The 48,011-nt window shown below is 68.5% G+C and carries 41 protein-coding genes and 1 tRNA gene (1 of these 42 only partly in view); 19 read left to right on the top strand and 23 right to left on the bottom strand.

The annotated features are described in order from the left end of the window. Positions 1-1,017 carry the beginning of an NACHT domain-containing protein gene (locus VGB75_08740; protein HEY0167115.1) on the bottom strand. The gene continues 1,650 nt to the left of window position 1, outside the view, so the window shows 1,017 of its 2,667 coding nt (coding positions 1-1,017); it begins with the start codon at positions 1,015-1,017; its stop codon lies beyond the left edge, outside the window. Positions 1,018-1,730: 713 nt separating this feature from the next. On the opposite strand from VGB75_08740, the gene VGB75_08745 reads away from it, so the two are divergent. Then, positions 1,731-2,720, top strand: a complete 990-nt coding sequence (locus VGB75_08745) for an MsnO8 family LLM class oxidoreductase (protein HEY0167116.1) — start codon at positions 1,731-1,733, stop codon at positions 2,718-2,720. Positions 2,721-2,800: 80 nt separating this feature from the next. On the opposite strand, the gene VGB75_08750 is transcribed toward VGB75_08745, so the two are convergent. Then, a tRNA-Leu gene (locus tag VGB75_08750) sits at positions 2,801-2,876 on the bottom strand. Positions 2,877-2,962: 86 nt separating this feature from the next. Next, positions 2,963-4,273: an NAD(P)/FAD-dependent oxidoreductase gene (locus VGB75_08755; GenBank protein HEY0167117.1), complete on the bottom strand. Its 1,311-nt coding sequence runs from the start codon at positions 4,271-4,273 to the stop codon at positions 2,963-2,965. A gap of 140 nt (positions 4,274-4,413) precedes the next feature. On the opposite strand from VGB75_08755, the gene VGB75_08760 reads away from it, so the two are divergent. Next, the gene (locus tag VGB75_08760) at positions 4,414-4,752 is read left to right on the top strand and encodes a DUF4235 domain-containing protein (GenBank protein HEY0167118.1); all 339 of its coding nucleotides are present in this window, start codon (positions 4,414-4,416) and stop codon (positions 4,750-4,752) included. A gap of 57 nt (positions 4,753-4,809) precedes the next feature. Here VGB75_08760 and VGB75_08765 read toward each other — a convergent pair whose 3' ends face one another. The 6 genes from VGB75_08765 to VGB75_08790 all read right to left on the bottom strand — a co-directional run bounded on the left by VGB75_08765 (position 4,810) and on the right by VGB75_08790 (position 9,587). Beyond that, positions 4,810-5,784, bottom strand: a complete 975-nt coding sequence (locus VGB75_08765; protein ID HEY0167119.1) for a Ppx/GppA phosphatase family protein — start codon at positions 5,782-5,784, stop codon at positions 4,810-4,812. 5 nt (positions 5,785-5,789) lie between these two features. Then, entirely contained in the window at positions 5,790-6,317 is a 528-nt protein-coding gene (locus tag VGB75_08770; protein HEY0167120.1) for a DUF501 domain-containing protein, read from the bottom strand. Further along, the gene (locus VGB75_08775) at positions 6,314-6,781 is read right to left on the bottom strand and encodes a septum formation initiator family protein (protein ID HEY0167121.1); all 468 of its coding nucleotides are present in this window, start codon (positions 6,779-6,781) and stop codon (positions 6,314-6,316) included. Before VGB75_08775 ends, VGB75_08770 begins: the two co-directional genes overlap by 4 nt. Positions 6,782-6,784: 3 nt before the next feature. Further along, positions 6,785-8,071 carry a phosphopyruvate hydratase gene (gene eno, locus VGB75_08780; GenBank protein HEY0167122.1) on the bottom strand — a complete coding sequence of 429 codons (1,287 nt, stop codon included), beginning with the start codon at positions 8,069-8,071 and terminating at the stop codon, positions 6,785-6,787. A gap of 125 nt (positions 8,072-8,196) precedes the next feature. Further along, the gene (locus VGB75_08785) at positions 8,197-8,970 is read right to left on the bottom strand and encodes a MazG family protein (GenBank protein HEY0167123.1); all 774 of its coding nucleotides are present in this window, start codon (positions 8,968-8,970) and stop codon (positions 8,197-8,199) included. Further along, complete coding sequence (locus VGB75_08790; GenBank protein ID HEY0167124.1) at positions 8,967-9,587, bottom strand: hypothetical protein; 621 nt, start codon at positions 9,585-9,587, stop codon at positions 8,967-8,969. Before VGB75_08790 ends, VGB75_08785 begins: the two co-directional genes overlap by 4 nt. Positions 9,588-9,761: 174 nt before the next feature. Between VGB75_08790 and VGB75_08795 the strand changes: the two genes are divergently transcribed. The 4 genes from VGB75_08795 (at position 9,762) to VGB75_08810 (ending at position 13,485) form a co-directional block, all read left to right on the top strand. Then, a complete protein-coding gene (locus VGB75_08795; GenBank protein ID HEY0167125.1) occupies positions 9,762-10,106 on the top strand; it encodes an MmcQ/YjbR family DNA-binding protein in 345 nt (114 codons plus the stop codon). Between the two features lie 100 nt (positions 10,107-10,206). Continuing rightward, positions 10,207-11,415, top strand: a complete 1,209-nt coding sequence (locus VGB75_08800; GenBank protein HEY0167126.1) for a DUF480 domain-containing protein — start codon at positions 10,207-10,209, stop codon at positions 11,413-11,415. Between the two features lie 28 nt (positions 11,416-11,443). Continuing rightward, a complete protein-coding gene (locus VGB75_08805; GenBank protein ID HEY0167127.1) occupies positions 11,444-12,166 on the top strand; it encodes a VOC family protein in 723 nt (240 codons plus the stop codon). Between the two features lie 632 nt (positions 12,167-12,798). Then, the gene (locus VGB75_08810; GenBank protein ID HEY0167128.1) at positions 12,799-13,485 is read left to right on the top strand and encodes an SUMF1/EgtB/PvdO family nonheme iron enzyme; all 687 of its coding nucleotides are present in this window, start codon (positions 12,799-12,801) and stop codon (positions 13,483-13,485) included. 209 nt (positions 13,486-13,694) lie between these two features. Here VGB75_08810 and VGB75_08815 read toward each other — a convergent pair whose 3' ends face one another. Together VGB75_08815 and VGB75_08820 are read right to left on the bottom strand one after the other, a co-directional pair. Further along, the gene (locus tag VGB75_08815; GenBank protein ID HEY0167129.1) at positions 13,695-14,948 is read right to left on the bottom strand and encodes a DUF6596 domain-containing protein; all 1,254 of its coding nucleotides are present in this window, start codon (positions 14,946-14,948) and stop codon (positions 13,695-13,697) included. Beyond that, the gene (locus tag VGB75_08820) at positions 14,945-15,268 is read right to left on the bottom strand and encodes a YciI family protein (protein HEY0167130.1); all 324 of its coding nucleotides are present in this window, start codon (positions 15,266-15,268) and stop codon (positions 14,945-14,947) included. The genes VGB75_08815 and VGB75_08820 overlap by 4 nt, the downstream gene beginning before the upstream one ends. Positions 15,269-15,421: 153 nt before the next feature. Here VGB75_08820 and VGB75_08825 point away from each other — a divergent pair, with 153 nt between their 5' ends. Next, positions 15,422-15,988: a DapH/DapD/GlmU-related protein gene (locus VGB75_08825; protein ID HEY0167131.1), complete on the top strand. Its 567-nt coding sequence runs from the start codon at positions 15,422-15,424 to the stop codon at positions 15,986-15,988. A gap of 980 nt (positions 15,989-16,968) precedes the next feature. Here VGB75_08825 and hrpB read toward each other — a convergent pair. Continuing rightward, entirely contained in the window at positions 16,969-19,464 is a 2,496-nt protein-coding gene (gene hrpB / locus VGB75_08830; protein ID HEY0167132.1) for an ATP-dependent helicase HrpB, read from the bottom strand. 410 nt (positions 19,465-19,874) lie between these two features. On the opposite strand from hrpB, the gene VGB75_08835 reads away from it, so the two are divergent. Next, positions 19,875-20,411 carry a hypothetical protein gene (locus tag VGB75_08835; GenBank protein ID HEY0167133.1) on the top strand — a complete coding sequence of 179 codons (537 nt, stop codon included), beginning with the start codon at positions 19,875-19,877 and terminating at the stop codon, positions 20,409-20,411. Between the two features lie 317 nt (positions 20,412-20,728). On the opposite strand, the gene VGB75_08840 is transcribed toward VGB75_08835, so the two are convergent. From VGB75_08840 to VGB75_08855, 4 genes are all read right to left on the bottom strand, one after another. Then, on the bottom strand, positions 20,729-20,950 hold the full coding sequence (locus VGB75_08840; protein ID HEY0167134.1) for a hypothetical protein: 222 nt from the start codon (positions 20,948-20,950) through the stop codon (positions 20,729-20,731). Between the two features lie 292 nt (positions 20,951-21,242). Then, on the bottom strand, positions 21,243-22,724 hold the full coding sequence (locus tag VGB75_08845) for a ThiF family adenylyltransferase (protein ID HEY0167135.1): 1,482 nt from the start codon (positions 22,722-22,724) through the stop codon (positions 21,243-21,245). Continuing rightward, complete coding sequence (locus VGB75_08850) at positions 22,721-23,224, bottom strand: hypothetical protein (GenBank protein ID HEY0167136.1); 504 nt, start codon at positions 23,222-23,224, stop codon at positions 22,721-22,723. The genes VGB75_08845 and VGB75_08850 overlap by 4 nt, the downstream gene beginning before the upstream one ends. A gap of 5 nt (positions 23,225-23,229) precedes the next feature. Further along, a complete protein-coding gene (locus tag VGB75_08855; protein HEY0167137.1) occupies positions 23,230-23,649 on the bottom strand; it encodes a hypothetical protein in 420 nt (139 codons plus the stop codon). 140 nt (positions 23,650-23,789) lie between these two features. On the opposite strand from VGB75_08855, the gene VGB75_08860 reads away from it, so the two are divergent. Beyond that, a complete protein-coding gene (locus tag VGB75_08860) occupies positions 23,790-24,674 on the top strand; it encodes a hypothetical protein (protein ID HEY0167138.1) in 885 nt (294 codons plus the stop codon). Between the two features lie 13 nt (positions 24,675-24,687). Beyond that, positions 24,688-25,266, top strand: coding sequence for a DUF4325 domain-containing protein (locus tag VGB75_08865; protein ID HEY0167139.1), 579 nt, complete (start codon positions 24,688-24,690; stop codon positions 25,264-25,266). 310 nt (positions 25,267-25,576) lie between these two features. Here VGB75_08865 and mfd read toward each other — a convergent pair whose 3' ends face one another. Further along, positions 25,577-29,173 (bottom strand): transcription-repair coupling factor, encoded by a 3,597-nt coding sequence (gene mfd / locus VGB75_08870; protein HEY0167140.1) that lies wholly within the window; start codon positions 29,171-29,173, stop codon positions 25,577-25,579. 242 nt (positions 29,174-29,415) lie between these two features. On the opposite strand from mfd, the gene VGB75_08875 reads away from it, so the two are divergent. Together VGB75_08875 and VGB75_08880 are read left to right on the top strand one after the other, a co-directional pair. Next, entirely contained in the window at positions 29,416-29,985 is a 570-nt protein-coding gene (locus tag VGB75_08875) for a hypothetical protein (GenBank protein HEY0167141.1), read from the top strand. An 8-nt stretch (positions 29,986-29,993) separates the two neighbouring features. Beyond that, entirely contained in the window at positions 29,994-31,781 is a 1,788-nt protein-coding gene (locus VGB75_08880) for a DUF4012 domain-containing protein (GenBank protein HEY0167142.1), read from the top strand. 26 nt (positions 31,782-31,807) lie between these two features. Here VGB75_08880 and VGB75_08885 read toward each other — a convergent pair whose 3' ends face one another. Then, positions 31,808-32,260 carry an adenylyltransferase/cytidyltransferase family protein gene (locus tag VGB75_08885; protein HEY0167143.1) on the bottom strand — a complete coding sequence of 151 codons (453 nt, stop codon included), beginning with the start codon at positions 32,258-32,260 and terminating at the stop codon, positions 31,808-31,810. Between the two features lie 138 nt (positions 32,261-32,398). On the opposite strand from VGB75_08885, the gene galE reads away from it, so the two are divergent. From galE to VGB75_08915, 6 genes are read left to right on the top strand one after another with little or no spacing between them, the layout of a single operon-like run. Next, a complete protein-coding gene (gene galE / locus VGB75_08890) occupies positions 32,399-33,373 on the top strand; it encodes a UDP-glucose 4-epimerase GalE (GenBank protein HEY0167144.1) in 975 nt (324 codons plus the stop codon). Positions 33,374-33,412: 39 nt separating this feature from the next. Continuing rightward, complete coding sequence (locus tag VGB75_08895; protein HEY0167145.1) at positions 33,413-34,267, top strand: CDP-alcohol phosphatidyltransferase family protein; 855 nt, start codon at positions 33,413-33,415, stop codon at positions 34,265-34,267. Then, positions 34,264-35,847 (top strand): oligosaccharide flippase family protein, encoded by a 1,584-nt coding sequence (locus VGB75_08900; GenBank protein HEY0167146.1) that lies wholly within the window; start codon positions 34,264-34,266, stop codon positions 35,845-35,847. The genes VGB75_08895 and VGB75_08900 overlap by 4 nt, the downstream gene beginning before the upstream one ends. A 50-nt stretch (positions 35,848-35,897) precedes the next feature. Continuing rightward, positions 35,898-37,649 (top strand): hypothetical protein, encoded by a 1,752-nt coding sequence (locus VGB75_08905; GenBank protein HEY0167147.1) that lies wholly within the window; start codon positions 35,898-35,900, stop codon positions 37,647-37,649. 5 nt (positions 37,650-37,654) lie between these two features. After that, complete coding sequence (gene pssD, locus VGB75_08910; GenBank protein HEY0167148.1) at positions 37,655-38,104, top strand: PssD/Cps14F family polysaccharide biosynthesis glycosyltransferase; 450 nt, start codon at positions 37,655-37,657, stop codon at positions 38,102-38,104. Then, on the top strand, positions 38,101-38,652 hold the full coding sequence (locus tag VGB75_08915; protein HEY0167149.1) for a glycosyltransferase: 552 nt from the start codon (positions 38,101-38,103) through the stop codon (positions 38,650-38,652). The genes pssD and VGB75_08915 overlap by 4 nt, the downstream gene beginning before the upstream one ends. Before the next feature lie 78 nt (positions 38,653-38,730). On the opposite strand, the gene VGB75_08920 is transcribed toward VGB75_08915, so the two are convergent. The 5 genes from VGB75_08920 to VGB75_08940 form a co-directional block, all read right to left on the bottom strand. Next, entirely contained in the window at positions 38,731-40,032 is a 1,302-nt protein-coding gene (locus tag VGB75_08920) for a hypothetical protein (GenBank protein ID HEY0167150.1), read from the bottom strand. A gap of 2 nt (positions 40,033-40,034) precedes the next feature. Further along, positions 40,035-40,988 carry a glycosyltransferase family 2 protein gene (locus VGB75_08925; GenBank protein ID HEY0167151.1) on the bottom strand — a complete coding sequence of 318 codons (954 nt, stop codon included), beginning with the start codon at positions 40,986-40,988 and terminating at the stop codon, positions 40,035-40,037. Next, positions 40,979-41,902, bottom strand: coding sequence for a glycoside hydrolase family 16 protein (locus VGB75_08930; protein HEY0167152.1), 924 nt, complete (start codon positions 41,900-41,902; stop codon positions 40,979-40,981). The genes VGB75_08925 and VGB75_08930 overlap by 10 nt, the downstream gene beginning before the upstream one ends. Before the next feature lie 96 nt (positions 41,903-41,998). Beyond that, the gene (locus VGB75_08935) at positions 41,999-43,486 is read right to left on the bottom strand and encodes a family 16 glycosylhydrolase (GenBank protein ID HEY0167153.1); all 1,488 of its coding nucleotides are present in this window, start codon (positions 43,484-43,486) and stop codon (positions 41,999-42,001) included. A 356-nt stretch (positions 43,487-43,842) separates the two neighbouring features. After that, positions 43,843-47,412, bottom strand: coding sequence for a fibrinogen-like YCDxxxxGGGW domain-containing protein (locus tag VGB75_08940; protein ID HEY0167154.1), 3,570 nt, complete (start codon positions 47,410-47,412; stop codon positions 43,843-43,845). A gap of 392 nt (positions 47,413-47,804) precedes the next feature. On the opposite strand from VGB75_08940, the gene VGB75_08945 reads away from it, so the two are divergent. Beyond that, positions 47,805-48,011: hypothetical protein (locus VGB75_08945; protein HEY0167155.1), on the top strand; the 207-nt coding region annotated here is incomplete at its 3' end.

Raw genomic sequence — 48,011 nt, forward strand, 5'->3', positions numbered from 1 at the left:
TTCCGCCCCAGTTAGTTCGCCATGACTGACATACATAGCCAATATCAACGGATTGCTACACATCTCACGAAGCGTCGGTCGGTCGGTTAATTCACGATGTATGCGTCCCGCATTCTTATAAACTTCGCGAGAGTCGCCGAACGGCCACTTCAATAAGAATTCAAAAATATCCCCCGAAGTGAGCGGTCTGACGTATAATACTTCGGGAAAAGTCTCGGTCAGGTCTAACGCAACTTGGTGGTAATATGATGAACGCATTGTTATGACAATACGGTTGTTCTCCCCCGCGGCATCCAACATTTCGGAAAGTAATCCTATAGCTTCGAGGCATTGTCGATACGACTCTGAGGATACTTCATCAAGTCCATCGAGGAGAACAACAACTCCAGTTACCTGCAAACAAGTTTTCAATAACTCTATAGGTTCATAGCTGGGGGACTTTCGCAGTTCCTCCTCTAGGCGTTTCCCGGCCCACGACGGCGTACCGTCGAATGGTGTCTTCGAGTCGAGTAGCCGCGGAAGGGGTATAAGTATGGGAAGTAGACTCCGAGTAGGTCGCCGGAGGGCCTGAGTGGCACAGTCGCGATATAGCCGCTTAACTAGCGAAGACTTGCCCGACCCTGGATCGCCAACTACAAGTATACGGTTGCCCGCTTCTAGGATGTTTTCGCTACTATAGGACTTTTGGGATCGGAGCGTTCCCGTTAAGAGCAGCGGAACAAACACTTCATCGGTCTTGAGTTTCACGTCTCGCAAACCTGGGACGGTCAACCACTGACTGGGCCCACGAATGGCGTACTTGCAGTAGTCCCGCATACTTATCCGCCCAGCCAATGAATGCATGACAGTTCGGCCAACCAAGCGCAGAGTCCAGTCAATTAGATATTTAACTAACCGAAGAGTAAATTTACCTACACGCCTCAGCGCGAAATATACAATGGGTGCCAGAAAGATTGACACGACGGCGGTTTTAAAATCCAAACCAGTATCCAACATTCCGGTCGCCCGAACTCTCATTCAGCACCCCAATCATCAATATGAATTGAGCCCGGGAATGAGTCGCGAGTCCAGGCCATCTCAGGTCTAGGAATATACCGGGTGGACCCGGACATTTTTTCGGTGCCCCCAGTCGACCTCGAACCGCCACTGTGGGGATTTTTAAGTCCGCTGCCTCTGCCATTGGGCTATGGGACGTGCCAGCGGAGTTTAGACCCGCCTTATCGGCTGCGCCTCACGCCAGGGGCCTGCCAGCCGAGCAACCGTTTACGTCACAGCCGGCTAAGTCACGGCAGGGTGAGTCAGGACGCGCTGGCCCGCTCGAGTCATAGGGGGCGATTGCAGCTGGCCGAGCGACACCACCTCGCGGGGGAGAACAGCGCGGCGGTCCAGTCGGTGAGCACCCCCGCCTTGCGGTTGCACCGAGACCCGCGTCACCGCCGCCCAGGATCGTTTCCGAGCCGAAATATGGTGCTCGCCGCCTGGCGCTTTCCCCGGGGTGCGGAGCCGATCAGGTTCCGGCAGCCCGCTTGTGACCCGTGGAGGTCGCTGATCTCAATGGGCCGCCGCCTGCAGTATCCAGCTTTGAGGGATGATTGCAAGATCCGTACCGCCCACTCCTTGGGCACAGCACGTGACGATCAATCAGAGGACAGACAGATGACCCCCCATGACCTGGCGTCGCGAGCCGACCACCGCGCTCTGCCCGCCGTGCGCACCGGACTGCGCAGCTGATGAGCAACCTGCGGTTGTCCGTGCTGGACCAGTCACCGGTGCCGGCCGGCGGCTCACCGGCCGAAGCGCTCCGCAGCTCGCTGCGGTTGGCGACCATCCTCGACAACCGGGGGTTCGTCCGGTACTGGTTCGCCGAGCACCACCACAGCGCGAGCTTCGCCGGCACCACTCCCGAGGTGCTGATCGCCGCGGCGCTGGAGCGGACCACGCAGTTGCGCATCGGCAGCGGCGGCGTGCTGCTGCCCCGCTATAACCCCGTCAAGGTCGCAGAGGTCTTCGGGGTGCTGTCGGCGCTGCACGGTCACCGGCTCGATCTCGGGCTGGGACGATCCGGCGACAACGGCGACTTCCCCCGGCAACTGATCGAGCTGCATCACCACATCGACGCCCAGGTCGAGCAAGGCGGCCTTCGGCCGATGATCTGGCTGCTCGGCACGGGCACGGGCTCCTCGACCTTGGCCTCGCGGTTCGGCACCGGCTTCGCCTACGGGCACTTTCTGAATCCGTCGAATCCGGCCAACGCCAGGCAGGCGCTGCTTCACTACCAGAGTCAGTTCCAGCCCTCACCGCAACAGCCCCGGCCCACCACCATCATCACGGTGCGTGCCGTCGTGGCCGAGTCCGAGTCCAGGGCGGCCGAGCTCGCCAACAGCTTCGTGCTGTGGCGCACCCGCAGGGACCTCGGCATGGACGTGCCCTTCCCCACCCCCGAGCAGGCCCGCCAGCACAGCTGGACCCTCGCCGAGAACCGCACCCGCGAAGGCCACGCCCAAGCGTTGATCTCCGGGTCGGCCGAGCAGGTGCGCGCGGAGCTGCTGGCGCTGATCGACGGCCTGGGCGTCGAGGAGATCATGGTGAACACGCCGCTGGCCGACGTAGAGGACCGGGTGGAGTCCCACCTCGCCCTGGCCGATGCCTTCGGGCTGGGTCAGTCCGCCGGCTCGACGCCGGACCTTCGTGCCAGCGCGGTCGAGCCTCAGCTCAGCTGAGGCGCCTCCCCGGCCAGCCCCCCGCCGCCCCATAGGGCGTCAGAACTCGCGCCGTGTCGAGCGCCTACTGCCGATGTCTCTGGTGCCCCCGGTCGGACTCGAACCGACACTTGGCGGATTTTAAGTCCGCTGCCTCTGCCATTGGGCTACGGGGGCCGCGCCAGCAGAGTATCGGCCCGGCTCCTCGGGCTGGGGCCGGCGGCTTGCCGGCCGGGCGAGCGTCGCCGTCCCGACCACCCAGGTCAGGACGCGCTGGCCCGCTCGAAGTCATGACGGGGCGATTGCAGCTGGCCCAGCGACACCACCTCGCGGCGGAAGAACAGCGCTGCGGTCCAGTCGGCGAGCACCCGCACCTTGCGGTTGAAGGTCGGCACCCGGGACAGGTGATAGGTGCGGTGGATGAACCAGGCCAGCGGGCCCCGCACCTTGACGCCGTAGAGCTCAGCCACCCCCCGGTACAGCCCCAGCGAGGCGACTGAGCCGGCGTAGGCGTGCTTGTAGTCCTCCAGCGCCTGGCCGTTGACCGCCCGCGCCAGGTTGTCGGCGAGAACCTTGGCCTGCCGGACGGCGTGTTGGGCCGACGGGCCGCACAGGGCGTTCGGGTCGTCCTTGGACAGGTCCGGCACGGCCGCGGTGTCGCCGGCGGAGAACACTCCCTCGACCCCCTTGACCGTCAGGTTGGCCCGGCAGGTCAGCCGGCCCTTGTCATCCACCGGCAATCCCGACCGGGCGGCCAGCGGGTGCGCCTTCACCCCGGCCGTCCAGACCAGGGTGTCGGCCTCGAAGGACTCGCCGTCGGACAGCTCGATGCGGCCGTCCACCGCCGAGACGAGCCGGGTGGCGAGCCGGACGTCGATCGAGCGTTGCTTCAACCGCTTGGCGGTGTAGGCCGACAGCCCCACCGACACCTCGGGCATGATCCGGTTCGATGCCTCGACCAGCACCCAGCGCAGGTCCGCCGAGGTGAGGTTGGGGTAGTAGCGGCAGGCGTAGCGGGCCATGTCCTCAAGCTCGGCCAGCGCTTCGACCCCGGCGTAGCCGCCGCCGACGAAGACGAAACTCAGCGCCCGGCGCTTGAGCGCCGGATCCTCGGTGGATGAGGCGAAATCCAGCCGGGACAGCACGTGGTTGCGGATGTAGATCGCCTCGCCGATGGTCTTGAATCCGATGCCCTGTTCGGCCAGGCCCGGGATCGGCAGCGTCCGGGCAATGGAGCCCGGCGCCACCACCAACAGGTCGTAGCTCAGCTGGTAGACATCCCCGGTCTCCTGCTCCACCGTGACCGAGCGCCGGCCGTGGTCGATGGCGCTCACCCGTCCGGTGATCACCCGGCACTTCTTCAACACCCGCCGCAACGGCACCACCACATGCCGCGGCTCGACGCTGCCGGCCGCGGCCTCGGGCAGGAACGGCTGGTAGGTCATGTTGGGCTGCGGGTCGATCACCACGATCTCGGCCCGGCCGCGAGACAGCTTTTTCTGCGCCCGCAAGGCGGTGTACATGCCGACGTAACCACCGCCGACGATCAGGATTCGCGTAGGTCCACCACTCATCAGCTCAGCCCTCTCCCTTGGCGATTTCCACGCTACCGACCAGGCGCCACTGACCCGGCCGCCCCGGTGACCGCCCCGGACGCGACCTAGACTCATCCTTGAGGCCCGGCGAGCAGGGCTCACGACGATGGGGGTGGCACATGGCTGGCGCAGCGAGCAGGTTCGCGTTCAAATTGGTGGCGGTCGCGGTGGCGGTGCCGGTCGGCAAGGTGGTCAGCTCGGCCTCCTCGAAGGCCTGGACGGCGGCCCGACCCGGCCGGGCGCCGGTGAACCCGCGCGATGCCGACACCAACTGGAAGGACGCCCTGATCTGGGCGTCCTTGACCGGTGTGGGGGCGGCGGTGGCCCAGCTGGCCACCACCAAGGGCGCCGACACGGTCTGGCGGGCGATGACCGGCCATCCGTCGCCGCGTCCGAAGCAGATCAGCGACGACAAGGGCCCCAAGGCGCCGAGCGCGCTGACCGCCATCAACACCTGATCACCGGCCGGACCGGTCAGCGCCGGGTTAGCGAGCTCAGCGAGGCCCGTTTGCGGGTCAGCCGTCCAGCAGGCTCAGCGCGATGCCGTCGAGGATGTCGTGCTCGCTGGCGATCACCTCGCGGGCGCCGACTGCCTCCATCACGGTGCGCAGCACCAGCGCCCCGCCGCCGATCACGTCCACCCGGCCGGGATGCATCACCGGCAGGGCGGCTCGCTCGGCCCGGCTCATCTTGAGCAGCCTGTCGGTGACCTCGCTGACCTGCAGGTAGTCGATCACCGAACCGTGGATCGCCTCAGGGTCATAGCCGGGCAGCTCCAGCGCCAGCGCGGCGATGGTGGTCACGGTGCCCGCCACTCCGACGAACGCGGCGGCCTGACCGATCGGCACGTCGGCCGTGGCGGCCTGCAGCGCCAGCCGCAGGTCGGCCAGTGCCGCCTGGATCTGGTCCTCGGTCGGCGGGTCGTCGTGCAGGCGCCGCTCGGTCATCCGGACGCAGCCGACGTCCATGCTGTGCGCGGCGATGACCTGCGGCTTGACCGGCTGGGTCAGCGACGTGGCAGGAACGAGCGAGGAGCCGGCCGGCGACGTGGCTGACACAGTGCCCAGCACCAGCTCGGTGGAGCCGCCGCCGATGTCGGCCACCAGCAGCGGGTCCGCCACCCCGGGCAGCCCGGCCACCGCCCCCAGGAAGGACAGCTGCGCCTCGGCCAGTCCGGTGATCACCTCAGGCTCGACTCCCAGGACCTGGCTGACCACCTTCCGGAACTCGTCGGCGTTGTCGGCGTCGCGCGAGGCGGAGGTGGCGACCATCCGCACCTGCGTCGCCCCTGAGGACCGGATGATCCCGGCGTAGTCCACCAGCGCCAGCCGGGTGCGCTCGATCGCCGCCGGCGCCAGCCGGCCGGTCTGATCGACGCCTTCACCGAGCCGGACCACCCGCATCTGGCGGTGCACGTCGCGCAGTCCGGCCGGGCTGCCGTCGGCGATCAGCAGCCGGATGGAGTTCGTGCCGCAGTCGATGGCCGCCACCCGTCTCACGAGGACTGCGCTTCCGGCGGGGCCACGCACCGGCCCTGTTGCCACCAGTCCCCCAGCGCGGCCAGCGCCTCGTCGCCGAGCGGGTTCACTCCGGGCCCCGCGGCCAGCGAGTGGGCCACCAGGACGTGCAGGCACTTGACCCGGGTGGGCATCCCCCCGGCTGAGACGTCACTGATCTCAGGCGCCGGCCCGTGCCGCTCGCGCTCAGCCAGATAGGCCTCATGCGCGGCCCGGTAGTCGGCTGCCAGCGTGGCGTCACAGCCCAGCCGCTCCGTCATCTGGCGCATCAACCCGGACGCCTCCAGCGTCGACACCAGGGAGGTCGCCTTCGGGCAGGTCAGGTAGTACAGCGTCGGGAACGGGGTGCCGTCGGGCAGCCGGGACGCGGTCTCGACGACGTCGGGGTTGCCGCACGGGCACCGGTGGGCGATGGCGCGGATGGCGCGCGGCGGCCGGCCCAGCTGCGCGTGGACGATCTCGGCGTCCTCGGCGCTCACCGCCTCGCCGGAGGGAACAGCGGTCACTGCGAGGCGTCGGTGTTCTGCACGCTGGTCCACAGCACGGTGTTCCAGCTGGGCCGGTGATCGACCCGGGTGGCCTTCTCGGCGGCGGCAGCCGCCGGTGGCGGTCCGAGCGGGTTTCCGTGGGCGTCCAGCACGGTGTACAGGGTGTCACCCGGGCGGATGTACTGCAGCCTGATCCGTGCCTGGCGGGCCACGAAGGCGGGGTCCTGCCACTGCTCGCTCTGGCGCCTGAGCTCGGCCAGCTGGGCGGTGAGCTGCCGTTGCTGGCGCTCGGAGTCGGCGACCGAGGCCCGCCGGCTCAGATAGGTCTGAAACGGCGAGGCCAGCACGACCACCAGGAACAGCGCCATCGCCGCCACCATCATCCGGCGGCCGGTCAACTTCGGCGCGTGCGCCCAAGCCGGCCGCCGGCCGGTGCGGCCGGCGGGCCGGCCTTCGCCGGCCACCCGGGCTCGATCTGCCATCGCCTAGCTACCTGCCCGGTTGTAGCGCGGGAAGGCAGCCGCCCCGGCGTAGCGGGCGGCGTCGTCGAGCTCCTCCTCGATCCGCAGCAGCTGGTTGTACTTGGCCACCCGCTCCGAGCGGGCCGGCGCGCCGGTCTGGATCTGGCCGCAGTTGGTGGCCACCGCGAGGTCTGCGATCGTGGTGTCCTCGGTCTCACCGGAGCGGTGGCTCATCATGCAGCGGTAACCCGAGCGGTGCGCCAGGTCGACCGCGTCCAGGGTCTCGGTGAGCGAGCCGATCTGGTTGACCTTGACCAGCAGGGCGTTGGCGGCGCCGCTGGCGATGCCGCGGGCCAGCCGCTCGGGGTTGGTCACGAACAGGTCGTCGCCCACGATCTGGATGACCTCGTCCAGCTCCGTCGTCAGCGAGATCCAGCCGTCCCAGTCCTCTTCCGACATCGGGTCCTCGATCGAGACGATCGGGTAGTTGGCGATCAGCTCGGTGTAGTAGGCCACCATCTGCTCCGAGGACTTCGAGCCGCCCTCGAACTGGTAAGCCCCGTCGGAGTAGAACTCGGTGGCCGCGACGTCCATGGCGAAGACGATGTCGGAGCCCAGCCGCAGGCCGGCCTTGTCCACCGCCTCGGAGATCACGTCCAGGGCGGTCCGGTTGGACTGCAGGCTCGGCGCGAAGCCGCCCTCGTCGCCCAGGCCGGTCGCCAGGCCCTTGGACTTCAGCACCGACTTCAGCGCGTGGTACACCTCCGCGCCCTGGCGTAGCGCCTCGGCGTAGGTCGGCGCCCCGATCGGGGCGATCATGAACTCCTGGACGTCGACGTTGGAGTCGGCGTGCGCGCCGCCGTTGAGGATGTTGAGCATCGGCACCGGCAGCAGGTGGGCGTTCGGGCCGCCGAGGTAGCGGAACAGCGGCAGGCCGGCTGACGCGGCGGCTGCCTTGGCGACCGCCAGCGAGACGCCGAGGATGGCGTTGGCGCCGAACTTGGACTTGTCCGGGGTGCCGTCCAGGTCGATCAGGGCGGCGTCGACGAGTCGCTGCTCGCTGGCCTCGAAGCCGAGCAGCTCAGGTCCGATGTCGTCCAGCACCGCCGCGACCGCCTTGAGCACGCCCTTGCCGCCGTAGCGGGCATCGCCGTCGCGCAGCTCGACTGCCTCGAACGCGCCGGTGGAGGCGCCGGAGGGCACCGAGGCCCGAGCGAACGTGCCGTCGTCGAGGGCGACCTCGACCTCGACGGTGGGGTTGCCACGGGAGTCCAGGATTTCCCGGGCGCCTACGGCCTCGATGCTGGCCACAACTGGGTCCTCTCGACGTGCTCGACGATGATCTGATCAGGTCGGTTCGCAGCCCACGCGCGCCACGCTGCGCCGGGCGGGCTCTTCTGCCCAGCCTATCGGGCGGTCCTGCTGATCCGGCGCAGCTACTCGCCCGTCGCGCCGTCGATCAGCTCGCTTGCCAGGCCGCCCGGCCCGCCGGTCCGTTCCCCTGCTCGAATCGCCTCCCGGTAGTCGCGCGCGCTCTGGCGCAGCGCCTGCTCAGGATCCACGCCGGCCCGCACCGCGTCGCCGACGACGGCCAGCAACCGCTCGCCGATCCCGTCGCCGGCCGGCAACGGCACCGACAACCCGGCCCGGGAGGACCGGCTGACCAGCTTGGCGGCCAGCGCCAGCGCCGGTTGGCCCGAGGCGATCCCGTCGGTCACCGACTCGCGCTGCTTCTCCACTTTCTTGATCGCGTCCCAGTTGACCTGCTGCTGGTCAGCCGACGGGCCCTGCGCTCCGTCACCGGGCTCGGCGAAGACGTGCGGGTGCCGGCGGATCAGCTTGGCGACCAGGTCGGCGGCGACGTCGTCGATGGTGAACCGCTGGCCGGCGGCGGCCTCTTCGGCCAGCCGGGCGTGAAAGAGCACCTGCAGCAGCAGGTCGCCCAGCTCTTCCCGAAGTGCGACCAGATCGGCGGTCTCGATCGCCTCGAGGGTCTCGTAGGCCTCTTCGATCAGGTACGGCGCCAGCGAGGAGTGCGTCTGCTCGGCGTCCCAGGGGCAGCCGCCGGGCGAGCGCAGCCGGTCCATGATCTGGACCGCCCGCACCAGCTGCGTGCCTAGCTCGGCGGACCCTAGCTGGGCGGACCCTAGCTCGGCGGACCCCAGCTCGGCGGGCCCCAGCTCAGCAGGCTCGGCGGCGGGCTCGGTCACTGCTGGGTCGGCTGCTTCACGTCGCCGGGAAGCGTCTGGTCGAAGGACAGCACGGAGGGCAGCTGCTTCTTGCCCAGGTTGGTCACCGACAGGCTGGTCGGGTCCCAGCTGCCGTAGCGCGGGCTGATCGAGACCTTGTCCTTGACCTTGGCCAGGGCGTCGTTGATCTGCTTGTCGGTGGTCAGCTTGGAGCGCAGCACGGCCAGCAGCTGGCGATTGCGCAGCACCACCGGCTCGAACCGGTCGCTGAGGCCGGAGGCGACGATCTGCTGGGTCAGCTCACGTTCGGTGGTGCCCTCCAGCGCCGCTGCCTTGGTGGCCTCGAGCTGGGCCTCGGTCACCGGTGAGCCAGCCGCGGCCAGCAGCATCGGAAACACCTCGTTGCGCACCAGGAACTGCAGCACGAAGTTCTTGGCCGGAGTGCTCGCGCCCTGCCCGGCCGGGATCGGCTGGGCATTGCCGGGGACGTAGCGCGAGAGCTCCTTCTCGGTGATCCGGTGGCCGTCGACCACGGCGGCGGTGCCGGCCTTGGAGTCACAAGCCACCAGGCTCAGGCAGCTGAGCGCCAGCACCGGCAGCACGGCCAGCGAGCGGGCCCTTGGCGAACGGATCTTCACGTTTTCGATCTCCGAGTTCGTCTGCGGTGCTTCGTCTGCGGTGGTGAGGAGAGGGATGACGACGCTCACGCCGAGCGCCCACCCACTCGAACGCCACCATTTTGGCACGGGCGCAAAACCAGCTGCCCAGGGCAGCACGGCGCGCCGGCCAGGGCTGTGCTAAACCTGGCATCGATGGACAGTGACGACGCACTGCGCTACGCCCTCGGCAAGCCCGGCGCCTGGGCCGACAGCCCGTGGGGAGAGAACCACGATCTGGCCAAGGTGGGCAGCAAGATCTTCCTGTTTCCGGGCCGGGTGGAGGACAAGAGCACCGTCGCCGTGAAGAACACCGAGACGGCGGTGGCCGAGCTCAAGCAGCGTTATCCGGAGCTGGCCGGGCCGGCGCCGTACTTGGACAAGCGGCTGTGGGTGCGGGTGCGGATCGACGAGCTGCCCGACGACGAGGTCTGCGAACTCATCGACGACTCATACGACCAGGTGGTGGCCAAGCTGCCGAAGTCCCAGCGACCCGGCTGAGGTGACCCACACCGCTCTCGGCGGTGGACAAGCCGAAGCGTGCGGCACGGCAGGCAACGCTGCCAAGCCGCGCTCCGGACACTTCGCTAACCTCGGCGTCGTGACCGACGCACCGGTGCTCGACGACGCCGAGCAACGCGTGCTCGGCAGCCTCTTGGAGAAGGAGGTCACCGTCCCGGCGTCGTATCCGATGAGCGTCACCTCGGTGCGCGCCGCCTGTAACCAGACCACTAGCCGAGAGCCCGTCGTCGACTACGACGAGGAACTGGTGCATCGGACGCTGCGGGCGCTCAAGGACAAGGGACTCGTGGCGCCGACCTGGCAGGGCGCGGGCAGTCGCGTGGTGAAGTACGCGCAGACATTCGCGCAGCGCCGCGGCCTCGCGCCGGACGAGCGGGCACTGCTGACCATGCTGCTGCTGCGCGGGCCGCAGTCCGCCGGAGAGCTCAAGACCCGCACCGAACGGCTGCACCGCTTCTCTGACCGCACCGAGGTGCAGGCGTGCCTTGCTCGGATGGCCGATGGGCAGACCCCGCTGGCGCGCGAGCTCCCGCGCCGACCGGGCCAGCAGGACAGCCGTTGGATCCACCTGCTCGGCCCGGTCGAGTCGCCCGAGGCGACTGCCGCCCCGGCGCCCGTCGACCGCGAGTCGGTGCTCGACGCCGGGCCCGAGGCGCGCGATGACAAGATCCGAGCGGCGTACGCCGCGGTCGCCGGGCCCTATGCCGAGCAATTCAGCGATGAGCTCGCCGGCCTGCCGTTCGAGTCGTGGTTGCTACGCCGGGTGGTCGAGCTGTCCGAGGGCGCGCCCGTGATCGAGGTGGGCTCCGGCCCAGGTCACGTCACCGCGTTCCTGGCCGAGGCGGGGGCTGAGGCGACTGGTCTCGACCTCACCCCGGAGATGGTGGACCAAGCCCGCCGCCGCCACCCCGGCGTCGTTTACCAGGTCGGCGACCTGCGCCAGCTGATGCGCCCCGCCACCCACGACGGGTGGGGCGCGGTGCTGGCGTGGTACTCACTCATCCACCTCGCCGCCTCAGAACTGCCAGCGGCGATCGCCTCGCTCGCGCGACCGCTGCGCGCGAACGGCTGGCTCGTGCTCGCCCTCCACACCGGCGCCGACATACGCACCGTCACTGACTGGTTCGACCGAGAGATCGACCTCGACTTCGTCCTGCACGACCCAGCCGAGATCGTGGCTGTCGTTGAGCGAGCCGGCCTGCTCGACATCGAGTGGTACCACCGCGGCCCGTTCACCTCCCGCGGCGAGACCACCCAGCGCCTGTACGTCATCGCCCGCAAGGCGTGACTCAGCTGATCACAAAGGCGGAACGCCGATGACTTCTCACCTGCTCGCGCTCTGCGTCGAGGCGAACGACCCGCCGCGTCTGGCGCGCTTCTGGGCCGGCGTCCTGGGCTGGGAGCGGGCGGATGACCCCCGCGAGGGCATCGCGTTGTTGCCGAGCGACGACACCGGGTTTCGCGTCCGGTTTCTTCTGACCCAGGCGCAGAAGGCCGGCAAGAACCGGATGCACTTCGATCTGACGAGCACGTCCCTGGCCGGCCAGCAGCAGACGGTGGCGCGGTCGCTCGAACTCGGCGCCCGGCACATCGACATCGGTCAACGACCCGACGAGCCTCATGTGGTGCTCGCCGACCCCGAAGGCAATGAGTTCTGCGTCATCGAGCCGGGCAACGGCTTCCTCGCTGACTGCGGGTTTCTGGGAGCGGTCGCGTGCGACGGCTCCCAGGACGTCGGGTACTTCTGGGGCCAGGCGCTGGGCTGGCCGTTGGTCTGGGACCAGGACCAGGAGACCGCTATCCGCTCGCCTCACGGCGGCCCGAAGATCACCTGGGGCGGTCCGCCGCTGACGCCCAAGGCCGGGAAGAACCGCCTGCACTTCGATATCGCGCCACCGGTCGACGGCGATCAGCAGGCAGAGGTCGAGCGTCTGGTCTCCCTCGGCGCGACTCGACTCGACATCGGACAGGGCGAGGTCAGCTGGGTGGTGATGGCCGACCCCGACGGCAATGAGTTCTGCGTGCTGACCCCTCGGTAGCGCAGCCGGACCGAGCCAGCGGCGGCGACCCTCCGATTAATGAAACGTGTGACTCGTTGCCGACACGATCGGCTGCCTAGGCCAGATCGTGGGCTTGGGTCCCCACACATGCGGTGCGTTGATCTGGCTCCTCGGCCCCTGCCACCAGATCGACCCCAGACGCGGCAGCTTCTGAGAGAACTCGCCAGTCACCGAACCGGGACGGTTGATTGACATCTCGCCTCGGGCGCGACCCAGTCAGGGTGCCGACGCGTCGAATCAGACGATGCGCCGACGCCATGACCGGTACCTTTTGCTAACGATGTTAAGCACGCTATGTACTGGTCACATGGCGAGCTGCCTAGCTAGGTCAGTGCCATTCGACGTTGCGCATCGGTGTCACCTCCTGTTCCTGGATCAGCGTGACTGATTAGCTAGGTCAGTGCCATTCGTAGTTGCGCATGGTGTCACCTCCTGTTCCTGACCGGTCCATAGCCCACAGTCACTGCGCCACCGGGCGGCTCTGCTGGGACTGCGCCGGACGCCCGTCCATACGGTGGGCGCATCCACGCCCGGGGACCGGAGGGCGAGGATTGTCGTGCAACCGGTCGCTACCGGTGTGTCAGTACGAAAATCGGTAGCATCACCGAATCGTGGGCATCGGCACGGGAATCACCATGGTCGCTGTTCCGTCTGGGGACGTGACGATCTCGGATCGACGAACGCAGAGCAGCTGGAATGTCGGCGTCAAGGCTTACCTCCTCGGCGCTCATCCCATCACCCGGGCGACCTATTCCCAGGTCGCCGGTAGTCGACCGGGCAGCGCCCAGGCAGATCAACTGCCGGTCGAGACCGTCTCGTGGTTCAACGCGATTCGTTTCTGCAATGCCCTGTCCGAGCGGGAGGGGCTTGTGCCGGCCTATGACGTGCGCGCTCAGGATGGGCATGTCGAATGGGATGCCGAGGCTGACGGCTTTCGCCTGCCGACCGAGCCCGAATGGGAACACGCTTGTCGGGCCGGCACGACCGGCGCACGGTACGGCGAGCTCGACGACATCGCCTGGCACCGCGCCAATTCCCATGGGCGAGCACACGATGTGGGCGGCAAGCAACCCAACGCCTGGGGCCTGTACGACATGCTCGGCAACGTCTGGGAATGGTGCTGGGACACTTACGATCCCGAGGTCTACGGCGACTACCGGGTGCTGCGTGGCGGCGGATGGTTCGATGAACACTGGAGCTGCCGAGCCTCGGTGCGGCGCCGCAGCCACCCCACATTCCAGATAGACGACGTCGGCTTTCGGGTCGCGCGAAGTGTCGCGCTGCCGTTCGCCCGTTGATCGCTAGTCGCGTGCTGCGAACGGGCTCATGTCGTGCATCACCAGGCGTCGGCTGACGCCCAGCCAACCCTTCGCGCGGCATCCTCCTAGCCGGATTGCAGGCTCGGTCTGCCCGGAGGCAAACCGACCTGGAACCAGCGGGCTACGCCACGCTCGAACGGGTCCGGACGGCGAGCTAGCGGTCGGTGCTGGAGGTGCCGGCGCAGGGGCTATCCGAGCTCGTCGCGGCGGCGGGTCAGGTAGGCGGTTTCGGCGCTGTTGCCCGCCAGGTCGATGGCCCTGTCATACGCCGCGCGCGCGTCCTGGATGTGTCCCAGCCGGCGCAGCAGAGCGGCGCGGGTCGCGTGGTAGGCGTGATAGCCGGCCAACGGGCCTTCAAGACGGTCCACGGCCGCCAGGGCCACCTGCGGGCCGTCAAGCTCGGCGACCGCGACGGCTCGATTGAGGGCGATGATGGGCGAGGCGTCGAGGCGGACGAGCTGGTCGTAGAGAGCGACGACCTGCGACCAGTCGGTGTCGCGGGCTGCGCGGGCGGAGGTGTGCACGGCGTTGATCGCCGCGAGGATCTGGTAGCGGCCCGGAGCCACCCCGGCGGCGCTGGCTGCTAGGCGCTCGCGCACCAGCCGGTGGCCCTCGGCGATCAGGTCTGAGTCCCAGGCCCCGCGGTCCTGCTCGTCGAGGGTGACCAGTTCACCGCTGGCCGAGACCCGGGCGGGGCGGCGGGCCTCGGTGAGCAGCATCAGCGCCAGCAGTCCGGCCACCTCCCCGTCGTCGGGCAGCAGTGCGCGGATCAAGCGAGTGAGCCGGATCGCCTCGGCGGTCAGGTCCGAACGCACGGGATCGGTGTCGGGGCCGGTCGCCAGGTAGCCCTCGTTGAAGACGAGGAAGAGGACGGCGAGCACGCCGGAGACGCGTGCCGGGAGCTCCTGCGCGGACGGCACTCGATAAGGGATGCCCGCCGCCTTGACCTTGGCCTTCGCACGGGTGATCCGCTGGGCCATGGTGGCCTCTTGCGCCAGGAAGGCACGGGCGATCTCGGGCACGGACAGACCGCCGACCATGCGCAGCGTCAGCGCCACGCGGGCCTGCATCGCCAGCGCCGGGTGACAGCAGGTGAAGATCAGCCGGAGTCGCTCGTCGTCGATGGCGCCGGCGGCATCGGGAGGCTCTGCTGCGTTGTCCTCGTACAACATCTGAGCCTCCTTCTGCTTGTCGTAGCGCTTGCTCTCGCGGCGGATCCGGTCGATGGCCTTGCGGTTGGCGGTGGTGGTCAGCCACGCGCCCGGGTTGGGCGGTACGCCGTCGGCCGGCCACCGCACGACGGCGGTCGCGAACGCCTCGGCCGCGGCCTCCTCGGCGATGTCAAGGTCACCGAAGCGCCTGGTCAGGGCGGCGACCACCCGCGCCCACTCCTCGCGGTGGGCCTGGCTGATCGCCTCCTGGACGTCGGGCACGCCGCTCACAGGAACGGCCGCACCTCGATCTTGCGGTTGCACGCCTTCGACCCTTGAGTGGCGAGCTTGAGCGCCGCGTCGAGGTCGGCGGCCTCGATGATCCACAAGCCGGCGAGGTACTCCTTCGACTCCACGAAGGGCCCGTCGGTGACTATCGCCTCGCCACCTCGGTTGTCGATGACGGTGGCCGTGTCGGTCGCTCCAAGGCCACCAGCGAAAACCCAATGGCCTTCGGCCTTGAGCCGGTCATTGAACGCGTCGATGGCGGCCTCCTCGGTCGGGGTGTCCGGGCCGGTGCCGTCGTCGATCACGGAAACCAGGAACTGCATCTGAAGATCATCTCCTCTGGACCAGAGCGCCCCTCGCAGGCGCCGCTCACCCCTACTACGAACACCGCTCCCCCGATCCGACACCGTCGTCCGGAGATCTTTCAAGCACTTTCCTGCATCCGCTGGTCGAATGGTTGTGCGAGCATCGCAGCCATGCTGGAGGAGCGACGCATTCGGACCCGGACGCCCGAGTGGCGAGCTGTTTACGACCGCATCCACGTCGCGATGGAACTGACCTCGCGTCTGAATGTGCTGCCATTCAGCGACATCGCCTCTCGACGTGCCTTGCTCGTCGAGCTTCTCGGTAAGCCGTTGCCCGAGACAGCCGTCGTCCACCCGCCGTTCTACAGCACCTACGGACTCGGGATCCAGCTCGGCGATCAGAGCTTCATCGGTCAGGCATGCTCGTTCCTCGACCTCGGCGGCATCACCATCGGCGACCGGGTGATGATCTCTCCGAAGGTCACTCTCGTCACGGAGGGGCATCCGGTCGTGCCTGCCGAGCGGTATGAGTTCATCACGGTGGCGCCGATCGTCATCGAAGCCGGCGCCTGGATCGGCGCGGCGGCCACCATCCTTCCTGGGGTGAGGATCGGTCATGACTCGGTCGTCGGAGCGGGTGCTGTCGTGGCCAAGGACGTGCCTCCGCTGACTGTCGTCTCGGCAGCTGGCTACGTCGAGCGCAGGCAGCTGGAGCCCGCGCCCGACTTACAGCTCTGAGGCCAGGCGACGACTGGTTGCAGCACTACGGTGTCAGATGTGAATGAGCGGGTAACCGTCCCTGACCTGGCGCGATTGCTTGGGATGAGCCCAAGTGCCGTTCGCAAGGGCCTTCGCGAGCTGGCGCGCGCGTCCGATCCAGCCGTTGTCGGGCACGGGAGGGGACAGCCTTGGACATTAAATCCTGAGGACGCCGATGCGGTCGTGGCCCGGCTCAGTCCCCGAGCTGCCCAGTCGAAAGCTGCCCCGCGAACCGTTGAACTAACCACGGACCATCCGTCGCCGGGTGACGTGTCGGAGGCCCTCGCCACGTCAGCGCCCAGATCTGCCGGCAGTCTTGATCGAGCGGCCGTGCCGGATCGAGCAGGCCTTTATGCGTGGTGGTCCGAGCCGACAGTGTTCGCCGACATCATTCACCGCCCCAGCGGCCCCACGACTAATCGCGGCTTGGAACTGGTCTACATCGGAATCGCGCGATCACTGCGTGAGCGCATCGATAACCACCTAGGCAGACACACCGGGAGGAGCACGCTTCGCCGTGTCCTGGGAGCGTGGATGGCCGGGTCACGGGGCTGGGACACCGAAGTTCGGGCCGGACGCCGACAACACGTTCCCGAATCCGAAGCTCTGCTCACCGAGTGGATGGGACGCACGCTCGCCCTAACCTGGACCTTGCACGAACGTCCAGCCGCTGTTGAGCGCGACGTCATTGCCTCGATGGGGCCGCCTCTCAACTTCGCCCACAATCGCGGACATCCAAACTGGCAACAGGTCGCGGAGCGCCGCCAGCAGTGGAACGAAGGATCCACATAGCCAGGCGGGAACCGTCGATCGCGCACGTCGCGTTCGGCGGACCAGTGTGCAGGTCGGTCCGTGTGCGGCGGTCGAGCCGGGTTGGCCCGAGCTCGGACTCATCGGATGTATGAGTCTTCGGTTCTACGCAAAAGCGGGCCGGACGCTGGAACCTGGCTCGACGTTGGTCAGGTACGACGCTTGGTGCGCGCGGTCGCCTCGGCGGTCAACGGGTCCTCGGGCCACGGGTGCTTGGGGTAGCGAGCCCGCAGGTCGGCGCGCACCTGTGGGTAGCCCTGCCGCCAGAACGACGCCAGGTCCGCGGTGATAGCCACCGTGCGGCCGGCGGGCGAGAGCAGGTGCAGGACGACCGGGGCGCGCCCGTCCGCCAGCGCCGGAGTCTGGGTCCACCCGAAGGTCTCCTGCAGTTTCACCGCCACCACCGGCGGCTCGGCGCCGTCGTAGGCGACGCGGACCCGGGACCCGGACGGCACGAGCAGTCGCTCCGGCGCGAGCTCGTCCAACCGAGTCGCCGCCGGCCACGGCAGCAATCGGCGCAGCGCGGTGAGCACGTCGACGCGGCGCAGGTCGGCACTGCGCCGCACCGCGCTGATGTCCAGCCACTGGTCCAGACGCTCGAGCAGCGCGGCGTCGCCGACGTCGGGCCACGGGTCGCCGAGCACCGCGTGCAGAAAGCCGAGCCGGGCGCGCAGGTCGCGAGCGGCGTCGCTCCAGGTCAGCGCGGCCAAACCCCCGGCGCCCTGCGCGCGCAGCCCCTCGCGCACCGCGGCTTGCACGCGCAGCGGATCGGGGTTGCGCAGCGAGGCGGCCGATAGCTCGATCGCGCCGAAGCGTTCCACCCGTCGCGCGACGATGACGCCGTTGACCCAATCGATCTCCTCGGACGTGCTCAGCAGGTCGGCGGCCACGGCCCGGGCCGTGGACTCGTCGATCGGCGCCGCAGCCCGCACTCGCGCTTCGGCGCGGCCGGGCTGGCGGTCGGCCACAGCGATCGCGAGCCACGGTGCGCCTCGCAACGGTGATGATTCGGCAAGTTGCGCGCCGGTGCCGCCGGTCATCTGATAGCTGGCCGCGTCCGCCGCACGGGCACGCGCGATGCGATCGGGATAGGCCAGGCCGACGACGGCGCCCACCGCGAGGTCGTCCGACATCGCGGCCCGGCCCGGCCCGCCGCTGCCGAGCCGGCGCGCCTCCTGCCGCCACCGGCGCGCGGCGTCGCGGTCATGACCTTGGCGAAGTTCCCGGTAGCGGGCGGCTAAATCGTCGCCGCGACCGGTCAGCGAGTCGTCGGACAGCAGCGCCACCACCTCCCGCGCCCGCTCGGCGCCGACGAGTTCGGCGCCGTCGAGGACGGCGCGGGCCAGCCGCGGGTGCGCGCCCACAGCGGCCATCCGCTGGCCACGAGCGGTGATGCGGCCTTGCGTGTCGGTCGCGTCGAGGCGGCGCAGCAGCCCGGTCGCGGCGTCAAGGGCAGCGGCCGGCGGCGGGTCGAGCAGTGCCAGCCCTTCGCCGCCCGGCGCTCCCCATGCGGCGGTCGTCAACGCGAACCCGGCAAGGTCGGCCGTGGCGATCTCGGGCAGCGCATGCGCCGCGAGGTGAACGTGCTCCTCGGGTGACCAGCAGCGGTAGGCGCGGCCCGGCGCCTCGCGTCCCGCCCGGCCGGCGCGCTGATCGGCCGACGCCTTCGACACTCGCGTGGTGATCAACGCGCCGAGCCCGCGTGCCTGGTCCGTGCGTGGCTCGCGCGCCAGCCCGGCGTCCACGACGGCTCGCACGCCGGGCACGGTCAACGAGCTCTCGGCCACCGACGTGGTGACGACGATTCTCCGCCTTGGCCCGGCGGTGAGCGCGAGGTCCTGCTCGGCGCGTGCCTGACGCCCAAACAGCGGGCGTACGTCGGCGTCCACTCCGTGCAGCGCCCGGGCGACGATGGCGATCTCCCGCTCGCCCGGCACGAAGACGAGCACGTCCCCATCGCCTTCGGCGAGCGCACGCCGGGTGACGTCGGCGACGTGGTCGAGCAGTCGCGGGTCGACGCGCGAACCCGGCAGCAGCGGCAGCGGGCGCGACGGCGGGGCCCAAATCTTGTCAACCGGGTGCGTCGCCGCGGTCGCGGTGATGACGGGCGCGTCGAGCGCGCGGGTGAGCGCAGCCGTGTCCGGTGTCGCCGAGGTCGCCACCAGCGCGAGGTCGGCGCGCAGCGTGGCGCGGACGTCGACGCAGAAGGCCAGCAACAAGTCGGCGTCCAGATGGCGCTCGTGGCACTCGTCGATCACCACGGCGGCGACACCAGGCAGCTCGGGATCGCGCTGCATGCGCTGGACGAGCAGCCCGGTCGTCACCACCTCGATCCGCGTCTGCGCACCACCGACCTTCTCACCGCGCATGGCGTAACCGACGCGCCCGCCGGGCTGCTCGCCTAGCAGCTCGGCCAGCCTTCGGGCTGCGGCGCGGGTCGCGATCCGGCGCGGTTCGGCGACCACGATGTGTCCGTCGAAAGAGTCGGCGAGCGCGAGCGGCAGGAGTGAGGTCTTGCCAGATCCAGGTGGGGAGACAAGGACCGCTTTACCGGTGCTGTGAAGGGCGGAGATCGTCTCCGGCAGCACCGCCCGAACCGGGAGATCCGCGCCGGGCACTTCGGGCGGTGGCAGCAAGGACGGCACACCGCGAGGCTAGCCGTGCGGCGCAAGGCGCTAGCCGGCTAGCCTCGCGTGCGCCCGGCAGCCGTATTTCCACTTGCGGAGATGCTGGTACCCGCCAGCACGCCTGAACCCACTCATTAGCGTAAACACGAGCCTGCCCGTCGATAGAGCGCATTTCGCTTGGTTTGATAACCCTTATCATGCACGCGGCGGGCCTATTTTTCCCCCACGCTTGGGTGTGTGTTAGAAGAGGTAGGTCTCCTATACTCCGTCGCAAGCCCGGGAGAACCGGATGGCATTTGACGTCGGATTGCATCCGTGGTTGATGCACTCTCTTCAGCAACATCCGTACCAGCAGCCGGGCACTGGTTTTCTGCGGTTGCACGTCGAGCCTGCAGGGTAACGAGTGATTACCATTGTAGGTTTGCGACATGGGACTACACTTCACCGAACTCGACGATGCGACGCGTCGCTACATGGTCGCTGAGTTCGACGCCGATTTGATAAGTGGCGACCTCTACAACAGCGTGTGGTTCACCGACCGAGCCCGTATCGACTACCCGGAGCTCTGCCGGATTGCCCTGACGTCCGGAACCGATGACAGTCTCACCACTGTGCTTAGCGTGCCCGGGATGTTTGTTACGGACTATCAGAAACGAAAGCCAAAAGGCGGCTTCACGACCGCCTCTGTCCCTTTCACTGCACCTGCGACCTTCGCCGAAGGCGAGTTCGGCCGATTTTACCTGCGTGGTTTGTGCCTGAGGTTGCTCGATGAGGGAACCGATCAGGTCGAGATTTATCGGGCGAAACAGGTAGCTAATCCCCGATCGGCATCGAATCTGTTGATTGGTACCGCTGTCGATCCCACCGCTCTCCTGGCCGACCTGCGGACCAGCACCGGTATTGATACGGCACTAGGCCTCCCACCGGGCCCAAACTCGGGCCTGAGCGGCATGCGACGCCAGTGACGTTTTCCCCTCTCTGCCAGCGAGGCCCGTACGGCACTTTGCCTTGATGAGTTGTTTGAGCAACTGCATCGGCGCGGTTGCGTTCATGCCGCCAGGGTGGCTTAGCCGTCACTAATGATTGTGAAGCGCACTATCTGCTCAAGGACGTCGGCGACCACCGATGCCCCGGCAGATCCGTCGTGTTCCCCTGGCGGTGTCGAGATCGCGGAAGAGCTCGATGATGTATGAGTTCGACCGGTAGAGGAAGAAGGCTGGCTCCTCGCCCAGTCGTCACCACCTCGGGTGGCTGGCCGCGGCACGCGCAGATCGGGCCACCTTCAGAGACCGAGTTCGCCTAATACCTTCGCGACAGGCATGTCGTACTCGGCGTGCATCCACATCGCTCCACCGGCGGCGAGGATGGTGTAGACGCCGGAGTTCCTGCGGATGCCGAAGATCCCGACGATGACATAGCTCGCGACGACAGCTGCGACGACGGCAACAGCTGCGTGGGCCAGGCCTTTTGCGAAGGCGTCGGGCTGGGACTGATCCTTGGCCATGGTGGTATCTCTCTTTCTGGGGTCAGGACTTGGGGGCGTGGCGGCGTGGATGAAGACGGTGCTGAGTTCTTGGGCGCGTTGGGTGACTAGCTAGGTGAAGTTGCATCGTCGTGTCGTGGCATAGCAGTACGCCTGCGAAAAGGCCAAGCGAGGATGGTTCCGACCTGTCGGATCACTCTGACGGGTTGGGGACCGATCGCTAGCAATGAGTTAGGTAGCCACCCCGAAAGCGTCGGCTCCGTTCACGGCTGGGCTCCGCGGTGTCCTTGTATTAGCCGAGGGGCCGTGGCGCTCACCTGAGTCGCACCCCGGCTATTGGCTGGCTGCCGCCGCGGGCGAAGGCCGAGGTCGTGTTCGTCGAACATGTCGTGCACATCTCCGAGCGCCGGGGGGCGATGCGCGCCCACTTGCCGCGGCGGGCGATGAGCCGGTGGTGCACGACATCCGTCTGCTCACTGAGGCCGGTCAGCGACATCATCAGCTCCGAGACGGCCGGGGCGACGGCGAGCGCGTTGAGCGCCGCGACCGCTGGGGCTGGCTCGCCCGTTCCGTAGTCGGCCGCGCGGCGCAGGGAGTCCGGAAGGGCCTCCCGAGCCAGCGCGGTGTGGTCGATGAGACCCTGGCAATCCAGGCATCCGGTCTCGGGCATCACCATGCGGCTCACGGCGTGGACGATGCCGATGACTCCGTCCTGGTCGACGTCGACCTTGACGCCGACCTGGGTGGCGGGAATCAAGTACTGGTGCACGAGCTTGTTCACGACCAGCCGAGCCGTCGCGGTGTCTGCGGCGAGCATGATCCAGTCGCAAGTCGTGAGCGCGGCGGCTGCCTCGGGCTCGGATACGTCGAACTGGTACTGCTTAACCCGCACGGTCGGGTTGGCCCGACGGGCGGCGCGCGCTGCGATCGACGTCTTAAATCTGGTCCGGTTACCCAGCCACCGACGTGCCGGGGCCGGCAGCAAGTTCCAGGGGCGGCGGGTGAGCCATGTGAACGCGTCGAGAGGGCGAGAGCCGATGAGCCGCGGCAGGTTGTGAATCTCAACCCTGTCGTCGTCGATGACCACGATCTCGCCGACGCCGAGCCGGGCGAGCAGTTCAACGATGAGGCTTCCGGCTCCGCCGGCGCCGACGACGCCAATTCTGGTGCGGGCGAGGATGGCGCGGCCAGCGACGCCGAACAGGCGCGCCTGGCGGTCGTCACCGACGTTGTCGTTGAGCCCGGGCCGAGGCGAGGGGTACAGCGTCCTGATATTCGGCCCAATGACGGTGGTCATCGCGAGCGAAGCCCGGCCGCCGTCGGGCTGCCAGATGTCCCCGGCGACGGCGTGGTCAGTGATGACTAGGGCTCCGACGGGCAGGCCACCTGCGATGTCGAGCAGGGCGCCGTAGCCGCTTTCGTGGGAGTCGAAGTCGACGGAGCTGAATCCCACGGACTGGCCGTGGTTGCCGTGGCCATGGACCATGAGGACCGTCCAGCTCTCGCGGCGGGCGCGCTTGGTCATTCGGGTGAGGAAGGCGGGCGTGAGCGCCCGGTATCCAGTCGTGCCGGGGACGTAGTCGACGCCGTCAACAGCAGGAACGAACTCACGGGCGAGGAGTACCGGCCCTTCGGGTCGATCGGCGATACCACAAATCAGGACACCGCCGTGCTCGTCGTGGTCGCCGCGGTTGATGTACTCGGCCATCGCATTCCAGACGCCCTGTCCGATGCGTAAGGACCACGAAGGTGCGGACATGGCGGGAATGCGGTCGTCGTCGAACGGTTCGGTCATCCCGAGTTCCTGACGGTGGCGAGCACGCGCGCGAGCTTGCGGGCAGGGGAGTCGATGTTAGGGTCGCGACCGTTACTGCTGAGGCTGACCATCACCGCAGGCTCGGTGAACCAGGACTGGTTCTGGTGCATGAAGTTTTGGCCGGCGGCGTTGGTCTTGCCGATCGGGCCACCGTCGATCCGAGCGAGGTCCGGGCGCACCCAGACTGGGTAGATGTCGCCGTCCGGCACCGTGTGCGGGACGTGGAACGCGACCCATGTGACCGATTGCTCGAAGGGCACACCTAGGTCGATGCTTTCGATGAACACGTGGGCACCACCGTTCCCGTCGGGCCAGTGGATCAAGTGACCGGGCACCTGCTGCTCGATCGCGGTGATCGCTGACTCGACGGCTGGCGTGATCGCGGCGGCCGGCGCGGCGGCCGCGAGCGTACCGACGCGCTGCGCGGTCGCCACACACACGTCGTCAGCTGCGCTGGTGGAGGCGATGGCGATGGTCATGATCGTCAGGAGTTGTCGTCGGGCTTGACGGCGGTGAAGCAGTCGCCGTCGTGGACGGTCCAGTACTCGTCGTCGCCGATGGTGTGCTCGGCGTCCTTGCCGGCCCGCTCGACGGTGAGGTGGAAGTTGAGCTGGATGTTGGGGATGACGGCGGTGATCGCCTGCTCCTTGATCTCAAGGCCGGTCAGCCGCACGCCGTGCAGCGTGAGCGGGTGGTAGTTCATCTCCACCCGATGCTCGTGCTTCGGCGAGGGCCGAGGGTGGTCGTGCTGCAGGTCACGCGCGAACTGCTTTTCGTCACGATCAAGTTCGGCCCCGACTTGCCGCAGGTGTTCCTCGTCGCGCTCGATGGCGCGCGGGTCGTCCTCGACGCGCCGGCCTGAGTTGTGGACCGGATCGAAGTCGGGCTGGGATGCTGCATTCATGATCTTGTTCTCCTGTACTTGACGGGGTCCGAATCTTCATCGGTTTCATCGTACTCCATGAAACCGTAGAATATGATTCCTCTCGTGTCAAAACAGCGTCGATGCGGCGGCATCTCCTCAATGCGAGGGACACTTCTGCGGTGGAACTGGTGTTAGTCGGGGACCGGCCTCTCGCCGAGGCCGCGTTTTTGTCTGGCTCCGGGACGGATAACCTCGTAATCGACGCGGCGAAGTTGAGCTTCGCGTGCCCCCTGGACCTGGCTGGCATAGTCGCTACCGCGCATTGGGCCGCCGGCGGCGCAATCCGCGTCACCCTAAAGCTCCCGTCTGATCCGGCGGCGACGGCCTACCTGCAACGTATGGACGTCCTGCGCCAGATGCCTGCGCGTACGCAGATCGTGGGCCGAGTCCCACCAGATGCTCGGACGGACCATCACGGCAGTCTCATGGAAGTAACTGCGCTCAACGAGAGGAACGTCGACGACCTGTCCGAGCGACTCGGCCCGCTCGTGACCGGGTTCTATAAGGATGGCTCCAAAGCGGGCGCGGCGGTGTTTCGAGCGTGCAGCGAACTCATGAGCAATGCAACGGAACACGGGCTTAGCGAGCGGGGAGCCTTCATGGCCGTCCAACTCCACACCGGGCGCACTACCGGGTCGCCTCGACTGGAGTTCGCGGTGTGCGACACGGGCATTGGGGTCATGAACCACCTGCGCCAGAACCCCAGGCATGCGCACCTCACTAGAGATGAGGTGGCGATCGCGAAGGCTATTCGAGCAGGCGTGAGCGGGGTCAAGTCAGAGCTGCGTGGCAACGGCTTGAGTGACGCCATCTCAGACACCAGCCGCTACGGACGCGTCGACTTCCAGATCCGCTCCGGGAAGGGCGAGGTCAGGGTCGCGGGCGGCCCCGAAAGTCGTAGAACATCATCGAGCGGCCGTCCCGATCAGACGAGCGGTACCTGGGCGTGGCTCACCCACCACTTGCCGAGCGAGCGTCAGACTGTGGTTCAATCGAGACAATGAAACCGGAGAAGCCATGACTCAGTCAGCCAGTTTCGATGTCGTGCAACTTGCTAACTGGCCGGCCACGCGCGGCCTTGGGCAGGATGGCCGAGCCCGCCTAGATGATCTTTTGGGCGAGCGCGAAGGCGTCGATCTGGTGATCGACTTCGCCGGCGTAGAGGCCATGAACATCAGCTTCGCGGACGAGTTCCTTGGGAAGTTCCTCGCGTCTCATGACTTCTCGACCAACGGCACGACTGTCAAGCTCGCCGGTTTGAACGCGGACAACCTCTATACCGTGGTCGTCTGCGTCGAACGGCGTGGGACGCAGGTAGTCGTAGTAGAGCCAGATGGCAACCTTGCCCTCGTTGGCGAGAAGATGCTAGCTGATACCTTCGACAAGGCTCTAACGCTTGGGAAGTTCAAGGCGAATGACCTCGCCGTTGCACTGTCGCTCACCGCGCAAAACGCCAACAACCGCCTGAAGCGGTTGGCTCAAGCCGGTGCGATCCGCAAGGCCCAGGTGACGGGGTCCACCCGCGGTGGCAGGGAGTACATGTACGAAGTCCTGCCGTCCGAGGTAGCAGACCCCGCACAGCTCACGTCCGCCTAAGCGAGCCCTCTCAAAGCTAATTGACATTGTTCGCGTCGGGTAGTGACGGACGCGTCCTGGTAGCCAGCGCGCATAACGAGGCCTTCGCCCGCGATACCGGCAAACGTGAGTGAGCGCGTAGTCGGTGTTATGCGCGTGAGGCTGTGCCTGAACCGCACTCCGATCCGTGAGCCGATCAGGTGCCGTCCGCGATTCCACGGTGCCCGCCATGTGCTGAACTTCGGACAACTTCGAATCCGGCGGCTCGAAGTGGGGACAACAGCCACTCCAACCTAACGGCATCCAGCCGGCAGCATTGAGCAAGCCCGGCTCAGTTGGCCAGCACGGCCCGCAGCACCGGCCCGAGAATGGCCTCCAGCAAATCAGCGCACCAGGTCAGCAGCGGCTGGTCGCGCAACGGCTCGCCGCCGAACTTGGCCTCGGCCCAGCTGCCGTCGGGCTTGACCACGCCCTTGGGACGAGCAGCCGCCATGGTCGACACCGCCGGCTTGTAGACGGTCTTCTCATACGTGCGCTGCAGCCGGACCTGAGCCGACTCGGGCAGCAGCACCGGCGAGAACCGCACCGACTGGCCCTGCAGCGACACCTCGGTGATGCCGAACTTGCGGCACACCACCTTGAACCGGGCCACCGCCAGCAGGTTGTCCACCTCCAGCGGCATCGGGCCGAACCGGTCCAGCAGCTCCAGCCGCACCGCGTCGACCGCCTCGTCGGTGGTGGCGTTGGCCAGCGCCCGGTAGGCCTCCAGCCGCAGCCGCTCGCCGGGCAGGTAGTCCTGCGGCAGGTTGGCGTTGACCGGCAGGTCGACCTTGACCTCGCTGAACTGCTCCTGCTCCTCGCCGCGGAACTCCGAGACCGCCTCGCCGACCAGCCGGACGTAGAGGTCGAAGCCCACCCCGGCGATGTGGCCGGACTGCTCGCCACCTAAAAGGTTCCCGGCTCCGCGTATTTCCAAGTCCTTCATCGCCACCTGCATGCCGGCGCCGAGCTCGGTGTGCTGGGCGATGGTGGCCAGCCGGTCATGGGCCAGCTCGGTGAGCGGCTTCTCCGGCGGGTAGAGGAAGTAGGCGTAGCCGCGTTCGCGGGCCCGGCCGACCCGGCCGCGCATCTGGTGCAGCTGGGACAGCCCGAAGGTGTCGGCCCGGTCCACGATCAGGGTGTTGGCGTTGGGGATGTCCAGGCCGGACTCGACGATGGTCGTCGAGACCAGCACGTCGAAGTCGTTCTGCCAGAACCCCACCATGATCTTCTCCAGCGCGTCCTGGCCCATCTGCCCGTGCGCCACGGCGATCCGGGCCTCGGGAACGAGCTCGGCGAGCTTGGCCGCAGTGCGGTTGATGGACTCGACCCGGTTGTGGATGAAGAACACCTGGCCGTCACGCAGCAGCTCGCGCCGGATCGCCGCCGAGATCTGGCGCGGGTCATAGGCGCCGACGAAGGTCAGGATCGGGTGCCGCTCCTCCGGCGGCGTGAGGATCGTGGTCATCTCCCGGATGCCGGTCAGCGACATCTCCAGGGTCCGCGGGATCGGGGTCGCCGACATCGTCAGCACGTCGACGGCGGTGCGCATCGACTTCAGGTACTCCTTGTGCTCCACCCCGAAGCGCTGCTCCTCATCCACCACGACCAGGCCCAGGTCCTTGAACCGGACGGTCTGCTGCAACAGCCGGTGGGTGCCGATCACGATGTCGACGCTGCCGTCGGCGATGCCGGCCAGGATCTGGTCGACGTCGGCGGCGTGGGTGAACCGGGACAGCTCCTTGATGGTCACCGGGAACTGGTTCATCCGGCCGGCGAAGGTCTGGATGTGCTGGTGGGCCAGCAGCGTCGTCGGCACCAGCACGGCCACCTGCTTGCCGTCCTGCACGGCCTTGAACGCCGCCCGCACCGCGACCTCCGTCTTGCCGTAGCCGACGTCGCCGCAAATCACCCGGTCCATCGGCAGCTCTTTCTCCATGTCTGCCTTGACCTCGTCGATGGCCGCCATCTGATCAGGCGTCTCGACATAGGGAAACGCGTCTTCGAGTTCGCGCTGCCACGGGGTGTCCGGGCCGAAGGCGTAGCCCCGGGTGGCCATCCGCGCCGAGTACAGCCGGATCAGCTCGGCGGCGATCTCCTTGACGGCCTTGCGGGCCCGGCCCTTGGTCTTGGCCCAGTCCGCGCCGCCGAGCCGCGACAGCGAGGGCGCCTCGCCGCCGACGTACTTGGTGACCTGGTCCAGAGAGTCGGTCGGCACGAACAGCCGGTCACCCGGCTGGCCCTTCTTGGCCGCGGCGTACTCGATGATCAAGTACTCGCGCTCGCCGCCGTTGACGGTGCGGCGCACCATCTCGACGTAGCGGCCCACCCCGTGCTGCTCGTGCACCACGAAGTCCCCGGAGGCCAGCTGGATCGGGTCGATCGCGTTGCGCCGCCGGGACGGCATCCGGGACTTGTCCATCGCCGTGGTGCCGCGCTGGCCGGTCAGGTCGGACTCGGTGAGGATGGCCAGCTTCAGCTCGGCCGAGACCAGCCCGGACTCCAGCTGGCCGGTGGTGACGGTGACAACGCCGGCGTCGAGCTTGTCGATGCCGGGCGCCATCCGGGCCGCGATGTCGGCGGCGAGCAGCCGTTCCAGTGCCCGCTCGGCGCTGCCGTGGCCCTGGAAGACCAGTGCCAGCCGCCAGCCCTCGCGGGCCCAGTCGCCGATGTCGCCGAGCAGCGACTCGGTGTCGCCGCGGTAGGTCGGGGCCGCTTCGAAGGACGAGTCGACGGCGGCGATGCTCTGGATGTCGGAGCCGGCGACCAGCTCGTTGTCGGTGCTGAACGGCGACAGCGACCACCACGGGATGCCCAGCTCGATAGCCGCGTCGCGGACCTCGTCCAGCGAGCGCAGCGACGCCGAGCCGAGATCGACCGGCGCCTTGCCGCCGCCGGCGGCAGCGGCCCAGGACGCGGCCAGGAACTCCTCCGAGGTCGCGACCAGGTCAGCCGCCCGGGCCCGGACCCGTTCGGGGTCGCAGACCAGCACCGAGGCGCCAGGCGGAAACTCCTCGAGCACCAGGCGCAGCTCGTCGACCAGGACCGGGGCGAGGGACTCCATGCCCTCTACCTGGATGCCCAGGCTGATCGGCTCGAGCAGCTCGCCGAGTTCGGGATGCTCGGTCAGCAACGCCGCGGCGCGGGCCCGGACCGACTCGGTCAGCATCATCTCCCGGCACGGCGGCGCCCACACCCCGCCAGTGGCGATCTCGAGCGAGCGCTGGTCGGCGACCTTGAAGTAACGGATCTCCTCGACCTCGTCGCCCCAGAACTCCACCCGCAGCGGATGCTCCTCGGTCGGCGGGAACACATCGAGGATGCCGCCGCGGACGGCGAAGTCACCGCGCTTCTCGACCAGTTCGACCCGTGCGTAGCCGGCGGCCGCCAGCGCCGCGACGATCTCTTCCAGTTCGCGGCCGGAGTCACCGATCGAGATGCTGACCGGCTCCAGGTCGCCCAGGTCGGGAACCTGCGGCTGCAGGACCGAACGCACCGGGGCGACCACCACGCTCAGCGGGCCGGTGCTCGGATCGCGAGGGTCGGGATGGCGCAGCCGGCGCAGCACCGCCAACCTGCGGCCGATGGTGTCGGCGCGGGGCGAGAGCCGCTCGTGCGGCAGCGTCTCCCAGCCCGGGTACAGCGCCACCGTGTCCGGCGGCAGCAGGCACTGCAGGCTGGCCAGCAGGTCTTCGGCCTCGCGGCCGGTGCTGGTGACAGCGAGGACGGTGCGCCCGCCCCGTCCGGCCAGGGTGGCGATCGCCAGCGGCCCGAGGGCGGCCGGGCCCGACAAGGTGAGCGGCCGGGCGCCGCTTCGGCCGGCTGCCTCGATCACAGTGGCAAGGGCTGGGTCATCAAGGGCGGCGTCGACAAGTCCCGCCAAGCTCATAGGAACGAGCTTACGTGGCAGCCCCGACAGCTCGGCGCCACCTCACCCTCGGTAGCGGCAAACGTCCAATGTCAAACGCTTGTAAGTTGTCGCCCCCGACCGCTACATTACGGTCGCAGATTCGGGGGAATCACATGTTCGTCACACCGGGCGTAAAGAGCACGCCCCGCCAAGCTCGCAAGTGCCGCGTCGGGGCCGGATTCCGGCTTAGGGCGTCTTTCAGGCTTCTGATCGGCGGGCTGGTGCTGCTGACGAGCTGGTGGTCTCTCACCAGCGCCGCCCTGGCTCGCAGCTATCCACCCGCGCTCGGATGCGTGGTGCTGGCCAACGCGTCAGCCGACGGCAAGGTCCTCGATGTGCGCGGCATGGGCTTTCGAGCCGGCGCGACGGTGCTGGTCAGCGTGGCCGGCCGGCGAGCCGGCGGCGCGGTCGCCGATCCCGCCGGCTCCTTCGAAGCCGCCTGGCCCGTCGCCGGGCTGAGGCCCGGGGCGACGGTGGCCGCGGCCGATGGCGCGTGCGCCGTCACGAGCGTGCTGTCGGCCCACAACCAGCCGAGTCTGCGAAGTGAGATTCCACCGCCGCCACCGGCGGCGACGCTGCGCGGCAACCCGGTCCTCGCGGTGATCCCCCTGATCCCGCTGACCGGCCTGCCACCGCACCTGTTTCTGGGGCTGGCCGGCGCGCTGCTGCTCGCGGGCGTGGCGTTGACCGGCCTGACCGGTCGGTGGGGCCACCGCAGCGAGCGCCGGCCTGCCGCGGGCAGCTCGGCGTCCAGCGCCCTGCCGCTCATCTCGCCCCCGCCAACGCCCTGAAGGATCGCATGAAAGCCGTCGCGCCGGCGTCCGCTTCCGAGCGCCGGAGTCCGCAGCGTCAAGCGGTCCGCGCGCTGCGCGTGGCTGTGCTGGCCGGCTGCGCGCTGTCGCTGGTCGGCGTGCTCTGGCTCGCGGTGACCGCCGAGCTGGCCCGGCGCGAGGTGCAGGCCAGCCAGCAGTCGGCGAGCCGGCTCCGCACCGCGTTGGCCCAGGCCGACCTGCCGGCCGCCAGGAGCGCTGTCGACTCGCTGACCGGCCACGCCCGCTCGGCGCACCGGTTGACCACCGGGCCGGCGTGGTGGATCGGCGCGCGGGTCCCCTGGCTCGGCCGCCCGGCCCGCTCGATCCGCGTCTGCGCCGAGCAGTCCGACCAGCTGGGCTCGACGGTGCTCACGCCGCTGGTGCGCCTGGCCGACACCCTCACGCTGGCCGGAGTGCTCAACCACGGCTCGGTCCGGCTGCAGCCGCTCATCGAGGCCGCCCCGGTGCTGCGCCAGGCCGAGTCGCGGCTGCAGGCCGGCTCGCGCCAGCTCGACCGGCTGCCCCACGACACCTGGCTGGAGACGGCTGACCGATCCCGGAACAGCCTGCGCCTGAGCTTCGACAAGCTCGGAGCCCAGTTGCGGCCGGCCGGCCAGGCCGCCGACCTGCTGCCGCAGATGCTGGGCCGGGACGGCCCCAAGCGGTATTTCGTGGGGCTGCAGAACGAGGCCGAGTCGCGCGGGGTCGGCGGTATCCCGGGCGCCTTCGCGATCGTGACGGCCAGAGACGGCAGGCTCAGCTTCGACCGCTTCGAGAGCGACACCACCCTGAGCAAGGTCCGCACCGACCTCGACCTGGGCCCTGAGTACCACCAGCGCTACCGGGCCGCGGACCCGGTGAACAACTTCCCCAACTCGACCATCAGCCCGGACTTCTCCGACGCGGGCAAGATCTGGGCGGCGATGTGGCACAAACACAGCGGTCAGCGGATCGACGGCGCCCTGGCCATCGACCCGACCGCCATCTCCTACCTGCTGCGGGTGACCGGCGCCGCCACGCTGGCCGACGGCAGCACGGTGAGCGCGGGCGAGGTGGTCAGCCTGACCCAGCAGAGGCTCTATCGCACGCATCCGGACAAGGCCGCTCGCAAGGCCTACCTACTCGCGATCGCAAGGGCGATCTCGGTCCGGCTGATGTCGGTCCCCGGCTCGACCGGCCTCATCCAGGCCGCCGCCCAGGCGGTGAGTGAGCGGCGCATCGTGGTCTGGAGCGCCGAACCGGCCGTCCAGCAGCGGCTGGCAGCCGGCCCGGTCTCGGGAACCCTGCGCCCCGGTTCGGGCTACTTCGCCGGTTTCAGCACGGTGAACGCCACCGGCGGCAAGCTCGACTACTACCTGACCCGCGCCATGTCCTACTCCCGCCAGGGCTGCGGGGCCGGCAGCGTCAGCACCTCGACGTTCACCCTGGCCAACTCCGCGCCGGCCGGGCCGCTGCCCGCCTATGTCACCCTGCGGCTGGACTCGCCCGGCTACCGCACCCGGCCCGGCGACAACAAGGTGCTGCTCAGCTACTACGGAACACCCGGCTCGCAGATCGTCGGCGTCACCGTGGACGGCCGCCGGGCGGTGGCGATGCCGTCGTCCGAACGCGGGCTGACGGTGCTGACGCTGCCGCTGGAACTGGCCCGCGGATCGAGGCATGCGGTGACGGTGACCGCCATCGAGCCGGCTCGCTCGCCGGAGACCGTGATCCTGCGGCAGCCGGCGGTGAACCCGGTGCGGGTCACCACCCGGTTGCCCGACTGCGGCACGTAGCTTCCGAACAGGGCTTTCGGCTGAGGCTAGGCCCGCAGACCGAGCTCAATGTTCAGCGCCTGCCGCAGCATCGTCGAGGAGGTGTGCACCGTGTAGGGCAGGTAGAACACCTGCACGCCGACCTCGGCGAACTCCCGCTCCAGCCGGATCCCCTTGTCGGTGCCGCGCCAGTCATCGCCCTTGATGATCACGTCGAAGCGCAGCCGCTCCCACATCTCAAGCTTGGTGGGGACGTTCTCCTCGACTGCCTCATCGACGTAGCGGATGCTGCTGACGATCTCCAACCGCTCAGCCAGCGGGATCACCGGGCTCTTGCCCTTGGCGCGCCGGCTCAGATCGTCGGAGACGACGCCGGCGATCAGGTAGTCACAGGCAAGCCGGGAATTGCGCAAGATGTTGAGATGGCCGATGTGGAACATGTCGTAGACGCCAGGGGCGTAACCGATCCGTCGGGGCCCTACTGAGTTCAACCCGGCCATGGCTCCTCTTAGATCCTTCTCGCTCCCCGGCGCTACGTGCGAACAATGTTAAGATTAACCGATCCCCGCTCCCCCGTGTTGCTTTACGCTAACTTTATTAACGACACACCTGCAGACACCGGAGAGAACGGCTCGAACATGACGGACACCTGGCTGGTCACGGGCGGGGCAGGCTACATCGGCGCACATGTGGTGCGAAGCCTGCAGGCGGCAGGCGCCCAGGCGGTGGTGATCGATGACCTGAGCACTGGCGATCTGCGCCGGGTCGAGGTCCCCTTCGTCGAAGGAGACATCGCTGACCGCGAGTTGGTGGCCGACACCCTGCGGCAGCACCGGATCACCGGAGTGGTGCACCTGGCCGCTGACAAGCAGGTCGCCGAGTCGATGCGCCACCCGCTGGCCTACTACCGGCGCAATGTGTTCAATCTTATGCAATTACTGGACGCCATGGCTCAGGCCGGCGTCGCCAAGCTGGTCTTCTCCTCCAGCGCCGCGGTCTACGGCATGGTGGACTCCGCACAGGTCCGTGAGGACCACCCGACCCAGCCGATCAATCCCTACGGTGAGACCAAGCTGATCGGGGAGTGGCTGATCCGCGACCAGGCCCGGGCCACCGGACTCCGGTTCGCGGCACTGCGTTACTTCAACGTCGCCGGCACGGCCGCCCCGGAACTCGGCGATCTCGGCCGGTCGAACCTGATCCCCATGGTGTTCGACGCGCTGGCCCGCGGCGACCAGCCGGTGATCTTCGGCGGCCGGCACCCGACCCCGGACGGGACCTGCGTCCGGGACTTCATCCACGTCCAGGACCTCGCCGACGCTCACGTCGCCGCGATCGCCACGCTGGACTCCCCCGGCGCCGGCCACGTCTTCAACGTCGGCTGCGGCCGCGGGTACTCGGTGCGCGAGGTCATCGAGATGGTCGCCGAGGTCTCCGGACGCAGCATCGCCCCGCTCGTGGGTGAGGCGCGCCCCGGCGATCCGGCGATGGTGGTGGCCGACACCGCGCACATCAGCGCGACGCTGGGCTGGCGCCCACGGCATGACCTTCGTGAGATGGTGAGAAGTGCCTGGCATGCCCAGCCTCAGCAGCTCAGCGCTGCGCAGAGCTAGCAGCCCAGACCACACCGGCCGTCAGTGACAAGGTTTCTCATGGATGACAACGCCCTCGTGGCGAAGGACGGCTCCCTCGGGACCCGCTTTGACTACGCGCGTTCCCGGCTGGCCGGCGCCCAGAAGTCGACCGCCTCGGTGCCGGCCTACCTGCGCTTGGTCAACCGCAAGGCCGGCGGCCTGCTGGCCGCGGCAGGCTACGCGCTGCGGCTCACCCCGACCCAGGTCACGCTGCTGAGCTCGGCCATGTCCTTCGCCGGAATCGCCGTGCTGATCCTGCACCGCTCGTCGGCGCTGGCCGGCGTCGTGGTGTCACTGCTGCTGTTGCTGGGCTACGCCCTGGACTCGGCCGACGGTCAGCTGGCCCGGGTCCGGGGCGGGGGCAGCAAGGCCGGTGAGTGGCTTGACCACGTCACCGACATCGCCAAGATCAGCTCCCTGCACAGCGCGGTGGCGATCGCCGTCCTGCGCCACTTCGACCTGGAGTCGCTGCTGTACCTGGCGGTGCCGGTGATCTTCCTGGTCGCCAACGTGACCCAGTTCTTCGGAATGATGCTGCGCGACAAGCTCACGGTGGCCGACCGGTCGCAGCCCGGCTCTGCCGGATCGTCCTCGCTGCTGGTCGCGTTCGTGCTGCTGCCGCTGGATCACGGCACCCTGGCGCTGGCCTTCCTGGTGCTCGGAGCGCACACCCTGTTCCTGTGGTGCTACGGGTTCCTGGCGCTGTGCACCGTGCTGTTCTCGGTGCGCTCGCTGACCAAGGCCTACCGCGGGCTGCTGCGGGCCGAGCCCGCGGCTCTCCCTTCGGCCGGCGCCGCTCCGGCTGGCGCCACCCAAGCCGGCGCCACCCAGGCCGGCGGAGCAGCGTTCAGCCCGGCGCCGCAACGGCCATGAGCGTGGCCAGCGCTGCCCAGCCGGCGGCCGGCCCGCTGGCCGGGGTCGCCCGCGGCGGCAGCTTCGCGGTGCTGGGGACCGGCGCCGGTTCGATCTTCGGCTTCGTGCTGACCCTGGTCCTGACCCACGGCCTGACCACCACCACCGCCGGCCAGTTCTTCACCGCCACCGCCGTCTTCATCGTCCTGCAGACCTTCCTGTCCTTCGGGGTGGGCGCCGGCCTGGTCCGCTTCGTGCCGCGGTTCCAGGCGCTGGGCCGCCAGGCCGACGTGCCCGCGCTGCTGGTGGTCGCCTTCGTCCCGGTCATCGTCCTGGGCCTGGTGGGCAGCGTCGCGTTGTGGTTCGCCGCGCCGCTGCTGGCCTCGCACATCGGCCACGACAGCAACGACGCGGCACTGCACAGCATCCGCATCCTGGCGCTGCTGTTCCTGCCCGGCGTCGTCGAGGTGGGCCTCGTCGAGTGCACGCGGGCATTCGGCAGCGTCCGCAACTACGTGCTGCTGCAGCAGGTCGGCATACCGGCGGCCAGGCCGCTGCTGGTCGGCATCGCCATCGCGGCCGGCGCGCCGCTGTGGGGGGTGGTGCTGGCCTGGCTGATCCCGCTGTTGCTGGCCCTGCTGACCGCGGCCGCGCTGCTGGCTCAGCGGATGCGGGCACTGTTCGGCCGGCGCCTGGCCTGGCCGCAGCGAACCGCCTCGGTGCGCGAGGTCGCCGCCGAGTACTGGAGCTTCACCGGCGCCCGGGGGCTGGCCGGCGTCATGGAGATCCTGCTGACCTGGCTGGACGTGCTGCTGGTGGCGGCGCTGGCCTCACCGGCTGAAGCCGCGATCTACGCCGCCGCCAGCCGGTTCATCACCTCGGGAACCCTGGTGCTGCAGGCGCTTCGGGTGGCGATCGCCGGCGACGTCAGCGCGGCGCTGGCGCGCCGTGACACCGACCGGGTCAGCCAGATGTACTCGGCCGCCTCGCAGTGGGTGGTGTTGAGCTCCTGGCCGCTGTACCTGGTGATGGCGGCGTTCGCGCCGACGGTGCTTTCGATCTTCGGCGAGGACTACCCCTCCGGGGCGCACGCGCTGACCGTGCTCTGCCTGGCGATGTTGGTGTACCTGGCCGCCGGCAACGTCGGCACCGTGCTGCTGATGGGCGGCCGCAGCAGCTGGGTGCTGATGGACAAGGCAGCCAGCCTGGCCGTCAACGTGGTCGCCAACCTGGCGTTGGTGCCGCACTTGGGCATCACCGGCGCCGCGATCGCCTGGGCGGCCACCATCGTGCTCGACAGCGTGCTCGCCTTCTCCCAGGTCCGCTGGGGGATGCGGATCGGCGGCAGCTTGCGAGGCCTGGCGCTGGCGGCGGTGCTGGCCCTGGGCTGCTTCGGTGTGCTGCCGGTCATCGTCCGGCTCATCGCCGGCAGCTCGTGGGCAGCGATGTCGGTGGCGCTCGCGCTTTCGCTGAGCCTCTACCTACCGATGGTGTGGTTACGCCGGGACACTCTCGGCGTTCGGATCCTGATCGACGCGCTGTCGCCCCGCACCCGCTCGGCAACGACCCGGACACGGGGAAAGCCGGGTGCGCGCGGCTGAGCATCTGAAAGGCCGGCGGCGAAAGTAACCTAACTTGACAGCAGGAGCCAGTGACAGGCGTTGGGGGAAAGCGTGAGCACCATGTCGAATCGGAACACCGGGTGACCGGCGCGGCGCAGGCCGGTCCGCCGTACTCGGGCGCAGGGCCGTCGGTGGTCACGATCGGGCAGTTCTTCTCCACCCTGCACCGCCGCTGGCTGACGGTGACGGTGATGGTGATGCTGGGCCTGCTGGCCGCGGGCGCGCTGCTGTTGAACACCGCCAAGACCTACGAGGCGACCGCCGTGGTCGACATCTCGCCGACGTCCGGGGCTGCCGCCACGTCGATCAGCACCATCACCGAATCGCGGATCGTGACCTCCACGTCGGTGGCCTCGGCTGCCCGGCAGACGCTGGCCTACACCGGCACCCCGACCGAGCTGGCCCGCCAGGTCACCGTGACGTCGCCGCTGGACAGCCTGGTCCTCTACATCAGCTTCGCCGCCGACACCGCCCAGGGCGCCGCGGACGGGGCCAACGCCTTCGCCAACGCCTACCTCGACTACCGGACGCTGATCGCGCAGAAGGACATCACGCTGCGGATCGGCCGCATCCAGTCCCAGGTCGCTGACCTGCAGAAGAGCCTGGCGACCCTCGGGACGAGCCAGAACGACCCCCGGCGGGAGCTGCTGCAGAACCAGATCCAGCAGCTGCAGAACCAGCTGAACACCTATCAGACCTCGGTCATCAGTCCGGGCCAGGTCGCCGGCGCCGCGGTCGTCCCCTCGTCGCCGAGCTCGCCCCGGCCCCCGCTCTACTTGGCCGGCGGCCTGCTGCTCGGGTTGCTGCTGGGCGTCATCCTGGCCGTGGTGCGCGACCGCCGGGATGACCAGGTGCGCGATTCGGTGGATCTGGAGCACAGTCTGGGCGCGCCGGTGATCACCGAATTCGACGCTGACGAGGGCGGCCGGTCCCTGGGGCCGCTGGCCGCCACCGCGGCCACCCGCGGCGCCGAGGCCGACGCCTACCGCACGGTCACCACCGCGGTGACTTCGCACTCGGCCAGCAGCCGGACCGTGCTGCTGTGCGGCGCCGGTCACGAGGGCCTCAGCCGCGCCCCGTTGAACCTGGCGGCCACCTTCGCCAAGCAGGGACTGCGGACCGTGATCGCCGGCCCGGAGCGTGCCGTCGAGCCGGCCTACACCCTGCTCGGAGTCCAGGGCACGCCGACTTCGTGGGGCAGGCTGGCTGACCAGCTCGCGCCCACGACGGAGTTGCCGAATCTTCTGGTGCTGTCCCTGGGCGATGAGGTGTCGCTGGGGGCGACCCTGCGCGCCAACGACGACAGCCTGTCCGAGATCCTGGCCAAGGTCGACATCATCGTCCTGGACGGGGTGAACATCGAGCTGCCCAGCACCTCGCTGCGGCTGGGCCAGATCGCCAATGAGGCGATCGTGGTGGCCTACAAGAACCACTCGACCCATTCCGACATCGAACGGCTGGCCCGCCAACTGGCCCAGGTCAGCGTCACCGTGCTCGGCGGCATCCTGCTCAGCCGCCGGTCCGGCCTGCGCGGCAAGCTGTCCCGAGGGCGCCGGGACAAGCCCGCGTCGCGGCGATCGGCCGGCGGGGCCGGCCACCGTGATCTGGCCAAGGCTCAGCCCGGCCCCACCGCGCCGGTAGAGCCGCAGCCGGCCCGGGCGCCGGAGGCGGCGAACGTCACTTCCGGCGGCTCGGCCGCGGCGACCCAGCCCGCGGCGACCCTCGGGTCCGGTGGCGTCGGCTCGGCCTCGTCACGGCCGGCCACGGCCAGGAAGAGTTGACCAGGATGCGGATCTTGCTGGCCAGCTCCACCGGCGGCCATCTCGGGCAGCTTGACGCCTTGCGCCCGTGGTGGTCTGAGCACGAGCGGCACTGGATCACCTTCGACAAGCCCGACGCCCGGTCGATGCTGGTCGGCGAGGAGATCACCTGGGCCTACCACCCGACGACCCGCAACATCCCGAACCTGATCCGCAACTTCGGGGTCGCCTGGAAGGCGCTGCGCCGGTTCCGGCCGGAAGTCGTCGTCTCGACCGGGGCAGCCGTAGCGGTGCCGGTCTTCTACCTCGCGCGGCTGATGGGCATCCGCACCGTCTATGTCGAGGTCTATGACCGCATCGACACCGCGACCCTGACCGGCCGGCTGTGCCGGCCGGTGTCAGACCTGTTCCTGGTGCAGTGGGACGAGCAGCTCAAGCTCTATCCCAACGCCACCCTGATCGGCCAGCTGCTGTGAGCACGGCGCGCCCGCTCAACGGCGTGGTCACCGTCGGCACCGACCACCACCGGTTCGACCGGCTGATGGACTGGCTGGAACGCTGGGACGCTGGCAACCCCGGCGCGGTGCGCTGGATCGTGCAGCACGGCTCGAGCCGGCCGATGAGCGGCGCCGACGGGTTCGCCATGACCTCGCGCGCCGAGCTGCTCGAGTTGTTGCGGGCCGCCGACGTGGTGGTGACCCAGGGCGGTCCGGGCGGCATCATGGACAGCCGGGAGTGCGGCACGATTCCGATCGTGGTGCCCCGGCTGGCCCGGCTCGACGAGGTGGTCGATGACCATCAGGTGGCCTTCGTCCGGCAGCTGGCCCGCGACGGCCGGCTGATCGCCGCCCAGTCCGAGACCGAGCTGCACGCCGCACTCGATCGGGCGGTGCTCGATCCAGCGGCCCTGTCGGTCGGCGCTGACACCAGCGACGTGAGCCAGACGGTGGCGCGCTTCGCCGCGGCTGTCTCTCAGTTGCTGGCGAGCAAGCCGGCCCGCCTCAGCAGGCGCGCGGTCCGCTGAGCTGAGGCGCGCCCACGCGGGTCAGACTCGGGCAGGCGCCGGGTCAGACTCGGGCAGCACGCCGGGGCAGGCACCGGGTCAGGATCGGGCAGCCAGCTGCCGCGACGCCGAGCCGGCAGGGGCTGCGCGGCGCGCGGCGGCGGCCACCTCACCTCGGTAGGTCCGCAGCGCCATCGCGGCCGCGGCCATCACCACCGTCAGCTGGAGGCCGTCATAGCCGTAGTAGAAGAACGTGGCGAAGGCGACGAACAGCGTCGCGTGCACCCACAGGTCGGCCTGGCTGCGGGCCTGCCAGCTCTGCAGCACGACCAGGGCGAACCAGCCGAGAAAGAGGGCCAGCGCCACGAAGCCATAGCTGAACATGACGTTCCACACCTGCCCCTGGGTGCCGATGGACACATCCAAGGTCTGGGACGGCTGCGGCGCGCCGTGGCCGAAGACCGGCGAGTCCACCGCCCCGTCGAACGCCTCCCGGTAGATGGTCGCCCGGCCCAGGTTGGTGCGGCTGTAATGCAGCCGCTCCTGCAGCCTGGCCACCACGCCGACCGACACCGCCACGGTCAGGCCCACCGAGGCTCCGCCCAGCACCACCGACAGCGGCAGCAACCGGCCACGCAAGGCCAACCGGATCGAGGCGTAGGCCAACACCAGCCCCAGGGCCAGGAACATCCCCCGGTTCAGGGTCGCGAACGCCGGCACGAGAGCCGCGGCCAGCAGCGCCGCTATCGCCAGCCGCGCGGCTGGGCGCCGGAAGGTCATGATCGCGGCCACCATCAGCGGCGCCAGCAGAGCGACGTTGCATCCCCAGCTGTTGGTGTAGGGAAACGGAGCGCTCGGACGGTAGAAGGTGCGCGGCGAGCCGTAGGGCCGTTGCACCTCGGCGAAGGACGGGTGCACCAGGGTGCGCACGTACTCGTTGTTGGCGATATTCGCCGGCAGCAGGGATTGCATCGGGGTCGAGAAGTCCCCGCGCGGCGCCAGCACCCCCAGGTAGCCGCCGATGACCACGACGGCGAAGAACAGCACCAGGGCGCGCAGCACCGTGCGGTTGCTCAGCTGGTCCCGGCCGTTGTAGATGTAGAGAAAGACGATGCTGGAGCCGACGTAGTTGCCCATCCGGACGCTGAAGCCGATCAGGCGCGATCCGGAGGTCAGCGTGAGCGCGGCCACGCAGGCCCACACCACGAAGCCGATCCACAACCAGAACGCCGCCGGCACCTCGACGTTCCTGCGCTGGATCAGCAGCAGGAACATCGGGATGGCGATGAGGATCACCGCGAACGCGCCCAGGCCCAGCAACCACCAGACCGGGAAGCCGGCGAACAGCGCGTACACCGGCCACGCCGGAAGCTGCCGCGTTCGGGCGAGCGGCCTGCTCATGCTCAGATCCCGCGACCGAACCGGCGGGCTGTGGCCAGCACCCGGTCGGCGCTGGCCAGGCGGCTGGCCACCACCAGAGCCGCGTAACTCTGCCGGGCGCGGCGCGACTTGCGCAGTGACCGCAGCGCCCACTTCGCCGCCGAGGCGCGATTTCCCAATGCCGCGTGGGAGAACGCGATCTGGCCTTCGATCCGGGCCAGGCCGGCCGGGTCCTGCGCGAACTCCGGCACCCGCTCAAGCAGGTAGGTCAGAGCGTCGTTGATGGTCTGCCAGCGGCTGGCGAAGAAGGACGAGTCATGCAGGTACACCCGCGACTGGGCCTGCTCGACGCAGACGATCGGGCCCTGCCGAGCTGCTCGCAACAGCAGCTCGTAGTCCTCGGCGTAGCTGCCCGGCAGCTGCTCGTCGACCAGGCCGATCACGCTGAGAAGCTCGGCGCGAGGGATGAGGTAGGTGGAGGCGTTGGCCTCGATGTGCCGGTCGTTGAGCAGGTCGGCGAACGTCAGAGCGGGCAAGGAGGCCAACCGGGGGATGTCTTTGCCCCGGTAGTGGTAGACGAAACCTGATGCCGCCGCGGAAGCCTCGGGGTGCTTGCGCAGCAGGTCGACCTGGGCGCGCAGCTTTCCGGGCAGCCATTCGTCATCGTCGTCACAGGAGCCCACCAGCTCACCCGTGGCGGCCACGTAGCCGGTGTTGCGGTTACCCGCCAGGCCGGGAGTCCGGTTGTTCACCAGCACCCGCACCGTGCGCCCGTCGCGGAGGGCGACCTCCGGCATGACCGGCTCGGTGCCGTCATAGACGATCAGGCACTCGATGTCGCCCGGGTAATCCTGATCGATCACCGACTGGACGGCGCGAATCAGCAATTGCGGGCGGTTCATGGTGGGCACGACCGCGGTGACCAACGGCCACACGGTCGCATCAGCTCGCCAGTCGGACATGCTCGTCAACGCCATTGAGACACCTTCACCCAGTCCACCACCATGTCAGCCGGAAGTCCGGTCTCGGAGTTCGGGCTGCCGGGCCAGCGGCCGCCCACCGCGAGGTTGAGCCGGAGGAAGAACTCGCCGGCGAAAGCCTCGTCTATCCAGGGCGCGTTCGCCCGGTCGCGTTCAAAGGTCAACTGCCCGTCGACGTACCACCGCACCACGCCGGACTGCCATTCCGCGGCGTAGGTGTGGAACCCGCTCGCCGGACCGCCCTTGACCGGGGCGGAGTAGGACTGCTTGGCGAAGGTGCCCTTTCCGTCGTACCACAACGTGTGGTGCACCGACCCGGCTTCGGGGTCCTGGCTGTCCCCGGTGCCGATCGCCTCCATGATGTCGAGCTCGCCGTCGCCGGAGCCGTTGGCCGGACGCATCCAGAACGCCGGCCACAGTCCCTTGGACTTGCCGGCGGCCAGCGGCAGCTTGGCCCTCATCTCGAAACGGCCGTGGTGCCAGGCAGCTTTGCCTTCGGTGCTCAGCATCGCCGAGGTGTAGGAACGGCCACGGGGAAAGCGGGAGTCCTTGTCGCCGCAGATCACCGGTGGATTCTCCCGGGCGGCCCGCAGGGTGAGCATGCCCCCGGCCACCTCGACGTTCTTCGAACGCTTCATCAGGCAGGCCAGCTCCAGATTTCCTTCTCCGAAAGTGGAATGGTCCTCAGCGTTCCACTTGGACTCATCCAGGGTTGATCCGTTGAAGTCATCAGACCAGACCAACTGCCAGCTCGCCTTGGAATCCTGACCGAACACCGCCGCCGCAGTGACCGTCGCGGCCAGGGCGAGCAGGGCCAGAACTGCCACGGCCAACCAGCGGCCGGGCTTGCCGCGGCTGGGCGCGGGCGCCTCGGGAGCGCTGTCGTGCTGTGCTGATCTCAGATCATCCATGTAAACGACTCTGCCCCCGTGGGCCCGGTCCTTGGATCGCGGACCGGGACCACGGAAGCATATGTCAGCAGCTAGATCGCTGTTAGCCGCGGCTCGCTAGCCCAGCTGGTAAACCCGCACGTAGTCGATGACGAAGTCACTGGCGCCGAGCGGGGCGCCCTTGACCGGCAGTCCGTACCAGTTCGGCATGCTGCCACCGACCTGCAGGTTCAGCCGGATGTTCATCGGCTCGTTGAAGCTCGGGTCGAGCCAGGTGAGCTGCGACTGGGTCTTGGAGAACACCAGCCGGCCGTCGACGTACCACTTCATGTAGCCGGGCTGACGGTCCACCGCGTAGGTGTGCCAGGTGCTGGTGTTGCCGCTGGGCAGGGTGTCCTCGTGCCCGGCCTTGGCCAGGTCGCCGTTGGTGGACTGGTGGACCGTCTGCACGGTCTGGTTCACCCGGCCGCCGACGGCCTCCATGATGTCGAGCTCACCGAGGGTGGTGTTGTTGCGCAACCAGAAGGCCGGCCACATTCCCTGGGCGGTGGGCAGCTTGGCGCGCATCTCGAAGCGGCCGTACTTCCAGGACCCGCGACCGATGGTGTCGAGGTAGCCGGAGGTGTACTGCCGGGTCGTGCTGCCGACGGTGTAGGTCTCGTTGATCGCCCGCATGGTCAGGGCGCCGCCGCTGACGAAGACGTTGTCCGACCGCGAGGTGACGATCGACTCCTCGTTGCGTGCCCAGGAGTTGTTGCGGACGTTCCACTTGGTGCGGTCGATGCTGTTGAAGTCATCGTTGAAGACCAGCCGGTACCCGCTGGGAGCGGGAGCCGAGGTGGTCGGGGCCGGGGCCGGAGCCGAGGTGGTCGGAGCAGGGGCCGGAGCCGAGGTCGTCGGAGCCGGAGCCGGAGCCGAGGTCGTCGGAGCCGGAGCCGAGGTGGTCGGAGCCGGGGCCGGAGCCGAGGTGGTCGGCGCAGGAGCCGGCTTCTTCACCGGAGCGGGCTGGACCGGCTGGGACAGCAGCACCAGGCTGGGCTCGCTGACCAGCAGGCTCTTACCGCGGGGCAGGGACCAGGCGAGGATGTTGAAGTCGATCGTGCTCTGGTTCGCCTTGGCGGTGTAGTTGGCGCTGACCTTCACCCAGCCGGTGGTCCGCAGCCAGGCGCTGGCGCGGTTCTCCCCGCGGTACAGCAGGCGCTGGTACTCCATCATGCGTGCCGCCGCGGTGAGGCCAGGCGCGTCCGTCCGGATCCAGGCGCTGGCCTGGTAGGTCGCGCCGGCCTGGGTCGCGCGCACGGTGTTCACCTTGTCGTTGAGCGCCAGGGTGAGCGGGGCGGCGGTCTCGTTGCGCAGCCGGATCGCGCGGTGCCCGTCGTGGCCCGCGACGATGGCCAGCGAGCCGCCCGAGCGGGTGAACCAGCCGGCGGTGCCATTGCTCAGCGTGGGGTTGGCGACCAGGTTGACGGTGGAGGCGCTGGCCACCGCGGTCGTCGAGGACAGGTTCAGCGCGGTCACCGCGCCGGCGCCGACCAGGGCAACCAGTGACGCGCCGACCCAGGACCTTGTGTATGCGCTCTTACGAGCACTGTGGTGGCGACGCATGATTACTCCTAGTAGTCGGTTAACGCCCTTATCGTCAGCGCCCCCGCCAAGCTGAGTGGTTACCGTACGTGTTTTTCAAACCACTGTCAGTACCTGAAAGTAATCAAGGGTGTGCCGATACAGCCCGTCATCTCTGGGACCAGGGCCTCGTAGCCGCCACCACGCGGGGCTTTACCAGCTAATTCATGATCGCGTGGAAATTTCTCGACATTTATGAAAATTAATTACTTACAGTGATGTAACTAGGACTTTACATGCCGTGATCGGGGTAGACCTCACACGCGGCAAAGCCCCTCCTGAGGTACTCAGGAGGGGCTTTGCGGCCATGGCTTTCGACGCTCGCGGCGCCGACGGGGTTACGGGGCGCTAGGGGCGTCCCACACGGCGAGATCGTCCAGGGAGACCGACTTGGCGCCCACGTTCGTCCCCCCGCGCACCACGGACAGGAACAGCTGCCCCGCGGCCGTCACGCCGGTGTCGGTGTTGGTCGACTTCCACGCCACCGGCTCGGCGGCCCCATCGGCCCAGATCTTGAACTGGATCGTTGAACCGCTCACCCGCAACCGCAGCCACTGCTTGCCAGTCGTCACAGCCTGAGCGCCGGCCACCGACTGCACCGTGCTGGTCACGCTGTTGACGTTCTTCTGCACCGTCACCGTCGCCGAGTTCGACTGCAACTGCAGCCCATAGCCATTGCGCGGCCGGTAACCGTTCTGCCACCCACCCCAACCCCGCAGATACACGCTCAGGTAACTCAACGCGGTGTTCGAGGACCAGGTGTAAGAAGTCAACACCTCACTGTCCGCCTGGACGGCCAAGCCGGTCAGTTGAGCCCGGCTGTACGCCCCGGACACATCCTCGACCGCCAGCCGGCCGGCCCCGCCCTGGATGTCGACGGCCCCGCTGCCCGCGGTAGCCGTCCAGGAGGGCGCCCACGGCGCACCGTCTGCGCCGCTGAAGGCGTCGGTGAACACCGGCGGGATCTCGGTCAGGGTGGTCACCGACACCGGGGCGCTGTCGGCTCCGACATTGCCCGCCGCGTCCACCGCCCGGACGGTGTAGCTGTAGGTGGCGCCGGGAGTAAGGCCGGTGTCGGTGAAGCTCAGCTCAGCGCTCTGGCCGACCTGCGTGCCGTCGCGCAGCACCTGGTACCCCGTCACCCCGCGATCGTCGGCAGCCGCAGTCCAGGCCAGCGTCGCGGCCGTGGTGGTCACCCCGGTGCTGCTCGGCGCGCCGGGCGCGCCGGGCGCGGTGGTGTCAGCCGGCACGTTCACGCTCACGCTCGCCGAGGTCGCGGTGTTGCCCGCGGCGTCACGTGCTCGCGCCTGCAAGGTGTGACTGCCCACCGCGGTGGCCGACCAGGTGAAGCTGTACGGCGCGGTCGTCGAGCTGGCCACCACCGTGCCGTCGACCAGCAGGTCCACCCCCGCCACGCCGGTGTCGTCAGAAGCGGTGGCCGTGACAGTGGTCGGGCCGTACACCGACGCGCCATCGGCCGGGCTGGTGATCGCCGCCGTCGGGGCGGTGGTGTCCGGCGGCAGCACGCTCAGCTTCGCCGAGGTGGCCGACCGGTTGCCGCCGTTGTCGACAGCCCGCACCCAGTAGTTCGCGGGCACCGAGCCGGTGGTGTCGATGTATGACAGGCCGGTGGTGGAGATGATCACCCGGTCATCGCGCAACACCTCGTAGCGCACCGATCCGGAGTTGTCGCTAGCGGCGTCCCAGCTGAGCTTGAGCCCGGTCGTGGCGGTGCTGGAGCGCAGGTTGGCCGGTGTGGTCGGCGCGGTCGAGTCGCGCTGGCAGAACTTGCCGAAGCCGCCGAGCCACTGGTAACCGGAGCCCTGGTAGGAGCCCTGCTTGAAGTCGCCGCCGAACCACAGGCAGCCGTTGGAGTCAGGCGTCAACTCCCACCCGCCGATCCCGGACCGGGTGTCCAGCCCGCTGGGGTAGAACTCGGGCAGGTACTCCCCGGTCTGGGCATCCCAGGCGCCGATGTACTTGATGTTGTGGACGTCGGCGGCGGTCGGGATCGTGTTGCTGTAGTCGAACGTGCCGGAGTAGCTGTAGTTGCCGCAGTGGCAGCTGGCGTAGAGCACGCCGTTGGAGATCCCGATGGTCTGGAGGTCCCCGCCGGACCGGGTGATGTGCGAGCTCTGGCGGGCGAAGGTGTCACGGGCGTACCGACTGAGGATGTGCTGAGAGCCGCCCACCCAGACGCCGTCGCCGTCTTCCTTGATGGCCTGCTGGTAGGTGTTGTCACCGGAGCCGAGGCTCGGCTGGTACTGCGCCAGGCCGGGAACCGACGCGGCGCCGGTGGCGGTGCTGATGACGCCGACGTTGGGCGAGGCCACCCCGTTGACGTTGTTGAAGTAGCCGCTGAAGTAGACCCGGTCACCCTGGGCGCTGGCGTCGAGCTCGATGACCGAGCCGTCGAAGTTGGGCTTCCAGGCGCCGTCGGGCATGCCGTCAGAGACCCGCAGCCGAGCCGCGCGGCCGACCGTGACAGGGCCCTTGACCGGCACGCCGCCGGTGACCCGGTTGAACCGGCCGCCGATGTAGAGGTAGCCGTCCTGGTAGTCGATGGCCTTGACCTGCGCGCCGGCGCCGATCTCGGTGGTGACGAAGTCGACCGTCGCGGTCCAGCCTGCGACCGTCGCGCCGGTGATCGGGTCGAGCTCGGTGAGCCCGTTCACGCCGGCGACGCCGTTGACCATGGTGAACTCGCCGCCGACCACCAGCTTGCCGTCCGGAGTGGCCTGCAGGTCCCACACCATGCCGTTGAGACTCGGCCGGAAGCTGGACAGCCAGGCGCCGGTGTTGACGTCGAAGCCGGCCAGCCAGGGCTGGGCGATCGAATCGGCCGCTGCCGGGTTGGCGCCCTTCTGGACCTTCTGGAAGCCGCCGCCGACGTACATGACATCGCCGATCTGGGCGAAGGTCTCGACCTCCATGTTCAGCTCGCTGACCGCGCCGGCGATGCCGGTGACACCCCAGGGGGTGTTGGGCGAGGTCGTCGAGGAGACCATCGGGCGCACCGTGCTGGCCGGCAGCCCCTGATCCGGGATCGGCTGGAAGCCGGCCGTGGTCAGCTTCGGCCGGAGGAACACCTGGGTGAACGGCAGCGCCGACTTCTCACTGGCGTACTGCCAGAGGTAGCTGGTGGCGTTGTTCTGGCCGGCGATCGTGTTGCCGTAGGACCAGCCCATCTTGTAGTTGTGGGTCGAGGACTCGCTGGTGGTCAGCCGCAGCAGGCCCTGCTCTTTGCTGCTGCTGGCCCACGACTGGGTGTTGCCGCCTCCGTAGCTGGCGCCGTTGATCTTCATGCCGGAGAACAGCACGCCGCCGCCGACTGCCCAGGTCCAGGCGGAGCGGTTCGAGGCCATGATCCGCATCTCCTGGTAGGAGGTGCCGGTGAGGTTGGTGGCGCGGCGGACCCTGATGCCGTCAGTGAGGGCGTCGACCCGGCCGCCGCCCAGCAAGGCTTGCACGGTCGCGGACGGCAACGCCGCCGGAGCGAAGGCGCCAGTGCCGCTGGGGGTGGTGCGCAGCGTCGCCGCGCTGCCCTGGCCGGTGTGGCTCCAGCTCCAGCCCTCCCGGCCGCGCCCGACCAGAACCCAGCCGCCGCCATCGGTGGTCATGTCGCAGTAGAACTGCTCCGGCGCGAGGAGTTGCGTGGTCTGGAGCCAGTAGACGCCGTCTGCGCTGGCCGGCTTGAGCTGCTTGACGGCCCAGCACGACGGCGCGGCCAGCGAGGACTGGGAGCCGTCCAGCGCTGAGTCGGGGGTGGCCGCGGCAGCATCGGGGATCCCGGTGAAGCCGCCGGCGAGCACGCCGGCTGCCAGCACCACGGCGCTTAGCAAAGCGCTGGCGCGCCGCGACAGCGGGCCGGTAGCGGTCAAACCCTGGGCATTGGCACTGCGGAGCATTGTCTCCCCAACCTGAGAGGCCGCGACGGGTGCGGTCCTGCGGAACGATCGTGGGGCCCGACAGCGCGTGGCGGCTGTGTAAGCCCTTAAGTACTCATGCTGCTATGAGCCGCTCGTAAAATCGGTGCTAAGCGACTGTTAAGAGAGTAGACGACAGCCGACGTGCTGTAAAGCTGGAATGAGTTGATATTAGCCTTAGTTTTCAAGGGCAAAGTCCGACTACGGCCTGTTATGAGACTCTTACGCTCTGCAGTCAATCCTCTCAGAATCGGCCACTCGCCCCGGTTGCTCGCCCATGGACATCCGCCTCGCCCATGGACATCCGCCTCGCCAGGTGGGACGCTGCAAGCAGGGGGCGCGCGATGCCTACGAAGCTGACGACCATTGTCCTGATGAGTCTCGTGGTGCTTGTCGCACCTGCTGGGCCAGTGGCGGCGGAGCACTTGGACCAGACCACGACCAAAACCTCGGGCGTGCTGGCGGCCAGACCCGATCAGATCGACTTCAAGTCCAAGAAGGTCGGGACCGAGAACTACAAGCGGACCAAGATCACCAACACCGGCCCGGTAGCCGTCCGCCTGCTGGTGAGCGCCGGCCTG

The organism is Jatrophihabitans sp. (assembly GCA_036399055.1).
Lineage (GTDB): Bacteria > Actinomycetota > Actinomycetes > Mycobacteriales > Jatrophihabitantaceae > Jatrophihabitans_A.

Excerpts from the sequence above, each read along its gene's own strand:
- VGB75_08850 (HEY0167136.1), bottom strand. The coding sequence starts at position 23,224 with ATGACCATCGCCATCGCCTCCACCAGCGCAGCTGACGACGTGTGTGTG.
- mfd (HEY0167140.1), bottom strand. The coding sequence starts at position 29,173 with ATGAGCTTGGCGGGACTTGTCGACGCCGCCCTTGATGACCCAGCCCTT.
- VGB75_08925 (HEY0167151.1), bottom strand. The coding sequence starts at position 40,988 with ATGGCGTTGACGAGCATGTCCGACTGGCGAGCTGATGCGACCGTGTGG.
- VGB75_08760 (HEY0167118.1), top strand. The coding sequence starts at position 4,414 with ATGGCTGGCGCAGCGAGCAGGTTCGCGTTCAAATTGGTGGCGGTCGCG.
- VGB75_08835 (HEY0167133.1), top strand. The coding sequence starts at position 19,875 with ATGGGACTACACTTCACCGAACTCGACGATGCGACGCGTCGCTACATG.
- VGB75_08840 (HEY0167134.1), bottom strand. The coding sequence starts at position 20,950 with ATGGCCAAGGATCAGTCCCAGCCCGACGCCTTCGCAAAAGGCCTGGCC.
- VGB75_08880 (HEY0167142.1), top strand. The coding sequence starts at position 29,994 with ATGAAAGCCGTCGCGCCGGCGTCCGCTTCCGAGCGCCGGAGTCCGCAG.
- VGB75_08795 (HEY0167125.1), top strand. The coding sequence starts at position 9,762 with ATGGACAGTGACGACGCACTGCGCTACGCCCTCGGCAAGCCCGGCGCC.
- VGB75_08755 (HEY0167117.1), bottom strand. The coding sequence starts at position 4,273 with ATGAGTGGTGGACCTACGCGAATCCTGATCGTCGGCGGTGGTTACGTC.
- VGB75_08895 (HEY0167145.1), top strand. The coding sequence starts at position 33,413 with ATGGATGACAACGCCCTCGTGGCGAAGGACGGCTCCCTCGGGACCCGC.
- VGB75_08900 (HEY0167146.1), top strand. The coding sequence starts at position 34,264 with ATGAGCGTGGCCAGCGCTGCCCAGCCGGCGGCCGGCCCGCTGGCCGGG.
- galE (HEY0167144.1), top strand. The coding sequence starts at position 32,399 with ATGACGGACACCTGGCTGGTCACGGGCGGGGCAGGCTACATCGGCGCA.
- VGB75_08845 (HEY0167135.1), bottom strand. The coding sequence starts at position 22,724 with ATGACCGAACCGTTCGACGACGACCGCATTCCCGCCATGTCCGCACCT.
- VGB75_08825 (HEY0167131.1), top strand. The coding sequence starts at position 15,422 with ATGCTGGAGGAGCGACGCATTCGGACCCGGACGCCCGAGTGGCGAGCT.
- VGB75_08935 (HEY0167153.1), bottom strand. The coding sequence starts at position 43,486 with ATGCGTCGCCACCACAGTGCTCGTAAGAGCGCATACACAAGGTCCTGG.
- VGB75_08885 (HEY0167143.1), bottom strand. The coding sequence starts at position 32,260 with ATGGCCGGGTTGAACTCAGTAGGGCCCCGACGGATCGGTTACGCCCCT.
- VGB75_08920 (HEY0167150.1), bottom strand. The coding sequence starts at position 40,032 with ATGAGCAGGCCGCTCGCCCGAACGCGGCAGCTTCCGGCGTGGCCGGTG.
- VGB75_08745 (HEY0167116.1), top strand. The coding sequence starts at position 1,731 with ATGAGCAACCTGCGGTTGTCCGTGCTGGACCAGTCACCGGTGCCGGCC.
- VGB75_08865 (HEY0167139.1), top strand. The coding sequence starts at position 24,688 with ATGACTCAGTCAGCCAGTTTCGATGTCGTGCAACTTGCTAACTGGCCG.
- pssD (HEY0167148.1), top strand. The coding sequence starts at position 37,655 with ATGCGGATCTTGCTGGCCAGCTCCACCGGCGGCCATCTCGGGCAGCTT.
- VGB75_08775 (HEY0167121.1), bottom strand. The coding sequence starts at position 6,781 with ATGGCAGATCGAGCCCGGGTGGCCGGCGAAGGCCGGCCCGCCGGCCGC.
- VGB75_08930 (HEY0167152.1), bottom strand. The coding sequence starts at position 41,902 with ATGGATGATCTGAGATCAGCACAGCACGACAGCGCTCCCGAGGCGCCC.
- VGB75_08805 (HEY0167127.1), top strand. The coding sequence starts at position 11,444 with ATGACTTCTCACCTGCTCGCGCTCTGCGTCGAGGCGAACGACCCGCCG.
- VGB75_08940 (HEY0167154.1), bottom strand. The coding sequence starts at position 47,412 with ATGCTCCGCAGTGCCAATGCCCAGGGTTTGACCGCTACCGGCCCGCTG.
- VGB75_08820 (HEY0167130.1), bottom strand. The coding sequence starts at position 15,268 with ATGCAGTTCCTGGTTTCCGTGATCGACGACGGCACCGGCCCGGACACC.
- VGB75_08855 (HEY0167137.1), bottom strand. The coding sequence starts at position 23,649 with ATGAATGCAGCATCCCAGCCCGACTTCGATCCGGTCCACAACTCAGGC.